Annotated in this window: 59 protein-coding genes (1 of these 59 running past the window's edge); 32 read left to right on the top strand and 27 right to left on the bottom strand. The window is 45.3% G+C overall.

What is annotated here, in order from left to right; all coding sequences use genetic code 11:
• Window positions 1-121 precede the first annotated feature (121 nt).
• From rpsI to djlA, 13 genes are all read right to left on the bottom strand, one after another.
• The gene (gene rpsI / locus CSH93_RS14070; protein WP_100643886.1) at window positions 122-514 is read right to left on the bottom strand and encodes a 30S ribosomal protein S9; all 393 of its coding nucleotides are present in this window, start codon (window positions 512-514) and stop codon (window positions 122-124) included.
• Window positions 515-526: 12 nt separating this feature from the next.
• Entirely contained in the window at window positions 527-955 is a 429-nt protein-coding gene (gene rplM / locus CSH93_RS14065; protein WP_100643885.1) for a 50S ribosomal protein L13, read from the bottom strand.
• A 242-nt stretch (window positions 956-1,197) separates the two neighbouring features.
• On the bottom strand, window positions 1,198-2,016 hold the full coding sequence (gene mazG, locus CSH93_RS14060) for a nucleoside triphosphate pyrophosphohydrolase (RefSeq protein WP_100643884.1): 819 nt from the start codon (window positions 2,014-2,016) through the stop codon (window positions 1,198-1,200).
• Complete coding sequence (gene relA, locus CSH93_RS14055) at window positions 2,013-4,181, bottom strand: GTP diphosphokinase (RefSeq protein ID WP_100643883.1); 2,169 nt, start codon at window positions 4,179-4,181, stop codon at window positions 2,013-2,015. Before relA ends, mazG begins: the two co-directional genes overlap by 4 nt.
• Before the next feature lie 16 nt (window positions 4,182-4,197).
• A complete protein-coding gene (rlmD, locus tag CSH93_RS14050; protein ID WP_100643882.1) occupies window positions 4,198-5,532 on the bottom strand; it encodes a 23S rRNA (uracil(1939)-C(5))-methyltransferase RlmD in 1,335 nt (444 codons plus the stop codon).
• A 4-nt stretch (window positions 5,533-5,536) separates the two neighbouring features.
• Window positions 5,537-5,917: a holo-ACP synthase gene (gene acpS, locus CSH93_RS14045; RefSeq protein WP_100643881.1), complete on the bottom strand. Its 381-nt coding sequence runs from the start codon at window positions 5,915-5,917 to the stop codon at window positions 5,537-5,539.
• A 3-nt stretch (window positions 5,918-5,920) separates the two neighbouring features.
• Window positions 5,921-6,682 carry a pyridoxine 5'-phosphate synthase gene (pdxJ, locus tag CSH93_RS14040; RefSeq protein WP_100643880.1) on the bottom strand — a complete coding sequence of 254 codons (762 nt, stop codon included), beginning with the start codon at window positions 6,680-6,682 and terminating at the stop codon, window positions 5,921-5,923.
• 84 nt (window positions 6,683-6,766) lie between these two features.
• Complete coding sequence (gene recO, locus CSH93_RS14035) at window positions 6,767-7,495, bottom strand: DNA repair protein RecO (protein ID WP_100643879.1); 729 nt, start codon at window positions 7,493-7,495, stop codon at window positions 6,767-6,769.
• Window positions 7,496-7,497: 2 nt separating this feature from the next.
• Window positions 7,498-7,788, bottom strand: a complete 291-nt coding sequence (locus tag CSH93_RS14030) for a hypothetical protein (protein ID WP_100643878.1) — start codon at window positions 7,786-7,788, stop codon at window positions 7,498-7,500.
• Window positions 7,788-9,521 carry a single-stranded-DNA-specific exonuclease RecJ gene (recJ, locus tag CSH93_RS14025; RefSeq protein WP_100643877.1) on the bottom strand — a complete coding sequence of 578 codons (1,734 nt, stop codon included), beginning with the start codon at window positions 9,519-9,521 and terminating at the stop codon, window positions 7,788-7,790. Before recJ ends, CSH93_RS14030 begins: the two co-directional genes overlap by 1 nt.
• A 61-nt stretch (window positions 9,522-9,582) precedes the next feature.
• A complete protein-coding gene (dsbC, locus tag CSH93_RS14020; RefSeq protein ID WP_240615605.1) occupies window positions 9,583-10,296 on the bottom strand; it encodes a bifunctional protein-disulfide isomerase/oxidoreductase DsbC in 714 nt (237 codons plus the stop codon).
• A 185-nt stretch (window positions 10,297-10,481) separates the two neighbouring features.
• Complete coding sequence (gene xerD / locus CSH93_RS14015) at window positions 10,482-11,387, bottom strand: site-specific tyrosine recombinase XerD (RefSeq protein ID WP_100643875.1); 906 nt, start codon at window positions 11,385-11,387, stop codon at window positions 10,482-10,484.
• A gap of 1 nt (window position 11,388) precedes the next feature.
• Complete coding sequence (djlA, locus tag CSH93_RS14010) at window positions 11,389-12,216, bottom strand: co-chaperone DjlA (RefSeq protein WP_100643874.1); 828 nt, start codon at window positions 12,214-12,216, stop codon at window positions 11,389-11,391.
• Window positions 12,217-12,439: 223 nt separating this feature from the next.
• On the opposite strand from djlA, the gene CSH93_RS14005 reads away from it, so the two are divergent.
• From CSH93_RS14005 to CSH93_RS13930, 16 genes are all read left to right on the top strand, one after another.
• Window positions 12,440-14,644: an LPS-assembly protein LptD gene (locus CSH93_RS14005; RefSeq protein WP_240615616.1), complete on the top strand. Its 2,205-nt coding sequence runs from the start codon at window positions 12,440-12,442 to the stop codon at window positions 14,642-14,644.
• Window positions 14,645-14,669: 25 nt separating this feature from the next.
• On the top strand, window positions 14,670-15,962 hold the full coding sequence (gene surA, locus CSH93_RS14000) for a peptidylprolyl isomerase SurA (RefSeq protein ID WP_100643872.1): 1,293 nt from the start codon (window positions 14,670-14,672) through the stop codon (window positions 15,960-15,962).
• 2 nt (window positions 15,963-15,964) lie between these two features.
• Entirely contained in the window at window positions 15,965-16,945 is a 981-nt protein-coding gene (pdxA, locus tag CSH93_RS13995) for a 4-hydroxythreonine-4-phosphate dehydrogenase PdxA (RefSeq protein ID WP_100643871.1), read from the top strand.
• Window positions 16,942-17,748 (top strand): 16S rRNA (adenine(1518)-N(6)/adenine(1519)-N(6))-dimethyltransferase RsmA, encoded by an 807-nt coding sequence (gene rsmA, locus CSH93_RS13990; protein WP_100643870.1) that lies wholly within the window; start codon window positions 16,942-16,944, stop codon window positions 17,746-17,748. Before pdxA ends, rsmA begins: the two co-directional genes overlap by 4 nt.
• A gap of 8 nt (window positions 17,749-17,756) precedes the next feature.
• Entirely contained in the window at window positions 17,757-18,134 is a 378-nt protein-coding gene (gene apaG, locus CSH93_RS13985; protein ID WP_100643869.1) for a Co2+/Mg2+ efflux protein ApaG, read from the top strand.
• A gap of 2 nt (window positions 18,135-18,136) precedes the next feature.
• Window positions 18,137-18,949, top strand: a complete 813-nt coding sequence (locus CSH93_RS13980; protein WP_100643868.1) for a symmetrical bis(5'-nucleosyl)-tetraphosphatase — start codon at window positions 18,137-18,139, stop codon at window positions 18,947-18,949.
• A gap of 199 nt (window positions 18,950-19,148) precedes the next feature.
• Window positions 19,149-21,173: a methyl-accepting chemotaxis protein gene (locus CSH93_RS13975; protein WP_100643867.1), complete on the top strand. Its 2,025-nt coding sequence runs from the start codon at window positions 19,149-19,151 to the stop codon at window positions 21,171-21,173.
• A gap of 133 nt (window positions 21,174-21,306) precedes the next feature.
• Window positions 21,307-21,660: a hypothetical protein gene (locus CSH93_RS13970; RefSeq protein ID WP_100643866.1), complete on the top strand. Its 354-nt coding sequence runs from the start codon at window positions 21,307-21,309 to the stop codon at window positions 21,658-21,660.
• 121 nt (window positions 21,661-21,781) lie between these two features.
• Window positions 21,782-22,387 (top strand): DUF2726 domain-containing protein, encoded by a 606-nt coding sequence (locus CSH93_RS13965; protein WP_100643865.1) that lies wholly within the window; start codon window positions 21,782-21,784, stop codon window positions 22,385-22,387.
• A 73-nt stretch (window positions 22,388-22,460) separates the two neighbouring features.
• Complete coding sequence (locus CSH93_RS13960) at window positions 22,461-23,168, top strand: 5'-methylthioadenosine/adenosylhomocysteine nucleosidase (RefSeq protein WP_100643864.1); 708 nt, start codon at window positions 22,461-22,463, stop codon at window positions 23,166-23,168.
• Between the two features lie 4 nt (window positions 23,169-23,172).
• A complete protein-coding gene (locus CSH93_RS13955; protein ID WP_100643863.1) occupies window positions 23,173-24,135 on the top strand; it encodes a cobalamin biosynthesis protein CobD/CbiB in 963 nt (320 codons plus the stop codon).
• On the top strand, window positions 24,128-24,949 hold the full coding sequence (locus tag CSH93_RS13950) for a cobalamin-binding protein (protein WP_100643862.1): 822 nt from the start codon (window positions 24,128-24,130) through the stop codon (window positions 24,947-24,949). Before CSH93_RS13955 ends, CSH93_RS13950 begins: the two co-directional genes overlap by 8 nt.
• Window positions 24,950-25,057: 108 nt before the next feature.
• On the top strand, window positions 25,058-26,449 hold the full coding sequence (gene ahcY / locus CSH93_RS13945; RefSeq protein ID WP_100643861.1) for an adenosylhomocysteinase: 1,392 nt from the start codon (window positions 25,058-25,060) through the stop codon (window positions 26,447-26,449).
• 9 nt (window positions 26,450-26,458) lie between these two features.
• The gene (locus tag CSH93_RS13940; RefSeq protein WP_100643860.1) at window positions 26,459-26,830 is read left to right on the top strand and encodes a rhodanese-like domain-containing protein; all 372 of its coding nucleotides are present in this window, start codon (window positions 26,459-26,461) and stop codon (window positions 26,828-26,830) included.
• The gene (locus tag CSH93_RS13935) at window positions 26,830-27,255 is read left to right on the top strand and encodes a hypothetical protein (RefSeq protein WP_100643859.1); all 426 of its coding nucleotides are present in this window, start codon (window positions 26,830-26,832) and stop codon (window positions 27,253-27,255) included. The genes CSH93_RS13940 and CSH93_RS13935 overlap by 1 nt, the downstream gene beginning before the upstream one ends.
• 3 nt (window positions 27,256-27,258) lie before the next feature.
• Complete coding sequence (locus CSH93_RS13930; RefSeq protein WP_100643858.1) at window positions 27,259-27,639, top strand: DUF2721 domain-containing protein; 381 nt, start codon at window positions 27,259-27,261, stop codon at window positions 27,637-27,639.
• Window positions 27,640-27,659: 20 nt separating this feature from the next.
• Here CSH93_RS13930 and tyrS read toward each other — a convergent pair whose 3' ends face one another.
• The gene (tyrS, locus tag CSH93_RS13925; protein WP_100643857.1) at window positions 27,660-28,862 is read right to left on the bottom strand and encodes a tyrosine--tRNA ligase; all 1,203 of its coding nucleotides are present in this window, start codon (window positions 28,860-28,862) and stop codon (window positions 27,660-27,662) included.
• Window positions 28,863-29,060: 198 nt separating this feature from the next.
• Between tyrS and CSH93_RS13920 the strand changes: the two genes are divergently transcribed.
• The 5 genes from CSH93_RS13920 (at window position 29,061) to CSH93_RS13900 (ending at window position 34,345) form a co-directional block, all read left to right on the top strand.
• Window positions 29,061-30,389 (top strand): OapA family protein, encoded by a 1,329-nt coding sequence (locus CSH93_RS13920; RefSeq protein ID WP_100643856.1) that lies wholly within the window; start codon window positions 29,061-29,063, stop codon window positions 30,387-30,389.
• A gap of 9 nt (window positions 30,390-30,398) precedes the next feature.
• Window positions 30,399-31,532 (top strand): anhydro-N-acetylmuramic acid kinase, encoded by a 1,134-nt coding sequence (locus tag CSH93_RS13915; RefSeq protein ID WP_100643855.1) that lies wholly within the window; start codon window positions 30,399-30,401, stop codon window positions 31,530-31,532.
• 9 nt (window positions 31,533-31,541) lie between these two features.
• On the top strand, window positions 31,542-32,015 hold the full coding sequence (locus CSH93_RS13910) for an Lrp/AsnC family transcriptional regulator (RefSeq protein WP_100643854.1): 474 nt from the start codon (window positions 31,542-31,544) through the stop codon (window positions 32,013-32,015).
• A 75-nt stretch (window positions 32,016-32,090) separates the two neighbouring features.
• On the top strand, window positions 32,091-32,642 hold the full coding sequence (locus CSH93_RS13905; protein WP_164078379.1) for a DUF4136 domain-containing protein: 552 nt from the start codon (window positions 32,091-32,093) through the stop codon (window positions 32,640-32,642).
• A gap of 158 nt (window positions 32,643-32,800) precedes the next feature.
• On the top strand, window positions 32,801-34,345 hold the full coding sequence (locus CSH93_RS13900) for a leucyl aminopeptidase (protein ID WP_100643852.1): 1,545 nt from the start codon (window positions 32,801-32,803) through the stop codon (window positions 34,343-34,345).
• 1 nt (window position 34,346) lies between these two features.
• Here CSH93_RS13900 and CSH93_RS13895 read toward each other — a convergent pair whose 3' ends face one another.
• Window positions 34,347-34,784: an SRPBCC family protein gene (locus CSH93_RS13895; RefSeq protein WP_100643851.1), complete on the bottom strand. Its 438-nt coding sequence runs from the start codon at window positions 34,782-34,784 to the stop codon at window positions 34,347-34,349.
• Between the two features lie 120 nt (window positions 34,785-34,904).
• On the bottom strand, window positions 34,905-36,707 hold the full coding sequence (locus tag CSH93_RS13890) for a trans-sulfuration enzyme family protein (RefSeq protein ID WP_100643850.1): 1,803 nt from the start codon (window positions 36,705-36,707) through the stop codon (window positions 34,905-34,907).
• 173 nt (window positions 36,708-36,880) lie between these two features.
• On the opposite strand from CSH93_RS13890, the gene CSH93_RS13885 reads away from it, so the two are divergent.
• Window positions 36,881-37,831 carry a D-2-hydroxyacid dehydrogenase gene (locus CSH93_RS13885; RefSeq protein ID WP_100643849.1) on the top strand — a complete coding sequence of 317 codons (951 nt, stop codon included), beginning with the start codon at window positions 36,881-36,883 and terminating at the stop codon, window positions 37,829-37,831.
• 2 nt (window positions 37,832-37,833) lie between these two features.
• Entirely contained in the window at window positions 37,834-38,433 is a 600-nt protein-coding gene (locus CSH93_RS13880; RefSeq protein WP_420807260.1) for a hypothetical protein, read from the top strand.
• Here the strand turns inward: CSH93_RS13880 and CSH93_RS13875 are convergent, their stop codons facing one another.
• Together CSH93_RS13875 and erpA are read right to left on the bottom strand one after the other, a co-directional pair.
• Entirely contained in the window at window positions 38,434-39,009 is a 576-nt protein-coding gene (locus tag CSH93_RS13875; RefSeq protein WP_100643848.1) for a glutathione S-transferase family protein, read from the bottom strand.
• 75 nt (window positions 39,010-39,084) lie between these two features.
• Window positions 39,085-39,429: an iron-sulfur cluster insertion protein ErpA gene (gene erpA / locus CSH93_RS13870; protein WP_100643847.1), complete on the bottom strand. Its 345-nt coding sequence runs from the start codon at window positions 39,427-39,429 to the stop codon at window positions 39,085-39,087.
• Between the two features lie 202 nt (window positions 39,430-39,631).
• Between erpA and CSH93_RS13865 the strand changes: the two genes are divergently transcribed.
• Window positions 39,632-40,327 (top strand): substrate-binding periplasmic protein, encoded by a 696-nt coding sequence (locus CSH93_RS13865; RefSeq protein WP_100643846.1) that lies wholly within the window; start codon window positions 39,632-39,634, stop codon window positions 40,325-40,327.
• A gap of 22 nt (window positions 40,328-40,349) precedes the next feature.
• Window positions 40,350-41,339, top strand: a complete 990-nt coding sequence (locus CSH93_RS13860) for a hypothetical protein (RefSeq protein ID WP_100643845.1) — start codon at window positions 40,350-40,352, stop codon at window positions 41,337-41,339.
• Here CSH93_RS13860 and CSH93_RS13855 read toward each other — a convergent pair.
• Window positions 41,323-42,066: a DUF6776 family protein gene (locus CSH93_RS13855; RefSeq protein WP_100643844.1), complete on the bottom strand. Its 744-nt coding sequence runs from the start codon at window positions 42,064-42,066 to the stop codon at window positions 41,323-41,325. The genes CSH93_RS13860 and CSH93_RS13855 overlap by 17 nt on opposite strands.
• Window positions 42,067-42,157: 91 nt before the next feature.
• Here CSH93_RS13855 and CSH93_RS13850 point away from each other — a divergent pair, with 91 nt between their 5' ends.
• Genes CSH93_RS13850 through CSH93_RS13840 form a run of 3 tightly spaced genes read left to right on the top strand, consistent with a single transcriptional unit; the run spans window position 42,158 to window position 44,507 of the window.
• A complete protein-coding gene (locus tag CSH93_RS13850; RefSeq protein ID WP_100643843.1) occupies window positions 42,158-43,834 on the top strand; it encodes a chloride channel protein in 1,677 nt (558 codons plus the stop codon).
• A 7-nt stretch (window positions 43,835-43,841) separates the two neighbouring features.
• Entirely contained in the window at window positions 43,842-44,270 is a 429-nt protein-coding gene (locus CSH93_RS13845; protein WP_100643842.1) for a CopD family protein, read from the top strand.
• A 57-nt stretch (window positions 44,271-44,327) separates the two neighbouring features.
• Window positions 44,328-44,507, top strand: coding sequence for a hypothetical protein (locus CSH93_RS13840; protein WP_100643841.1), 180 nt, complete (start codon window positions 44,328-44,330; stop codon window positions 44,505-44,507).
• On the opposite strand, the gene CSH93_RS13835 is transcribed toward CSH93_RS13840, so the two are convergent.
• The gene (locus tag CSH93_RS13835; RefSeq protein WP_100643840.1) at window positions 44,504-45,139 is read right to left on the bottom strand and encodes a UPF0149 family protein; all 636 of its coding nucleotides are present in this window, start codon (window positions 45,137-45,139) and stop codon (window positions 44,504-44,506) included. The genes CSH93_RS13840 and CSH93_RS13835 overlap by 4 nt on opposite strands.
• A gap of 92 nt (window positions 45,140-45,231) precedes the next feature.
• Here CSH93_RS13835 and CSH93_RS13830 point away from each other — a divergent pair, with 92 nt between their 5' ends.
• The gene (locus CSH93_RS13830) at window positions 45,232-46,446 is read left to right on the top strand and encodes an Nramp family divalent metal transporter (protein WP_100643839.1); all 1,215 of its coding nucleotides are present in this window, start codon (window positions 45,232-45,234) and stop codon (window positions 46,444-46,446) included.
• On the opposite strand, the gene CSH93_RS13825 is transcribed toward CSH93_RS13830, so the two are convergent.
• From CSH93_RS13825 to CSH93_RS13800, 6 genes are all read right to left on the bottom strand, one after another.
• Window positions 46,443-47,576, bottom strand: coding sequence for a MalY/PatB family protein (locus tag CSH93_RS13825; protein ID WP_100643838.1), 1,134 nt, complete (start codon window positions 47,574-47,576; stop codon window positions 46,443-46,445). The genes CSH93_RS13830 and CSH93_RS13825 overlap by 4 nt on opposite strands.
• Before the next feature lie 49 nt (window positions 47,577-47,625).
• Complete coding sequence (locus CSH93_RS13820) at window positions 47,626-48,006, bottom strand: response regulator (protein WP_100643837.1); 381 nt, start codon at window positions 48,004-48,006, stop codon at window positions 47,626-47,628.
• Window positions 48,003-49,352: a lysine-sensitive aspartokinase 3 gene (gene lysC, locus CSH93_RS13815; protein WP_205663347.1), complete on the bottom strand. Its 1,350-nt coding sequence runs from the start codon at window positions 49,350-49,352 to the stop codon at window positions 48,003-48,005. The genes CSH93_RS13820 and lysC overlap by 4 nt, the downstream gene beginning before the upstream one ends.
• Before the next feature lie 29 nt (window positions 49,353-49,381).
• Complete coding sequence (locus tag CSH93_RS13810; RefSeq protein ID WP_240615604.1) at window positions 49,382-49,846, bottom strand: DUF192 domain-containing protein; 465 nt, start codon at window positions 49,844-49,846, stop codon at window positions 49,382-49,384.
• 64 nt (window positions 49,847-49,910) lie between these two features.
• Window positions 49,911-52,523, bottom strand: coding sequence for a bifunctional aconitate hydratase 2/2-methylisocitrate dehydratase (gene acnB, locus CSH93_RS13805; protein ID WP_100643835.1), 2,613 nt, complete (start codon window positions 52,521-52,523; stop codon window positions 49,911-49,913).
• A gap of 157 nt (window positions 52,524-52,680) precedes the next feature.
• Window positions 52,681-53,832: a PQQ-dependent sugar dehydrogenase gene (locus CSH93_RS13800; protein WP_100643834.1), complete on the bottom strand. Its 1,152-nt coding sequence runs from the start codon at window positions 53,830-53,832 to the stop codon at window positions 52,681-52,683.
• A 104-nt stretch (window positions 53,833-53,936) separates the two neighbouring features.
• Here CSH93_RS13800 and CSH93_RS13795 point away from each other — a divergent pair, with 104 nt between their 5' ends.
• From CSH93_RS13795 to CSH93_RS13785, 3 genes are all read left to right on the top strand, one after another.
• The gene (locus CSH93_RS13795; protein ID WP_100643833.1) at window positions 53,937-54,371 is read left to right on the top strand and encodes a hypothetical protein; all 435 of its coding nucleotides are present in this window, start codon (window positions 53,937-53,939) and stop codon (window positions 54,369-54,371) included.
• Window positions 54,372-54,504: 133 nt separating this feature from the next.
• Entirely contained in the window at window positions 54,505-56,076 is a 1,572-nt protein-coding gene (locus tag CSH93_RS13790; RefSeq protein ID WP_100643832.1) for an AMP-binding protein, read from the top strand.
• A gap of 197 nt (window positions 56,077-56,273) precedes the next feature.
• On the top strand, window positions 56,274-56,828 hold the full coding sequence (locus CSH93_RS13785; RefSeq protein WP_100643831.1) for a hypothetical protein: 555 nt from the start codon (window positions 56,274-56,276) through the stop codon (window positions 56,826-56,828).
• Here CSH93_RS13785 and CSH93_RS13780 read toward each other — a convergent pair.
• Window positions 56,825-57,671: the 3' portion of a DUF885 domain-containing protein gene (locus CSH93_RS13780; RefSeq protein ID WP_100643830.1), read on the bottom strand. The gene runs 1,046 nt beyond the window's last position; only the last 847 of its 1,893 coding nucleotides appear in the window; the start codon falls outside the window, past its right edge — the gene reads right to left on this strand; it ends in the stop codon at window positions 56,825-56,827. The genes CSH93_RS13785 and CSH93_RS13780 overlap by 4 nt on opposite strands.

Raw genomic sequence — 57,671 nt, 5'->3', positions numbered from 1 at the left:
CCGTTAAAACCAACATACGGACGTTAAATACGCTTATCAATGGCGAACATTTGTACTGTGAGTTATTACAGTGCAAAAAAAAGCCCGGTAAAAACCGGGCTTTTTGAAACATATCCAAAACTTAACGTTTTGAGAACTGTGGTTTCTTACGTGCTTTATGTAGACCCACTTTCTTACGTTCAACGCGACGCGCGTCACGAGTAACGAAGCCAGCTTTACGTAGTGCTGGACGAAGAGTCTCATCAAATTCCATCAATGCACGAGTAATACCGTGACGGATAGCACCAGCTTGACCACTGATACCACCACCGCGAACAGTGATGTAAAGGTCAAACTTTTCAGTCATTTCAACCAACTCAAGCGGTTGACGAACGACCATACGTGCAGTTTCACGACCAAAGAACTCATCAAGAGGACGTTGGTTTACAGTGATAGTACCTGTGCCTGGACGCAAGAAAACGCGAGCAGTTGAGCTTTTGCGACGACCAGTGCCGTAATATTGAGTATCTGCCATGTGTGTCGCTCCTTAAATATCCAAAACCTGTGGTTGCTGGGCAGCATGATTATGCTCAGGACCAGCGTACACTTTCATTTTGCGGAACATTGCACGGCCTAGAGGGCCTTTAGGCAACATACCCTTAACAGCTTTCTCAAGAACCATTTCTGGCTTCTTAGCGATAAGCTTTTCAAAAGTGATGTCTTTCAAGCCACCTGGATAACCAGAGTGTGCATAGTACACTTTGTCTTTAGCTTTGTTACCTGTTACGGCAATTTTCTCAGCATTAACAACAACAATGTAGTCACCAGTGTCAACGTGCGGTGTGTACTCTGGCTTGTGCTTACCGCGTAAACGGTGTGCAATTTCAGACGCTAAACGTCCAAGTGTTTTATCAGTGGCATCAACCACGAACCAGTCTCTTTTTACTGTTTCTGGCTTTGCAACAAAAGTTTTCATTATTCGTCACCCGAAAATATAACTGTTACTGATTACCGAAGTAATCTCCCGAAAATCAACGCTTAGACCCCTTCGAGCCTGTTGATTCTTCCACTTTCCCAAAGTGGGCGTAACTGGGCAGGGCGCGAATTATACAGGTTTTAAGGCAAAAGCGAAGGGCAATTTGAAAATTAATCAAAAAATAACCAATTCAGGGCACAAATTTGCTTACCCCTTTACTTAACCGCTACAGATTGACCCAACTAGTCTCGTGTTTTTAGGGTCTGTTTTGCTTCTTTCCACAGTTCTTCAAGTTGAGCCAGCGACATCTCTTCGAACTGACTTCCTCTAGCGAGCAAGGTGTTCTCAATGTGGTTAAACCGAGTTTCAAATTTCAAATTGGCTTTCGTGAGTGCTTGTTCCGGATCAACGGATAAATGGCGTGCAAGATTCACACAGGCAAACAACAAATCACCTAACTCTTCCTCAATTGCGGCTTTGCAATGTGTGGGTTGTTGTAATTCATGCCTAACCTCTTCCACTTCTTCGGCTATTTTATCTAAAACACCGAGAGGCTCTGGCCAGTCAAAGCCGACCTTTGCACAAGCCTGTTGCATTTCATAGGCTCGTGTAAAAGCAGGCACGCCACGTTTCAAACTATCGAATACACTCTTAAAACTCGGCTTTTTCTGTCTCTTTTCTTCAAGCTTTATCGCTTCCCACTGTTGTTGTAGCGCGTCGTCTGACAAGTCGTTTGCTGACTCAGTAAACACATGCGGGTGTCGGCGAACCAACTTATCCGTGATCGCTTTGGCCACATCATCAAAACCAAATAAACCATCTTCCTGCGCAATTTGCGCATAAAACATAACTTGAAACAGCAGATCGCCTAGCTCATCTCGTATTTCAATTGCGTCGCCTCGGTGTATCGCATCGGCAACTTCATGTGCTTCTTCAAGGGTGTATTTAACCAAACTTGCCATAGTTTGCTTAACATCCCACGGACACCCCTTATCGGGATCCCTAAGTTGCTGCATTACCGTTAACAATTGTTGTAAATGTGGTGTACTCGGTTCGCTCATGCGTCTTTTCTAACCACATCGACCACATCATGGATCTGCTTCAAACTCAACATCACTTTGCGTAATGACTTAACGTCTTGCACTTCTATCGTCAATACAATATCCGCAGAGCCCGCCGCCTTATTACTAATACTGTTTACGCCCAAGAGCGCCACACGTTGGTTGGCAAGTACCGTAGTAATGTCTCGTAAAATGCCAGTACGGTCAGTACACATGACTAATAACTGCGCTTCAAAACCGACAGAAACATCACCCGACCAATTCACTTCCACTTCTCGTTCAGGGTGCTGATCAAGTAAATGAGATAATTGTTCGCAGTTTTGTCGATGTACACTGACACCTCTACCCTGCGTGATGTAGCCGACAATAGGTTCGCCCGGAACGGGTTGACAGCAATTGGCCAAATGGCTCATGAGATAACCAACGCCCTCAACCACAATGCTGTCATCGCGCTTTTTCGAGTGCGAAGGTTTAACGGGCGCTCTAACAATGGCCTCTGGCTCTGGTTTTGGCGGCTCTAATTGCTGTTGTAACTGACGAACCACCGACATCACTCGCACATCACCTGCACCTATGGCTGTGTACAGATCTTCCACCGAAGGTTGGTTAAATCGCTCACATATATCAGCCAGTGCTTTGATAGGCAGGTGTGCTTTATTAAGCTCCCGCTCAACAATTTCTTTACCAGCTTCCAAGTTTTTAACCCTGTCCTGCTTTTTAAAGAAACTGTGGATTGTCGCGCGAGCTCTAGACGAATGAACATACCCCAACCCCGGATGCATCCAATCTCGGCTAGGGTTTGGTTCCTTTCCGGTTAGCACCTCAACTTGGTCACCGCTTTTTAAATGGTAGGTAAATGGCACAATGCGCTTGTTCACCTTTGCGCCGATGCACCGATGACCAATGTTTGTATGCACATAATAAGCAAAGTCTAACGGCGTAGACCCTTGGGGTAGGTCAAGCACATCACCTCGCGGGGTGAATACATATACTCGATCGTCGAAAACCTGACTGCGCAGCTCTTCAACAATATCGCCGGATTCCGCCACTTCTTCTTGCCACTGCAGGATCTTCCGCAGCCAATTTAACCGTTCTTCATGTCCCGACGCTTTGCTATGCGCACCTTCTTTATACTTCCAATGTGCAGCGATACCCAGCTCAGCATCCTGATGCATCTGTTGAGTACGAATTTGGATCTCAATCGATTTACCTTGAGGCCCTATTATCACAGTATGGATAGACTGATAGCCATTGGGTTTTGGCGTTGCAATGTAGTCATCGAATTCGTTAGGGATATGCTTAAAGTGAGCATGCACTATCCCCAACGCAGCGTAACAATCCTGCAGGCGATCGGCGATGATCCGCATGGCGCGGATATCAAATAGCTGTTCGAAAGACAGACGCTTCTTCTGCATTTTCTTCCAAATGCTAAAGATGTGTTTGGGGCGACCGTAAACCGTAGCCTGTATCCCTTGCTCATTGAGTAAGCTCTGCAATCGGTCAACCATGGTTTCAATATATTCGGTCCGATCAGCGCGCTTTTCATCCAGCATGCTAGCAATTTGCTTATAGGTATTAGGGTGCAAATAGCGAAATGCGAGATCTTCCAATTCCCACTTTAATTGACCAATACCCAATCTATTCGCCAATGGCGCATAAATCGATGAGCATTCAGTTGCGACCATTACACGCGTTTCTTCGTCCGCATCTTTTACCGACTGCAACGCGCAAATACGTTCGGCCATTTTAATAACCACCGCTCGCACATCTTCAACCATCGCCAAAAGCATTCGGCGTATGCTGTCTATTTGCTGTTCTTGAAAGGCTGCCTTTTTAGTACCTCTACCGTGCAACGCCCGAATGGCTTCCATTTTGCGCACACCTTCAATCAGATGGGCAATTTCCTCGCCAAATGTTTCCAGCACATCGTCTGCACTCAGCGCATGTTGCTGACAATATGGAAACACTAATGCGGCCTGAAGGGTGGTGTCATCCATGTTTAGCTGAACAAGAATTTCAACCATCTCTTGCCCAACCAGCAAAATCTCGGGCTTTTCCGATATATTGCGCAGAGCCTGTTGCGTTTCTTCTGGCAAATGTAACTGCGCCATCCATTGTTCGAATGGCGGTCGCTGTTCACTGTGTACTTTTCGTGTAGAAACCATGATCTATTCTTTCAAACTACGCTGAGAAACAAGCCATTAATTCGGTATGTTTGGTATACGCAAACATTTCTATCAATCGTATTTTTTCCAATGTGTACCCGCTATTGATCAAGTACTGAGTATCACGAGCAAAACTAGCAGGGTTGCAAGAAACATACACAACAACCGGGTGAGTTGCAGGATTTAACCGTTGACAGACTTCTGGCGCGCCTTCTCGAGATGGATCAAGTAAAACTGCGTCGTAGGACGGCTGCAATATAGTCTCAACGACATTCGCATCGAGCAAGTCAGCACAAGCAAACTTGCACTCCTTTAGTGCAAGTTGTTGTGCGTTTTGTTGCGCACGCTCGACCATGTCTGCGACACCTTCAATACCTTGAACGTGAAAACCTTGATGACCCAAAGCCAGACTAAAGTTGCCGGTACCACTAAACAAATCCAGCACCGAATGTGCACCTGCCGACTTCAACCAATCAATTGTTTGGGCAACCATTTGACGATTAACTTGATCGTTAACTTGCACAAAATCATTGGCATTTACACGAATAGACACGCCTTCGATGGGACTGTAGGTTATGTGTACGGGGTCTCCCCAAATGGTTTCAATGTCATTGTCGCCAACAGCAACTGTAATCACACCTTCAATCGATTTGCCCAACGCTTCAAGCGACTGAACAGTCTGCGGTGATAGCGCCTTAGTTGCTCGTATGTGCACTAACACTGAGTGATCACCATCATAGAGGTTGATATGCCCAATTGCTTGGGGTTGTTTGACCCCTTCAAACCACTTTCTTAGGTTGGGCAAAATGCTCGCCAGTTTTGGTGTTAACACCTTACAACTCTCAACTGAAAAGACCGCGTTGCTATTGTGTTTACGATAGCCCAAGCGTTTGTTTTTAGCGTCTCTGGCGTCCACCGCCAATCGAGCTTTTCGCCTGTATCCTAAGGGTGGAGCAAACAGATCGCCTTGCCAATTCACCTCTTCGATACCTGCGATCTTTTGTAATAGTTGAGCAATCGCTTGTTTTCGCTCGGTGCGCAGATATTCAGGCTCAACAAAATCCATCTGACACCCACCGCATATTTCAGAATGCGGACAAAAAGGTGCTTGTCGAGCACTGTTTTTTGTCAAGATACGTGTCGTTTTTGCGTGCCAATAATGTTTCTTGCGCACGCTTACCTGAGCGTCAACAACTTCACCGGGTAATGCGTCTTGAACAAAGATTAATGGCGCATGCTGCTTCACAATTCCCACACCAGTATGATCCAGCTGCTCAATTTTGATACCTTTAACAAGGCTTTTAGAAGGCTGGCGCTTATTGGCTTTACCCGCTTTGAATATTTGAACCATCGCCCTAGCCTGCTGACTCGAGGATCACTGTTGCAACAGCGTAATGTTTTTCATCTGAAATAGAGATTGCACTAGAACAAACGCCTCGTTCTTCGCACAAGCGCGCAAACTCGCCAGAAAAATGAAGCTGTGGTTGGCCCAAATCATTATTCTTAATTTCCACGTGATGCCAACTGATACCATTGCCAATACCAGTACCTAATGCTTTAACTGCTGCCTCTTTGGCAGCAAAGCGCTTAGCTAAATAACGTGCAGGATGCAGATGATTGGTATACACAAGCATTTCGGCATCGGTCAATACACGCTCAGCTAAACGCGAAGACTTTTTACAATGTGCTTCAATGCGATCAATCTCAACAATATCGGTGCCCAGTCCTACAATCATCGTCTATTTCTCGCTGTATACTGTATGCGATGCTTGCAACCGCGCCTCTTGCATCAACGCACGCATATCAACAACCGCCTTATGTAAACCATCAAAAGCTGCTCTGGCGATAATGGCATGGCCAATGTTTAATTCAACAACCTGTGGGATTGCTGCGATGGGCTTCACATTGTGATAATGCAATCCATGCCCGGCATTCACTTCGAGTCCAATGCTATCAGCATACACTATGCCCTTTTTAAGTTGCGCTAACTGCTTCGTTTGCTCACTCAAAGTTTTTGCATCTGCGTATTGCCCAGTGTGAATTTCAATGAAGGGTGCGCCGCAATCTTTCGCCGCATCAATTTGTTTCTCATCAGCATCAATAAAAAGCGAGACTAAAATATTGGCTTCTGCTAATTGCTGGCAGGCGTCTTTAATCGCAGCAAAATTGCCCAATACATCTAAACCGCCTTCAGTCGTCAGCTCTTCTCTTTTTTCAGGCACTAAGCAGCAAAACGTTGGCTTTATACGCTGTGCGATAGCGAGCATCTCAGGCGTTACTGCCATTTCTAAATTCATGCGTGTTTGTATTGTTTCACTTAGAAGCTCAACGTCACGATCACGAATGTGGCGACGGTCCTCTCTCAGGTGTACGGTGATGCCATCAGCGCCTGCTGCTTCAGCAACTTGCGCTGCATGCACAGGATCGGGGTATTGAGTGCCGCGAGCATTTCGTAACGTGGCGATATGATCGATGTTTACACCTAAATAGATATCTTTCAAAGCTAAGCCTCATAGTCGAATAAGGTTTTGTGCGGGGATTGGACGCAATGTTACCACGGAGTATCCGTTGAGTTTAGGACAAGCTTACTTAACTTGTGCAAATAGTGCTCGACTGCGCAGTGGTTTATCACCAATCACGACAGGCAAGGCTAATCGCATTAAATGTTTGGCCGCACGCAGGCTATCTGCATGCCAATCGTGGTTGGCAATAGACAGAATATCACAGCCTTTGAATACAATTTTATTGCCTGTCGACACAGACGTATTTGCTACTGCCACAAATCCTGTATCCGGAATAAATTCATAGTGATCATTATCGTACAGCGGCAGACCTGTTGCGCCACAATGATTAAAGTCAGGCAGGTAACCTAATCTCAATAGAAGATGCAGTTCAAATTCTCGCAACAAGACCTCAATATGTGCGGAATAAGACTCTACGCTCAGTGCACAAAGTTGCCGCAATACGTCTTGATAGGCGTCGAATATTTCTTCACTGGGTAAATCTATCGGCAAAGCGCGTGACACCAGCTCATTTAAGTAAAGCCCACAGAATAATGACTGGTGCTGGAGCTCAATGCGTGAAGCCATAGCCTCGACGTGACCAAGATTCTTTAATTCATTTCGACCCGTCACTCGACATTCCAGAAGCTGGAATGGCTGAAGTAGGCTTTTGCGGTCCGACTTGCTGCCGCGTACACCTTTTGCCACCACTCTAACCTTACCCTGCTCACGCGTTATCAAGTCCACCAATAAACTGGTTTCGCGATAAGGTAAGCGGTGTAATACATAGCCTTGGCAACTGTCTTTGATCATGGCTAGCTACGCTTTAATCGCACCACTTTCATGGTTTCAAACTCAATCCCAGCAATTATTTGGCTGTGAGGATAGTAAGTGAGATTCACGCGCGCCCCTTTCAACGATTGGTAAGGTTGCTTACGTTTATAGATAAACGGGATTTCATAGCCTTCAAGCATCAGCGTATTGATGTACCAATCATCTTCCATCCGCTGCACATGTGAAACGACTTTACACTGCTCGGAATGCGTTAGCTGAGGATGCTTGTTGAGCATACTGTCAACCTGTTTGTTGCGCGCTTTGCGATTCATTAGAGCAACGCCTCGACAAGTAACTGTAAACTGCGCTTGCCTCGAAATTCGTTGACGTCGAGTTTATAAGCTAAGTGTGCAGACTGCTTGCTGTTATTGGGCCATTCACTGGTATCCACATTAAATGCAATGGCATCTACCAATTCCCCCTCTGGTGTTGCGACGAGCAGCTTCAAATGCTTTTCACCCACAATACGTTGTTGAACAAGGGTAAAATGACCGTCAAATAACGGTTCAGGGAACCCTTGCCCCCATGGGCAGGCATATTTTAGTTGCTGGGCAAACTGTAAAGAAAAGCAGTCTGAAGGTAACTCACCATCAGAGTACACCGCTTTAACCTGTTGAATTTGTTCCTGCCACTGCGCTAACGCTTGATTGAACGCTTGGCTAAATGTATCTAGATCCGCTTTTTTAATACTGAGTCCAGCGGCCATCGCATGGCCACCGAATTTGCTGATTAACCCTGGATGTTGGCTATCGACTAACGCTAACGCGTCTCGTATGTGCACTCCCGAAATTGAGCGCGCCGATCCTTTTAGCTCGGTCTCATTTTCTTGCGCAAATATAATCGTCGGACGCCCAACTTTATCCTTTATACGCCCCGCCACAATACCAATCACACCGGCATGAAAGCCTTCCTGAAAAAGCACGACGCCATTGGTCAGCGACTCCGATGAAGTGTCAATATCAGGTAATGAGGCTAATACATCTTGTTGCATCGAATGCTCAATCTGCTTGCGCTCTTGATTTAACCGATCAAGCTCCATGGCAATTGAACGCGCGTGCTGTTTGTCCCCCGTTAGTAAACAGGCAATACCTAATGACATATCATCTAATCTACCCGCTGCATTTAATCGCGGACCAATAACAAAACCCAAGTCCGTTGATGTCAGTAAATCGGGGGTACGCTGCGCTACCTCTAACAACGCTAATATTCCCGGCCGACATTGACCTGCGCGAATGCGTTGCAAACCTTGATAAACCAAAACACGGTTATTATGGTCCAGTGTCACCACATCAGCAACGGTGCCGACCGCGACTAAATCTAAATACTGAGCCATTTTAGGCGGGGCTATACCAAGGTCATTGAACCAGCCAATGTCATTTAATCGAGCGCGTAGCGCTGCCATTAAATAAAATGCAACGCCAACGCCGGCCAAAGATTTGGACGGAAATCCGCATCCTGGCTGATTCGGATTCACTATGGCATCAGCTGGAGGCAATGTTTCGGCAGGTAAATGATGATCGGTGACAATAACATCAATACCCAATGATTTGGCGTGCTGAACGCCAGCGTGACACGAAATGCCGTTGTCAACGGTAATGATAAGCTGAGCTCCTAGTTGGTGTGTAACATCAACAATCTGGGGCGTCAGGCCATAGCCATATTCGAAACGATTGGGGACAACATGATCGAGGTTTTTAGCCCCCATATCAGTCAAAGCCAATAAGCACAGGGCAGTACTAGTGGCACCGTCCGCGTCAAAATCTCCCACAATAACAATGCGTTGCTGTTTTTTTAGTGCAGTAACGAGGCGTTCAATGGCTGTATCAACCCCGAGCAATTGATGATAACTGGCTAAGGCTTGTGCATGAGTAACAAGTTGCTCTGGCGCGCTGATACCACGATCAAGAAATATACGTTTTAGGACAGGATGAACATCAACTTCATTCATCCAGTCTGGAAGGGCATCGAGACTCGACGCATGTTTTCGCAGAATATTCAGTGACATTAAGTTTTAATTGAAAACGCTAATAGCGTGGCCAGAGCCACGCCAACAAGTGGATGATGGATTATGAATTATCCTTTAACACCTGCTCAAGTACTTTTGCAGGCTGATAGCCCGGAATAATTGTTCCATTAGACATGACCATATTCGGCGTACCAGTCACACCAATTTTTTGCCCAAACATATACTGCTCAGCAACACTATTCTCGCACGTTTTCGGTTCAACACTATCATCCAGTTTAGCCTCAGTCATGGCTTCTTGTGGATTGTCTGAACACCAAACCGATACCATGTTTTGATACCCTTGACTGTTTAGGCCTGAACGAGGAAATGCCAAGTATCGAACTGTGATACCAAGGTCGTTCAACTCGTCAATTTCACGGTGCAATTTACGGCAATATCCGCATGTAATATCAGTGAAAACATTGAGCACATACTTTTCATTTTCCGCTTTAAAGTCAATGGTTTGACCTTCAAATTGCTTTAGCCCTTCGACCCGGATACCCAGCATTGCCATTTCAGTTTCATTGCGCATCCCTTCATCAAGGTTATAAATGTTAGCGCGCAATAAATAGGTACCGTCCATACTCGAATAAAATAAGCCCTTCTCGGTATTCAACTGCAATAAACCAGGTACTGGAGATTCAGCAATCGCATTGATAGGAATCGAAATTTTAGTTTCGATTTTATTTTTCACTGCGTCGAATGTTTCTGCACTCAACGACGTACTGGTAAGGACAACAACACCTAAACACAACGCTTTAACTATAGATTTCACTAATAACCTTCTCATTAACTTCTTTCATGCTATAGACCGGTATTTAAACGCTTAAGTTTCATTTAAAAACATCAGCGCTCAATAATTGCCTCGCATACTAGCAGAATAATCCCTCGTCAGAAATGTCTTGCCGCGATAGTTAGGTAGTTAATCGAATACCTAAGTCGCATACGTCACTCTACCATTTAGCCTCTTGGATGATGTTGACTGACGATTGTTTGTAATCTTTCTTTGGCCACATGCGTGTAAATTTGAGTAGTCGATAGATCACTATGGCCTAACAACATTTGCACAACGCGTAAGTCAGCACCATGGTTCAATAAATGAGTGGCAAAGGCGTGGCGCAAGGTATGTGGTGACAGGTCAACATTAATATTCGCCCTCACCGCATAATGCTTAATGCGATGCCAAAACGTTTGACGAGTCATTTGACGTCCGCGCCGACTGGGAAATAACACGTCGCTTTTGTTGACCATTAATTCTGGTCGAGCCATGCGCAAGTATGACTGTAGACAATCAACCGCAGTCTCACCAAGTGGAACGAGACGCTCTTTGCCCCCCTTTCCCGTCACTCGTACTACGCCTTGCACCAAAGACACTGCCGACATATCCAGACCAATCAATTCAGACACACGCAAGCCCGTCGCATACAGAACTTCCAACATTGCTTTATCACGCATTTCAATAGGGTCATCTTCTTTTGGCTCTGCTAGCAAGGCTTCGACTTGAGATTCAGTGAGCGTTTTCGGCAAAGCAGCCTGCACTTTGGGGTTTGTCAACTGACGCAATGGGTTAGACTTACGCCGATGCATATTGACTTGAAAACTGAAGAATGCCCGCAGTGCACTCATCGCCCGACTATTACTGCGATGACTCATTCCTTGGTCATTGCGACAATGTATAAAGCCTTGAATATCGTCTTGCTCAATGGTGTTGAGTGATTTTGGTTGGCCGACATCATCCAGGTATTGTAAAAACTTCTGTATGTCTGAGCGGTACGCACTAATCGTATTTTCGCTTAGCCCTTTCTCTAACCACAATACTTGAAGGAACTCTTCCAGCAATTGTAAGTTTTCAGCCGCAACATTCACCCTATAGGCCTCTGATTGATTTAATATGCTCGTAGGCCAATTGAATATCTTGGGCTTTTTGTTTAGCGACTTGCATAGCCTGCTCTGGCAAGCCTTTTGACATTAACTTATCAGGGTGATGTTCAGACATTAACTTGCGATAGGCCTTTTTAATCGCAGCGTTATCTGCCTTGGAGGATACTCCCAGAATTTGATAGGCATCAGCCGTCTTTTGCGCTTCGCCATAGCTTTTTTGCTGACTGCGCTGCTGGCTACCACTTCGAAAGCGAATTTCCGCTTCATACATGCTAACTAAGTAATCCAGCTCTTGGCGTCTGAATCCCGCTGAACGAGCGACTTTTTCAAGCACCTTATACTCTGATGGTGACAAACGCCCATCCGAAAAGCTGGCTTGGATCAAGATCTCAAGTAGGATCTGAATGATGTCTCGTCGGCCATGGCATGAATCCACAAATGCTTTGATCGTGCTTTGAATTGGGTAATCTGCGGCCTTGCCTTCTCGAAATGCGTTTTGAGCCGCCTCTCGCGTCTCCCCTTCCAATCCCATTTCATCCATCAACCGTGTAGCAACCGCAATTTCTTCTCTAGTCACGGCGCCATCAGCCTTGGCAAGATGCCCTAGCGCTGCGAACAACGTATGAAAGAATATAGCTTGTTGTTTGAAATTCGATTTATCAGTGAAGAAGCGACCAAAACCACCCATTTGGCTGAAATCTTGGCTGTAGCCTTTGTCAAACATATGGCCCACAATGAGACCAAGAATCGCCCCCGGGATCCTGCCAGCCATGTAGCCCAAGACAAAACCTACTAATTTTCCCCAATATGCCATGAAAAACGATACCCTTTTTATTCTTGTAAAAATCCTAACTGATCAACCATTACAACAAAAGAAATTCGCAGAAAAACCGACTATTTACTGATGTTGGCTTGGTAAATGTGAGATAACAGCATAAAATCAGCGCCAGCGTAACATATGACACCGGTGAGTCTGGGTAAGTTTCCCCAAAGTCGCTCATGAATAGAGCCAAAAAGTATTGAAGTTTTCGTCTAAAATTATATTGACCAGCGCGATTTGCGCATTCACGCACAAAGCTGTAGCACAAGAGCCTCTGGCGCTTTGTGCGGTTCCCCCTGTGACATTTAATAGCCAGCAGCTAACCACTGACGGTGAAGTTATTGTGCGCGCCAACCAAGCAGAAATCATAGAGGACCAGACGGCGCTTTTCGAGGGAAATGTAGACATCTTCAGCGAAAGAGCCGTTATCAGTGCTGAAAAAGCCATTATTGAAGATGATGGGAAAAGTGTATTTGCCGAAGGTGATGTCACCTATCAAAGTGAACAGTTGCGGGTAGAAAGTGAATCCGTCAATGTCGACTCAAACTCTCAGAAACTTAATCTTATCTCGACTCGTTACCAATTAACCGGCTTCGTCGGTCATGGTGCAGCCGATCAAATTTCGGTTGATGCTAACAGTGGAATTTCACTGCGGGATGTTTCATTTACTACCTGCCCTATCGGCAGCGAAGACTGGCAAATTAAGGCCAGTGAAATCAGCATTGAAAAAGGGTCGGTCTTAGGCGAGGCAAAGAACACGCGGTTTTATGTACGCGGGGTTCCTGTATTTTATTTGCCCTATTTTGCGTTCCCTGTGAGTACTCAACGTCAAACCGGACTGTTGTTTCCCAATATCACAAGTTCCAGCGCAACCGGTATCGATTATGAGCAACCTTTCTATTGGAACATAGCGCCCAATTACGATTTAACAATCTCCCCCCGCATTATGACGGACCGTGGGCTACAAATAAAAAATGAGTTTCGTTATCTGCTTAAAAGCGGTTACGGCGACATAAATATTGAATATTTGCCCAACGATGATGAGCTAACAGGGGATGATACCGATCGCTATTTTTATCGTATATTCCACCAAGGGCAACTGGCAAAAAATTGGCAGCTGAATATTGATTTCAATGGATTGAGCGATGATAACTATTTCGTTGACTTAGGTTCTGACTTTTATAACCGCGCCGATACTCACTTGTATCGTACGATTGGGGTTTCCTACTATACGCAACAACTAGACTTCACAGCTCAACTGCGTGACTTCGAAGTCATTGGTGATCACCCCAGTACGTATAGAGCCCTGCCTGAAACTAAATTAGAATATCGTCAGTCTTTACATGATTTACTCAATATCAGGATTAACTCAGAACTCGCTTATTTCGATAATGCGCTAGATGAGCAACCCAAAGCATTGCGTTTTCATATTGCGCCAACGTTATCGGTGCCTTATCAGCGTCAATGGGGTGAGCTTTTAGCCGAAGCCAGCTTGTTAAATACCTATTACAAGCAGGACGACATAGAAGGCACTGCTCTTGAAGAGGAAGTCTCCAGGACCTTGGGGCAAGTCAGGCTATACGGAAATGTTATCTTCGAACGCCAACAAGAATGGAATGACCAACTTTCTACGCTGACATTAGAGCCTCAGTTTCAATACCTTTATACCAGTTACGAAGACCAATCTAACATTGGTTTATACGATACCACCTTACTCCTCAATGATGTTGATGGTTTATTCCGCGGACAGGAGTTCACTGGGCTAGATAGGATCAGTGACAATAATCAAATCACCCTAGGTGTAACCAGCCGCCTACTAGATAAAAACAATCGCGAGCAACTTGTGGTTAGCTTAGGGCAGATTTTTTACCTAGATAACAACAAAGTTGTAGCGGCGGCAAAAGATCAAGATCGTTCAGCTATAGCCGCTGAAGTCGATTGGCGTATGAGTGAGCGCTGGTTGTTGCATACTGACGTGCAAGTAACCAGTGAATCAGAGAAGATCGATCGCAGCAGTTTGGCGCTAGAATATCGACAAAGCGAAGACAGCCTTATCCAATTGAGCCATCGTTATGTAAGAAACCTGTCCGGTGAACAGATAGACCAAATAGGCCTATCTGCCAGTTGGCCAATCAGTGATACTTGGCATTGGGTAGGACGCTATTATCGCGATCTGAACTTAAATCGAAGTATCGAATCATACTTCGGGTTACAATATGAATCTTGTTGTTGGGCTGTAAGATTCGTCGCCCAGCGCCATTTGAGCAACCGATTTGATGGCGGAGGTGTTCAAAGCACCAATGAGTTCGACTCTGGCATAGCCTTACAGTTTATTTTTAAGGGCATTGGTTCTACGCGTAGTAACCGCGAAATGTTAGAAGAAGGCATGTTTGGGTACCGTCAGCCCTACGTATTAAATTAATAAAAATTAGAGACTTGCTACACCTATGATTAAAAAAGTATTAACCGCATTGGTATTTGTACTGTCAACGAGCCAACTAAGTGCGCAAGAAGTAAAACTCGACAGTGTTGCAGTGATTGTCGATCAGGGCGTCATCCTTGAGAGTGAAATTCAGGAATTGATTACGAATGTAAAGCGTAGCGCAATCACCAATAATCAATCTCTGCCTTCGGATCGCGCATTGAGAACGCAAGCAATTGAGCGATTAATCCTGACTAACCTACAAATGCAAATGGCTGAGAGAATGGGCATTCGTATTAGCGACCCACAACTAGATCAAACCATTCGCAACATTGCGCAAAATGAAGGTATGACCATAGAACAACTTCGCGCACAGATTGCGCAAGAAGGGCTTACATACGAAAAATACAGAGAGACAGTACGCCAAGAGTTAATCACCGGTGAAGTGACTCGAGCAAATGTTCGCCGTCGGATATACATCACTCCGCAGGAAATCACCTCGTTAGTCGACCTTATTGACCAACAAGGGGCTGAGCAAGCTGAATATCAGTTGGGTCATATATTAATTGGCTTTCCAGCGCAAGCGACGGATGATGATATTGACGCAGCTAAAGATCGTGCTGAGCGTGTTTTAGAACTACTCAATAGTGGCTCTGATTTTGCCAAAATCGCCATCGCATCCTCTTCAGGTGCCGAAGCGCTAGAAGGCGGCAACATGGGATGGATGAATATTAACTCAATGCCGACCTTATTTGCCGAAGCCGTTCAATCCAAGCGCAAAGATGCGATTGTTGGCCCCATTCGTAGTGGCGCAGGTTTTCACATTCTAAAAGTATTAGACACGCGCGGCATCGAGACGGTAGAAATTGAAGAAGTTAACGCCCGTCATATTCTCATTACACCGTCGATCATTCTCAGTGAAGAGAAAGCTGAACAAATGTTGAAGAATTTCAAGCAACAGATTATCGACGGTGAAGCCACTTTTGAAGAGTTGGCAAAAGAGCACTCTGAAGATCCAGGTTCAGCCCTTCGAGGAGGTGAGCTCGGCTTTACTGATCCGAATATTTATGTTCCCGTGTTCCGCGATACGCTTGCCACTCTGCAGCCTGGTGAGTTTAGTGAGCCTGTACGCTCTACCCACGGATGGCACTTAATTCAGTTGATTGATCGCCGTCTAGATGACGCAACTGAAAGACGCAAAGAAGACAAGGCCTATCAGTTAATTTTCAACCGTAAATTCGCCGAAGAGACTGATAGTTGGTTACGCGAAATGCGTGATGCTGCTTACATCGAAGTGCTCAATGATGGAGAAGCCTAACGATGACGCTTCGCATTGCCATCACGCCAGGTGAACCGGCAGGGATAGGCCCCGATCTAGTTGTCAAAATTGCACAACAGCAATGGGATGCTCAGTTGGTTGTGTTTGCTGATCAGGCTTTACTTGAGCAAAGGGCTAAAGAGCTAGACTTACCTTTGACGATCCGTACTTTCACTCCTGGCGACGAAGCAATACAACGTGCTGGCGAAATATTTGTTCAGCACATACAGTGTGATAAGCCCGTTATTACCGGTCAGCTAGACAGTGAGAATGGCCACTATGTTGTCGAAACACTTCGTGCAGCCTGTGAAGCCAACATGCAAGGTGAGTTTGATGCTGTCGTCACGGGTCCTGTTCATAAAGGTATTATTAATCAGGCTGGTATTTCATTTAGTGGCCACACCGAATATTTCGCCGCACAATCCAACACCATGGATGTTGTTATGATGCTGGCGACTGAAGGGCTGCGCGTCGCGTTAGCAACAACACATATTCCATTAGCCTACGTATCTCGCGCCATAACACCAGAACGGTTGCACAAAGTTATCCATATTATTAATACCGATATGCGGCTTAAATTTGGTATTGAGTCCCCTCGTATCTATGTATGTGGTTTGAATCCGCATGCGGGTGAAAACGGTCATTTAGGCAAAGAGGAAATCACCACCATATCACCCGCGCTAGAACAATTAAGGCAAGAAGGTTTGAATGTAATAGGGCCTTTGCCGGCGGATACGATTTTCCAACCCAAATATTTAGAAGATGCCGATGTTGTCCTTGCGATGTACCACGACCAAGGGTTACCAGTGCTAAAATATAAAGGGTTCGGAGCCTCTGTAAATATTACGTTAGGCTTACCGTTCATCCGCACATCAGTGGATCACGGTACAGCCTGTGATCTCGCGGGTACCAGTAATGTCGATGCAGGTAGTATGCATCTGGCATTGGCAACTGCGATTGATATGGCAAACAAAAAATTATGAGCAGTAAAAAACACCTAGGCCACACGGCGCGAAAACGATTCGGTCAGAACTTTCTTCACGATGAATATATTATCGATAAGATCGTGTCTGCGATTGCGCCACAGAATAACCAAATCATGGTTGAAATAGGTCCGGGACTGGGTGCCCTAACAGAGCCAGTGTGTGAGATTATTGACCACCTAACGGTAGTTGAGCTAGATAGAGACCTAGCAAAACGCTTACGCCAGCATCCGTTTATGCAGTCCAAACTGACGGTTATTGAACAAGATGCACTTAATTTTGATTTCGCTTCTTTGTGTGAGAACAATCAGAAGATTAGAGTGTTCGGAAACTTGCCGTACAACATCTCAACGCCGCTAATGTTTCATCTTTTCAGCTTTACCGGCTGCATTCAGGATATGCACTTTATGTTGCAGCAGGAGGTCGTGAATCGGCTTGCTGCAGGACCCAATCATAAGAATTACGGACGTTTGTCGGTTATGGCGCAATATTATTGCCAGGTAATGCCTGTTTTGCCGGTTCCACCAACCGCCTTCAAGCCGCCTCCCAAAGTAGATTCAGCAATCGTAAGGCTTATTCCATATGAAAAGCCTCCCGTCGATGTCACCAGCATTGAGCGCCTCAATCAAGTCTGTGCAATGGCCTTTAACCAACGCCGTAAAACTATTCGCAACAGCCTTAAGGAAGTGATTAGCGGTGAGCAATGGGAACAGGTGTCGGTATCACCTGATTTACGCGCTGAAAATCTTTCATTGACCGACTATGCAGAGTTAGCTAATTTTGTCGAAAATAGCTCGACTTAAGAGGCATCATGTCAACAGCCAATGATATTCATGTAAGCGTTAAAACACGATATCTGGACAATCATGCTAAAGTTGATGAGGGTAAGTTTGCATTTGCTTATCAAGTAGACATTCGTAATTTAGGTAGCCAGCCTTCGCAACTGCTCACGCGCTATTGGCTGATAACAGATGGCAATGGCAAAACGGCTGAAGTTCGCGGAGATGGTGTCGTTGGTAAGCAGCCGACCATTCAGCCCGGTGAATCTTTTATTTACACCAGCGGCGCCGTCATAGATACCCCTGTAGGCAGTATGCAAGGGTTTTATGAAATGCAAAATGAGGATGGTCAGCGCTTTAAAGCCGCTATCGATATTTTCAGTTTACGTGTTCCAAATGCTGTGAATTGATCATGGCGCAGTACGTCGTAGGTGACATTCAAGGCTGTTACAAAGGCCTAGTGGGACTGTTAAAGAAAATTCAATTTGATGCCAAGAAGGATACTCTCTGGGCTGTGGGCGATCTGGTTGCCCGTGGTGAAGACTCCCTATCCACGCTGCAATTACTGTACGAACTGGGCGATTCATTCCATACCGTTTTAGGTAATCACGATTTACACCTTCTAGCGGTTTGCAGTGGTATACGCCAAGCTAAACGGCAAGATAATTTAGGGGCTTTGCTCGCATCCTCACAATTACCTGATTTTATTGATTGGCTCCGACACAAGCCTCTCGCAACAAAAATAGATAAAAACACCCTGATAGTACATGCTGGATTGTTTCCACAATGGTCTTTAAAGCAGAGCCTGGCGCTCAGTGATTGCGTAAGCGAACGTTTGCAAAGTGATGATTTTGAACGTTTCTTAGTGAGTATGTACGGTAATACCCCTGAGGCATGGAGCGAAGAGTTAAGCGACGACAAGAAACTGCGCTTTATCGTGAACGCCATGACTCGCATGCGTTTTTTAGATAAACGCCAGCGTTTAAATTTCTCTTTAAAAGATTCACCTAGCCAGTGCCCCGACGGTTTTAAGCCCTGGTTCCAATTTAAAAACCCTAATCTGAAGAAGAAACAACGGGTTATTTTCGGTCACTGGGCGGCGTTAAATGGGTTGAAGAACAACTCTCAGTTTATTGGCTTAGACACCGGTTACGTTTGGGGAGGAAAGCTAACAGCATTTCGATTAGATGATGCTGAGTATTTTTCCTATAAAAAACAAACTTAAAGTGAACGACACTGGTGTCGATATATGATTTATCGAAGTTTTTCAGCAGAAATTAGTGCGAAAAGCTGAAAGAGGCTAAAGATTGAGCTAAATTTTTAGTCTCGGGGGGTGTAATTTTCTATGGATTTTGTCACACTCATGACATTCGGAAGTCGTGCAACACCCAAGTTGTAATAAAAGCACACGCTCAGGAGCTCACATGAGAATCACAGTCGCAAGACGGATCTACGGTGGATTTGCCATCATTATCCTCTTACTTTTAGTGATCAGTTATTCGTCGCTTAGTAACTTAAACGAAATTCAAGATCAGACCGAACGAGTGAACAAAGTTGCTATTCCAGCGGTTGCTGGCAGCAATGGCCTCAAGGCAGCATTCCTGAACATGGGACGGCTTACATTCGAAGCTTATTACGAAGAAACCCTAGACGGGTTAGCCAGTAAGAAGGAAAGCTTTGACACTAGCCGCAGTAATTTTAATGCTGAGTTGAAAGGGCTTGAAGGCGTTGTCGCAGGCGATGACGAGCTACGAGTGGCACTTGCTAATGTAGTCGAGACGTTTAAAGAGTACGATGGTAATGTCGAAATGACATATGCCAATCGACAACGTGAATTAGAGCTCAGAAATGAAGTTCAGGACCGCATTGGTGATTTAGAAGACAATGCAGACGATGCATCTTCGGCCATTCTCGACTTCAGTGACCTTGACGCCGTACAGCGTAATTCCAACTTATCCCGAGCAGCTGAAATCGGCGCCGAAATTGAAGGCGACTTGCTGTCGCTCGTTACCGTCACGATAGAATATGCAAAAACACAAACGCTGCAACGCGCTCAAACAATCGGCAATGAAGTTGAATTGATCGTCACCAAAGTTGCTCAACGTTTATCTGACATGCAACAAGCCGAAGGTGGCCGTGACAGTTCAGGTTCAATGGCTGACATTGCAGAATTGATCAGTGGGGCTACAGGAGCCATCTCTGCTAATGACGGTGTGCTTGCTTTGCATGTCGATCGACTAGAAAAAGACATCGCTGCTGAAGAAGCACTGCGCGCATCTGAAGGTAATATTGAGCAGGCCATTACTGAACTAAATAGCTTATTAGGCCTTGCTGATGAAAAAGTAAAAGATACTGAAGCTCGTGTTAATGGCGCTGTAGGCGGTGCGACTACCAGTATCATTATTATTGTTATTATTTCACTGGCAATTGCCGGTGGTATTGCGTACTTAACCGTGAATGCAATCACCAAACCGTTGGATAAAGTCAACCGTATCCTTAACGTACTAGCCTCTGGTGACTTAACACAAACCATTCAGGAACGCAGTCAAGATGAGTTCGGTGAGTTAGCTAGAAACTGCAATAATTTAATCAGTAGTTTAACCGCGCTTATTTCAGGCATTCGTTCTCGTGCAGAGCAATTGGCGGCAGCGTCCGAGGAAACATCGGCAGTTACGGCACAGACCACCACATCTATCCAAGATCAAAAATCACAAATTGCACAAGTGGCAACAGCCACAACGGAAATGCACAGCACATCACAATTGGTTACACAAAACGCCGAAGATACGCTGTCACAAATTAAACATGCCGACAGTGAAGCACAAAAAGTGCGTGCTATTTCAATGGAGAACAAACGTACTATTGAAGTACTGGCTACCGATGTACAAGAAGCGGCTGAAGTTATCAATAAACTTCATCAAGACAGCGCAAGTATTGGCGGTATCTTGGATGTTATCCGTGGCGTAGCCGACCAAACTAACCTTCTTGCATTAAATGCCGCTATCGAGGCAGCTCGTGCAGGTGAGCAAGGTCGAGGCTTTGCGGTTGTTGCTGACGAAGTAAGAACACTTGCAAGCCGCACTCAAGAAAGCACACAAGAAATCAATAATATGATTGAAGTGTTGCAGGCGGGCGCAGAAAAAGCCGTAGCGGTAATGAATCAAGGGAAAGAACAGACTACTGTTTGTGTAGAACAAACCGAGAAAGCAACCGCTGCACTTGATTTGATAACTGACGCTGTGCACAAAGCACATGATGTCAGCTCTCAAATTGAACAGTCTGCGCGTGAGCAGAATGTTGTTTCACAAGAAATCAGTGAGCGACTCGAAAACATAGTCGGTATCGCAGAAGAAACGACTGTTGGCGCTCAGCAAACGTCACAATCCAGTCAAGAAGTGGCTAAGCTGGCTGAAGAACTGCAGCAATCTATCAAGCAGTTTAAAGTCTAAAATATTGACACATAGAAAACGCGGCTTTAGCCGCGTTTTTTTGTTCCTATACTTATGTATGATTTATGCCGTTGCCCCTGCCCGGATCAGCGACTATAGTTACCTTTGACACCAATAGAACTGCGACTTAGTGATGAATAAAGTAAAATTAAGTTTACTCCTACTACTCGGCCTTCCGTTTTCAGTATTTGCGCAACAAGCTGAACATGACCTATGCCCAACCTCGTTAGGCGGTATTGCAGTTCACGAACAGGCTAAGATGTGTCAACAATTCAACGCTGACGAACATAGCAGTCATCAGTCTTTGAGTTACTACCTTCCACTGTCTACACAAGAAGCGATTGCTTTTTATCAACAGCAACATAATGAGCTAACACTGCATTCTTCTTTCAATGGTCGTGTATTACTGACCATGAATGACAATAACATTCGAGTTGCGGTATCCACTGATAATCTTGGCTCTCAAATCGATATCCTGATTTTATAGTAAGACACCTGAAGCCTTTCCTTATTTTGGCACTGGCTTTGCAATAGCTTCATTACGTTTAATTTTAGTTTTGCAATCGTCAAATTTTTGACTTGCCTACCTATCGTAATGAGGTTGTTCTATGGAGCTCGCCATTATTTTGTTGATGCTTTTGGTATTTGTTGGTGTCGGCGCGGTGAAGTTGAGTGCGCAATCCACCGCGACACAGTTAAGTTTTCCCTTTCGTCGGCGCCCACAAATGTATACGCCGATCGAACGCAATTTCTTGGAGTTGCTGGATAAAGCGGTTGGTCACGAGTTTCGTATTATGTGCCGTGTACGCTTAGCTGACCTTATCAGCGTTAAGCAAGGTTCAAGCGAAAAGCAATGCAAATCAGCATTATCTAAAGCCGTAACTAAGCAACTTGATTTTGTCTTGTGCAGCAAAAACAGTATGGATCCAGTCCTTGCTATAGACTTAGTTTATCAGCAAGGAAAAGAAGGTTATAAATTACAAAAGGACTGGTTCGTGAGTGGTGCACTGGAAGCCGCGAAAGTACCTCATATGAGGATTAAGGTTAAATCTGGATATAGCGTCACAGAAGTGCGTGAAAGCATTGAACTGAAGCTGATCCCATACCGTAAGGCATTAGCAAGAGAGCCATTAATAAACGGCAACGGACGACTTCCTGACGGTACCAAGCGCCCCACTCGTCCGCTGCGCTCAAGTCGCCCCGTTACCGCATAATTCGCTCTAAAGGTGTTAGTTTGCGCGCATTTCGATTACACTGCGCGCAATTTAACGAAACACCCAATTTAATATGAAAGTAGCTATCTTAGGCGCAATGGATCAAGAAGTTGCGCTGCTTAAAAGTTCTTTGGAAAACGTACGTGTTGAAGAGTATGCACACTTGCAATTTTACTCTGGCACATTACATGGCGTTGACGTTGTGGTCGCGAAATGTGGTATTGGTAAAGTAGCCGCAGCTGTCGCAACCACAATTCTTATTGATCAATACGCACCTGACTTTGTCGTGAATACCGGTTCGGCTGGCGGCTTCGATCCCACATTGGATATCGGTGATTTGGTTATTGGCAGTGGTGTTCAACACCACGATGTGGATGTAACTCACTTTGGCTATGCTCGTGGGCAGGTGTTTGGCATGCCTGATATCTATCCGTGTGATATTCGTTTAATTGAAGCTGCAGAGCGAGCTGCTGAAGAAGTTGTGCACATCACAAGTAAACGTGGTCTTATTTGCACAGGAGATTCATTCATCGGTTGTGATGAAGCGGCTGAGCGTCTTCGTAGTATATTACCTGATATGTGTGCCGTCGAAATGGAAGGAGCGGCCATCGGTCAAACCTGCTTTATGTTTGACACGCCCTTTGTGGTTATTCGTTCGCTGTCAGATATCGCTGGAAAAAGTTCTACCGAATCTTTTAATTCTTATATCGATAAAGCAGCTAAACATTCGGCGGAATTGGTCATGGGCATGATCAAACGCATGGAAAAATTAGACAGTTAACCCAATGAACTGGCACTTTTTGTGGGAATCTCCGTTACTTCAATCCGCATGGATCATAGTAGCAGCGATTATTGTGGAATCTCTGTGGCTTTGGCCGGAGAAATTCCACCCTCTCACATTTTTTAGGCTTGTTGCTGCTCGTATGCAGGCAAAGGTCAATCGCCATACAGAGCGCTCTCATCAGCAAAACCTTATAGCCGGAACAATGGCCCCAATACTGCTTGTTGGACCCGTATTGATCTGCGTTTGGTTATTTATGGAATTTGTTCACTTCCGTTGGTTTTTCGATTTTCTTATCCTCGTTGTGGCGATCCATTTCAAACCAACGTTGATACGCTTTAAGCGTGTTCATCATTATATTCAGCAAGCACATAAACATGTCAGTCGAGACCTATTGCAGCCTCTGGTGCTAAGAGAAACCCAACAGCTTTCCCCGCTGGGTATTGGCAAAGCGGCTATGGAAAGTGTTGCACTGCGTTTTTATTATCAAGTCACAGTACCACTTTTCTGGTTTTTTGTGGCGGGTCCTGTCGCTGCATTGGGCGTTCGGCTTTTATTTGAATGTCAGCAAACATGGCCGCGTAAACATTCACGCTTTCGCTATTTTGGCCGATCAGCGGCTTTTGCGTTCAAATGGCTAGCGAGTATTCCTATTTTATTGTCGAGTTTCATTCTGGGCGCTTTCTATCGCCCTTTCAGTACGCTACCTCAATGGTTTAAGGGGCTATTCAACCCATCACGCCATGCCATTTTGCGAATCACATCCAGTGCGATAAAAGCTGAACTCGGCGGCCCTGCAATTTATGAAGGCAAGAAAGTCCGCTTTCCCCGTTGGAATAGCAATTGCCCGACTAAGGTAGGCCATATGGCAATCATGTTGCAGTATATTCAAGGCGCGAAAGCGATTTCCGCCGTCACTTATGTGATGATTGCCTCTATCCTATTTGGGATCTTTCACATTGCGTAATCTAGTACGTACCGCCTTAGTTATATCCCTGTTTGCACTTCAAAATGTCGCAATCGCGAGCAATGAAACAAACATGCGCATAGTGACGCTTTCTCCGCACTTAACTGAGTGGGTGTACCTATTGAAAGCAGAACGTTCACTGGTAGGTGTAAGTGCTTTTAGTAACTACCCCGAGGCGGCAGAAACTCTACCAGTTATTGTCGATGTAAATGGCATAAATTTCACTCAATTGTTAGCACTTAAACCCACTTTGATATTGGCTTGGGAGGGCGGTAACAAACCGCAGGATATTAGCCGCCTGCGCTTAATGAACATTCCAATATTTAACTCTTCCCCCAAAACACTTGAAGATATTGCTGAAGAATTGCTGGCTCTCGGTAAGCTCATCAAGCGTTCAAATCAGGCAGACGTCATCGTCGGTAACTATCGCACGCAACTCCAGAAGCTGCGCCAACAATTCCAACGTCGAGCAAAGGTGAAAGGGTTTTACTATCTTTGGCACAAACCGCTAATGACCATCGGTGCCAATGCTTGGGCAAATCAAATACTCAACGTATGTAATATCGACAATATTTTCGCTGATGCGCCAGTAGATTACCCAGAAGTCAGAATGGCAGAAGTTATCAGCCGCCAGCCAGACATTTTAATCACATCGGTTGTAGGTGCTCAAAGCTCCCATATCCCTTTCTGGCAAACTCATAAGACGTTGCTTGATGCGACATTAATAGAGTTAGACCCAGACATAGCACATCGTTTTTCTCCCAGAATTTTGACAGAAATTCAACGACTTTGCTCACTGTCCCACGGACAATAAACGCGAGCTTCTTGGTATTTCACACAATCTTGTAGTTTGCTTGGTTTTTGAACTTATACGGATATACTACGTAAACAACCAAACTATAAATTGAGCAATGTGAAGCATATGAATCAAGAAAATCATGTAATGGCAACTGGGGATTACAAAGTAGCCGACATTTCTCTTGCCGATTGGGGCAGAAAAGAACTGACAATCGCCGAAAGCGAAATGCCAGCACTAATGAAAATCCGTGATAAATACTTGCATGAACAGCCTCTAAAAGGCGCCAAGATCCTTGGCTGTATTCATATGACTATTCAAACTGGGGTATTAATTGAAACCTTGGTAGCGCTTGGTGCAGAAGTGCGCTGGTCTTCATGCAATATTTTCTCTACGCAAGATCACGCAGCAGCAGCCATTGTTGCAGCGGGTGTTCCGGTGTATGCATGGAAGGGCGAGACCGAAGAAGAGTATGAGTGGTGTTTAGAGCAAACCATTCTCAAAGATGGAAAACCATGGGACGCCAACATGGTATTAGATGATGGTGGTGATCTTACTCTGATGTTACATGATAAATACCCACAAGTACTCGACAATGTGCACGGTATTACTGAAGAAACAACGACCGGTGTTCACCGCCTGTTAGATATGCTCAAGCAAGGCACATTAAAAGTTCCTGCGATTAACGTTAATGACTCCGTAACCAAATCGAAAAATGACAACAAGTACGGATGCCGTCACAGTTTAAGTGATGCTATTAAACGGGCTACGGACCATTTACTTATGGGTAAAAAGGCGCTGGTTATTGGCTATGGCGATGTTGGCAAAGGATCGGCATTATCTTTACGTCAGGAAGGAATGATCGTTAAAGTCAGTGAAATCGATCCGATTTGTGCTATGCAAGCGTGTATGGACGGGTTCGAAGTTGTATCTCCCTATTTAAATGGAGATAACAAAGGTGACGGTAGTAATATAAACCACGTTTTATTGGGAAATACTGATCTTGTTGTAACCACAACAGGAAACGTCAATGTTTGCGATCGTTATATGCTGGCAGCACTCAAGTTAGGCGCGGTTGTCAGTAACATCGGTCATTTTGACAATGAGATTGATACGGCTTACACACGTGAGAATTGGCGCTGGGAAGAAATAAAGCCACAAGTACACAAAATTTACCGCAGCGACGACGTATCTGATCATCTGATCTTATTGTCTGAAGGGCGTTTGGTTAATTTAGGTAACGCAACGGGTCACCCATCTCGTATCATGGATGGAAGCTTTGCCAACCAGGTGCTGGCGCAAATTCACTTGTACAAGCAAGGTTATGCCGCACTATCACCGGAACAAAAACAAGGCCTACTCGCTGTTGAAGTATTACCCAAACAGTTAGATGAAGAAGTTGCACGCTATATGGTTGAAGGTTTCGGGGGAGTGATCACTAAACTGACGCCTCAACAAGCAGACTATATTCAAGTGAATGTAGAAGGCCCCTTTAAAACCGACCACTACCGTTATTGAGGACTCGTTATGATTAAATGGCTCGTTACTTTTATTAGTACACTGAGTTTTTCTATCTCAGCGGCGGAAATACCCGGGATTACGGCAGAAACGCTGCTAAGTTCCGATACTACCGAATGGTTGATTTTAGATGTTAGAAGCGCTGAAGAATACGCCGAAGGGCACGTTCCTGGCGCGATCAATATCGCTCACAGTGATCTCGCTGATGAATTAGCCAAAATCGGTGAGTTCAAAGATAAAACTGTCGTATTGTACTGCCGTTCAGGCAAGCGTGCAGGAAAAGCCGCTGAGGTATTGCTAGAGGCAAACTTCAGCGATTTACGTCATCTAGAAGGCGATATGTTGGGCTGGCGCGAAGCCGGGCATGGACTAGCCTACTGATGTTAGAACGACGATGGCAAGATAAGTATGGCAGCTATCATATTGTCGCCCATGACGACTATATTGATGTCACCATCATCGGTGCGATTGGTGACAACATTACCAGTCGCTACAAAAAAGATGTGCTCGAACTAGCGCGCGGTTTTGCTGGCCAACCATTTGGTATCTATGCCGACCTATCCCGTTATGAGGGGTACACTGACGCCTCAGAACAACACTTTGTTGAGGCGTACAAATCCTGCCTTGCACTGGGCTGCGTCATTGATGCAGCAACCATATGTACACCATTAGTAAAGTCTCAAATGCAGCGTATTAATGACTTGGCAGATATCGATATGCCACTTTCAGTAAGGCTGTTTAAGCAACGAGAAGAAGGCGTTGCCTTTGTCCAAAAAATGGTGCAAAAGGCCAAAGATAGGAAATAAGCATTGGACATCACACTCGCTACTCCTGCCATGTTATTTCCTGCAATTTCACTGTTGTTGCTTGCCTATACCAATCGTTTTCTCACGTTAGCCACCGTCATTCGCAACTTCACTGAGGAGGATGACAGCAGTGTCAGTAAACAAATCATCAATTTGCGCAAACGAATTCAATTGATAAAATCGATGCAAGAGGCTGGCGCAGTAAGCTTTTTTGTGTGTGTTTTGTCTATGCTAGCTATCTATCTAGATTACCAACTAATTGGCAGTTGGTTGTTTGCAGTAAGCTTAGTGTGCTTGCTTTACTCATTGTTGTTATCAGTGCGTGAAATAAGAATATCGGTTGAGGCGCTGGATTTGCACCTCAACAGTATTGGCAAGCAGTAAAAATTGTCTTGTAGGTACGTTTAACGGGCCAATGTAATACGGGCAAATTTGCGTTTACCCACTTGGTATACGGCCTCACCGGCTTCGGTCAGCACCAATTTAGTGTCTTCAACACGTTCACCGTCAATCTTTACAGCGCCCTGCTTAATCATTCGCATTGCTTCTGAAGTTGAGGCTACCAAAGAAGCCTCTTTTAGCAAGTTGCCAATCGCGATACCATCACTGTCCATCGACAACGTAAGTTCAGGCATTTCATCTGGGATCGCGTTCTTACTGAATCGTTGAATAAAGTCCTGATGTGCGGCTTCCGCAGCCTCTTCAGAATGGAATCGAGCAATAATCTCTTTCGCGAGGTTGATTTTCGCATCACGAGGATTCGCGCCATTGCTCACGCTTTCTCTTAATGCGTCTATTTCACTCACCGGCCTAAAGCTCAACAGGTCAAAATAACGCCACATTAAGTCGTCCGAAATTGACATCACTTTACCAAACATATCGTTCGGTGCATCGGTGATTCCGATGTAGTTATTCAATGACTTAGACATTTTTTGAACGCCATCAAGCCCTTCAAGCAACGGCATCATCAACACGGTTTGTTGTGATTGCCCCTGCTCTTTTTGTAACTCTCGCCCCATCAACAAGTTAAAGCGTTGATCGGTCCCCCCCAATTCAACATCACTTTCAAGCGCAACTGAATCCCAGCCTTGCACTAGCGGGTATAAAAACTCATGTATAGCGATAGGTTGGCCATTGGCGTAACGTTTTTTAAAATCATCACGTTCAAGCATACGGGCTACGGTTTGGCTAGCCGCCAGTTTGATCATGCCGGCTGCGCCAAGTTGGTCCATCCACTCTGAGTTAAAGCGAATTTGGGTTTTGGCCGGATCAAGGATTTTGAACACTTGCTCTTTATAGGTTTCAGCGTTAGCTAACACCTGTTCTTTTGATAGCGGCTTACGTGTGACGTTCTTACCAGTTGGGTCGCCAATCAGGCCGGTAAAATCACCGATGAGGAAGATAACCTCATGTCCTAATTGCTGAAACGTACGCAATTTATTGATCAGTACGGTGTGTCCGAGGTGCAAATCCGGTGCAGTGGGGTCGAATCCAGCTTTAATTTTCAGGGGCTTGCCTGTTTTAAGCTTCTCAACTAACTCTGACTCAACCAAAATATCATCTGCGCCGCGTTTAATTTCTTCCAGCGCAGCCTGCCAATCTGCCATGTTCACCAACCGTATACTGCTATTATTCAAACCGCATAGTTTACTTTTAGCTAGCAGGCATTGAAAGCAAACATTGGTAAAAAAATGCCTTTTAAGCTCAATTAGTCAATACGCATTCGATGGATTGCATATCGAACAACTGGCGATCAAAGCCTATTCGTTATATTCTGCACCTGTAGTAATTTAGTTGTGGTTCGTATGTCATTAAAAACAACCTTAGTAAGGTCCTTTCAATCTTTGCCAAAAGCACATAAGTCTGCCGTCGCAGGCATCGCTGGTATTTGTGTACTCGCACTGTTGATCCCTTCTGAACCGGTTGAAGCTTCTAGACACGCCGAAGCTCACACGTTAGAGGCAGGCAAACGTTATCCGTTATCTCTGCCCGAATTAAATTCATCGCTTCCCCCCCTTACGGAAATAGAGTCCAGCGAATGGGTAAAATACCGGGTGCGTTCTGGCGACACACTAGCCAAAATATTTAAACGAGCAGGATTAACGCCTCGCGACACCTACGACGTTACGCAAGCGGGTGAGCTTGCGAAGAAATTAGTATCGCTGAAACCTGGCGAGGAAATCAGCATAAAGCGTGATGGTTTCGGACGTTTGATCGGCGTTGAGTATGTATTTTCCCCGACTGAAACATTGCAACTGTTAGCCTCGTATGATGAAGCACAAGACAACAAGCGCACGCTTAGTATTTCTGTTGATGAGAAATCTGTCGATATTAGACACAATTTTGCCCAAGGTGAAATTCACAGTAACTTCTGGAACGCCGGCGTTGATGCCGGCTTGACTGATAACCAAATCATGCAGCTTGCAGGCATATTTGGTTGGGATATCGACTTCGCGTCTGAGATCCGCCAAGGCGATACATTCAATATCGTATTTGAAGAGAAGTTTATCGATGGCGAGTTTGTTGGCCATGGCGATATTGTCGCAGCCGAATTTGTTAACCAAGACGAAGAATTCAATGCTATTCGCTATACCGATGGCAACTATTACACGGCCGAAGGCCGCAGCATGCGCAAAAGCTTCTTGCGCGCTCCCGTCCATTTCACACGTGTAAGCTCAAACTTCAATCCGCGTCGTTTCCATCCCGTGCAAAAACGTTGGAAAGCCCATAGAGGTACTGATTACGTTGCCCCGGTCGGCACGCCGGTGATGTCGGCAGGCGATGGTAAAGTCGTTCGCTCGGGTTATGATAAATACAACGGTCACCACGTGTTTGTACAACACGGTGAAAAATACACAACCAAGTATCTTCATTTCAAGAAGCGTGCTGTGAAAGTCGGTGAAACGGTTAAACAAGGCCAAGTCATCGGCTATTTAGGCAGTTCAGGAATGGTTACCGGTGCACACTTACACTACGAGTTTCTGGTTGACGGTGTTCATCGCAATCCACGAACGGTCGAGCTTCCTAAGGCCAACCCAATCAATCCAAAAGAACGAGATGCTTTCGAGCAATTGGCATCGTTGCGATTAGAACAACTCAGCCATAATAAACGCATTATGTTAGCCATGAACTAAGGCGCTAGCATGCCTGAAACGCCGCAATACTTTATCGGCCTAATGTCAGGCACCAGCATGGATGGTGTTGATGCTGTCATTGCTAATATCGAAAATCACAACTTATCTCTGCTGGCACATTGCCATGTGCCCTATAGCAATGAAACACTAAGCCTACTGCGCGAATTATCGGTGCCTGGTACGAATGAGATTGATAAGTTAGGGGCTGCTGACAATCAAGTCGCGGACCATTTTTCGAAAGCCGTAAACGCATGCTTGGAAAAAAGCGGTTTGCGAGCAGCCGATATCGTCGCCATTGGCTCCCATGGGCAAACTATTCGACATCGCCCAGAAGGCGTGCTCGGATTACCCTCCAGTGAGTTTACTTTGCAAGTTGGCGATGCCAATCGAATTGCTGTTAAGACCCAGATACCCGTGGTGGCAGATTTTCGACGCAAAGATATTGCGTTAGGCGGCCAAGGCGCACCGCTGGCACCCGCTTTTCATAATGAGTTTTTTAATCAATCGAATAAACAACAGATCGTGCTGAATCTGGGCGGTATCGCCAACATTACATTGTTACCCTCATCAACCTCCTCAGCAATACCCGGCGGATACGACACAGGTCCTGCAAATGTATTAATGGATGGCTGGATCCAACAACATCTAAACAAACCCTATGATGATCAAGGCACATGGGCCTGCAGCGGCAAGGTTGTAGTGCAACTCTTACAACGAATGCTAGATGATGAGTACTTTTCTCGCAATGCACCGAAAAGTACAGGCATAGAGTATTTCAATCTTGCTTGGTTAAGTTCATACCTTGGCACTATGGACATTCCGCCTGAAGACGTTCAAGCTACGTTATGCGCATTAACGGTAGAAACGGTGGCTCGAGAAGTCGAGAGCATAGGCGACATTGAAGAAATATTTGTTTGCGGCGGCGGTGCTTTCAATACTCACTTTTTGACCTCACTAAAACGTCGTTTAGCGGGTATCCAAATAGATTCAACGCTTGCTCATGGTATACACCCTATGCATGTTGAAGCGTTGGCCTTTGCCTGGTTGGCTAAACAATATTGGTACAAATTGCCCGGAAACATTCCTGCCGTAACAGGTGCGAAACGAGCGGCCGTATTAGGGGCCCTTTATCTCCCCGATTAAAGGAAAATTATGACGAATAAGAACGCACTGGATGGCATAGATATTAAAATATTAGCTGCGCTATATGCCGAACCGGCCATCAACAATAAAACCTTGGCTGAGGCTGTTGGCTTGGCCCCCTCTTCTTGTCACGAACGAGTGAAACGCTTACACGCGCACAATATTATTAAAGGCAATCAATTGGTGGTCGACGTTGAAGCGTTGGGTGGGCACATACAAGCAATGGTTGCCGTTCGATTGTCTTCGCACGATAGAGATACCATAGCAGGGTTTCAAGACAGTTTAATCAAAACAACAGAAGTGGTAAGTCTCTATCATACCGGTGGCGAAAACGACTTCCTTTTACATGTATGTGTACCTAACGCGTTGCACTTACGTGATTTTGTATTTGACAAAGTCACTGCGCGTGCCGAAGTTAATCATGTGGAAACGGCTCTTGTCTATAATGTACAGTTAAGTCAAAAGCTGCCCCACTACGAGTAATTTAACAAGAGTCTGAACTTAGCGCTTCCTTAAACAGTCTCAATGTTAAGCAAAATTAGAACGAGGTTTTTTAATATGCAATTAGTGCGTTTTTCTCTGATGTTTGTTGCCATACTTGCGCTCTCGGCCTGCAGCCTATCTCCCCGCGTAAACACCGACTTTGATACAACCGCAAGTTTCACTCATCTTAAAAGCTTTGCCTTTGCACCTGAGCATGAATCTACGGAGGAAGTTACGACGCTGCTAAACAAGCGAATCAAAGATTCACTGGCCTCATCACTTAAAGCTAAAGGACATACGCAAGTAGCCGCGGAATCTGCCGACTTTCTCGTCGCTTTCCACACCAGCTATGAGAAGCGCATCGATATCGATACCTACTACACAGCATGGGGTATTAGACCTTTTTGGTGGTACGGCCCTTACAACAGAGCCCATGTGCCAACCACTCATGTTAGGGAATACACCGTGGGCACATTGATAGTCGATATTATTGATAACAAGGCAAAAGCCGTTGTATGGAGCAGCTCCGCGGCCAACACGGTGTCTAAATACTCTTCGCCACAAGAGCGTGAAGAACGAGTCAATAGTGTTGTCGCGGCGATGTTGAATAACTTCCCTCCGCAATAAGTATATTCGTTAACAAGGAAAACCTGATTAATGATCACTATTAATCAGGTTTCACTTTATCTAAAAATCCATAGAATTTGTCGCATTATCAATCCTTACTTGAACTAAATAGGGTACAAATAAGGGTTTTATTTCCCCATACTTCATTGGAGTTTGTAATGAAAAAATGGTTACGTTTTAGCGTATCTTTATTGTGTATTAGTAGTTTCGCTTCACACGCCTCTATTGCGTTGGATTTTTCATCGTCACTTAAAGATGATGACACGAGTATCGCATTAGTCATGCCTACATCTGAACCACAAGGCGAGCTCGCCAAAGCGATAAATACTCAATCTCAAGGTGAATTAGCTAGACAGCTAAGCAACATTGAATTTACCGAGGGTAAAGCTGTCAGTGCGACGCTATATGGTATAGGGAAGTACAACAAAGTTTATGTTCATGTTAAAAATGCGACAGAAGCGCTGACGCAAACCGATTGGCAAAATTGGGGCGGTAAAACCGTCGGATGGTTAAGCCAAGCTTCTGACCGTGCCGCTTTACCTGTAGTGCTAGACATGCCAAGTGCAACAGCAGAGCAGCTGGCACAGTTCGCCTTCGGCGCGACGTTACGCGGCTACCATTTTGACCGCTACAAGCGAACAGAGAACAAACCGACTTCTCTGGCTTTAACCCTAGTGCACGAAAAATCGCAGGAAACTAAAGCGAAATTTGACGGTGATTTAGCCTATTTAGCCAAAGGCGTTTACCTTGCTAGAGACATGGCCAGTGAGCCAGGGAAGTCCATTTATCCCGCCAGCTTCGTTGACCACGTTAAAGGCTTGTTTAAAGGTGTCGACAATGTCGATATTGACGTACTAGACGTTAAAGACATGAAAAAGCTCGGTATGGGCGCACTCATGGGAGTCGGTAAAGGCTCGATTAATGATCCTAAACTGCTCGTCATTGAATACAAAGGTGCAAATAAAGATGAGGCACCTATTGCCCTCGTAGGTAAAGGGATCACCTTTGATACCGGTGGCATTAGTTTAAAATCAAATTCGGGTATGTGGGCAATGAAGTCTGACTTATCCGGTGCTGCCGCTGTTGCTGGAACATTGTTGGCAATCGCAAGTCGTGAAGCTAACGTAAACGTGGTTGGACTCATGCCATTAGCTGAAAACATGCCATCGCAGGATGCTATCCGTCCAGGTGACGTATTAGAAACCATGCACGGTACCAGCATTGAGATCATCTCTACCGATGCGGAAGGACGTTTGGTATTAGCTGATGCAGTGACATACGCGCAGAAGGAGTTTTCTCCTCGTATGCTCGTTAATATTGCAACATTAACGGGCTCTGCCGCACGTGCACTGAGTGATGAATACGCTGCCGTTATTACACGTGACTTTGAATTATCCAAGCAAATGATGGCCATTGGAGAACAATCAGGTGAAGCGGTATGGCCTTTGCCGTTGCACCCGAATCACTTTGACCAAATCAAATCAGACATTGCTGACATTAAAAACTCTGGTGCGGGAGACCCCGGTGCAAGCGTCGGCGCTGCGGTTGTAGGCACCTTCGTGGATGAGTCTTTACCTTGGGTGCACCTTGACATCGCAGGCGTTGACTACTTGTCAGCAGACACCGACCTCACGCCTAAAGGTGCCGCTGGCTGGGGCGTTCGATTCATGGATCAGCTCATCCGCAATCAAGCGAGTGAATAAGTTAATCACTTGATAGCATTAAGCGCGACAGCTTCTCGAGGCAATCTATCCAGCCATGTTGATGCTGGTCGCGCTCCGCGTCATTAACAAATCCACTGTGGGTTAATGTAAGCGAGGTGGTATTTGGATCGGCTTCAACAAATACCACGTCTACTTCGGTGATCAGCGTATCTTCCAATGTATCAGCCCACGCCCATGAATAACGCAAGTGAGCGTTTTCTTCTATTTGCATATATTGCCCAATGAGCTGGAACTGCTGACCCGATGACTCTTGCATCGTTAAGGTATATTTGCCGCCTTCAGTGAAACTAGACATTACTTGAACTACCACAGCATCACCTGGCGCAAACCATTGCACAAGTTGTTCCGGCTGTGAAAAGGCGGCAAACACTTTTTCGACAGGTGCATGCAAAGTGATAGTTAAAGACAACTGACTCATAGCGGGTCCTACATAGAAATAATCAAACTATTACTATATCGGCTGTCTGCTTGTGTACAAGATCGGTTAGACAAAAAAAAGAGCACTAAAAGTGCTCTTCTTATTTTAAGTAGTGCGTTATTACTGCATTAATGTTTCGATACGTGGCATCGAATCAAAATACTGCTGACTCACTTCCATAGCCGTTTTGCTAAATAGGGCCTCAATTTCATCAGCAGACATAAATTGAGAAGAGAAGCCTTCTACACTTGGATCGATATGCAATTTAGCGGCATTGATAAAGTGAGCGATCAGCGCCTTCACGTTGTCAGTCCCCATTGCAATACGCATTGTTGTCATGAAAATTTGCGCTTTGTGCTGCTCTGCTTCACTTAGCTCACTATGAGACGTTAATGCTGGGCATAGAATGATAGTATTGGTTTGGCCAATGCTTACCTGATGACCAAATGCTGGCTCTAAGGCATCGAAGAAGCGCACAAACGTATCACGATCCATTGCCGCTGACTCCATATCAACCGTAAACAAACTGCATGGCCAGCCATGGTTCATGGTGTCTTTTCTTAGTCCAGCATTCTTATGACCGTCCAATGCATTTGAATTGACGTTAAACGCTGGGTGCGCATTCAAAAATTGAGTAAACACTTTCGTATTGATGACTTTAGTCATAATACGTTGCGGCAATGTTTTCATGCCTGTTAGCACATCAAATGCTTTCTCAGAATCTAAGAATGCACCTTTGATATAATAAACATCCCAGAACATGGTGCGTGACCAGTCCCAACCGTTTACGCAGTCTCCTTTAGACTGGAACATACGATAGGCTTCGCCAATAACCACACCCGCCGTTGTCGCACCTGTACCACAGATATCTTTTGTATAACTGTGAACCACATAGTCTGGTCGAGCGTCTTTGTCTTCATGCTGTAACGGCTGTGATAACACCGGCGTCGCCAATGTGCTGTCCAACATCACCAAGGCATCGTGTTGATGCGAGATTCGGGTAATACCAGGGATATCCAGTACGTATCCATGTGGGTTACAAGGAGATTCCAAATAAACATGCAATGATTTACCGTCTTTTAATCGGTCTGCATGCGTTTTTTGCGCTTGTTTGAAACACGCTTCAAACTCTTCTGCTGTGTAGCCATCAAACCACACCAACTGAATATCCATACGATTTTCTCGCGCAAAATAATCATGTAGTAGTTGATATACACCACCATATACATTGCGCGAAACCACCAGCACATCACCGTGGGTTAATACGTTTGACAACAACGCATCTATTGCAGCCATACCCGAGTTGAAGTTCCACGCCAGATATTCAGCGGCATGTGGACCTGCTTCCATGTCAACAATCGCGTTGGCTAATGAAATGTTAGTCGGGTTTAACAAGCGTGAATAAATCTGGTGGGTAGACTCTTTACCTTGGAATGCATCATCAACCCATTCTGTACAGGCATAGACATACGTTGCCGTTCTAACCACAACCGGTGTTGCGGAGAACAACGCGGTCACATTATCGAATAGAGGGTAATGCGACTTACCAGCGGTAGTATCACTAGAGGACAAAGCTTGATACGTTGCTCTAAACGGGTTCTGTAGTGAATCTAAGATCTTAGTAATTTGAAACGATAAGAACTTCTTTGCATTGAAGTAAGCAACCTTTTCTTGCTGGCCAATTTGACTGAGTGTTTGCTGAGTAATGTCCCACAACTGCATAACACTCGCTTGGCTCTGATACAAATGTTCGGCAGCATCCGCTAGCGCTTTACCATAATCACTGTCTCGAGAAATACCAAAATGTGTCAATTGCTCATCCACCAACGATTTGATCGATGTAGCCTGTGTCGTATTTCGTTTTGGCGACAGGGTCTTAGCCTGCATGAGCGTTTTATCTAGTTCCTGCGGATTGTTTGTCATAATTATTCTCTCAGATTCACATTCGTTGAATATATTTCGTTTTTAATCTTTTGTGAACGAATTTTATTCTGCCGGCACGAAATAATCAGCGACTACTAGGCAACTAATCTTTACTCAGGCACACTACGTTTCACTATTTTAGCGACGCAAGCAGACCCACAAGGTAATTACCAATGACTACGCTTACGATATTGAGCCGTGATGCCGCTCATTATGAACAGTTATTAAAGTCTACCCGTGGGCCATTACCTGAGCTTGTCCAGATCGAGAAAAAACCAGAAGATATTGATTGTTCACGTGTGGAGATCTTACTCAGTGAACCCGACTTGGCACTGCAAATTGTTCCTCATTGCGACAACTTGGTTTGGTTACAGTCTACTTGGGCGGGCAATGCGCCACTGGTTAAGTTAGCTAAACAGGATTATCTGCTGACCGCTGCTAGGGGCATCTTTGGCACGGCTATCCGCGAATATGTAATGGCCTATTTGCTCTATTTCATCCGTTCAATCGATATATTTCACCCTCGACTAGGCGGACTTCAAAGCGAAAAACCGCGTAACTGGTCGCAGCCAAAAGTGGATACGTTAATGCACAAGCGTATTGGAATTTTGGGGGCGGGTAGCATGGCATCCTCCCTATTGCCTGCACTCAAGATGTTTGGTGCGACCGTGGTGGGATTAAACCGTTCAGGTACCAGCTCGGACGCTTATGATGAGCTCTACCCTATTTCTGATTTATTAAACTTTGCCAACGGGCTCGACTTTGTCATTTCGCTGTTGCCCGATACACCGCAAACACAAGGCTTAATTGATAAAGCTTTCTTGGCACAATTACCGCCGCATTGTGTTCTGATCAATGCGGGACGAGGTAACACCGTCGTTGAACAGGCGCTCCTGTCAGCATTAAACGCACGGCAGCTGAAAGCTGCCGTACTGGATGTATTTGAGCAAGAACCACTGCCCGAAGCCCATCCATATTGGGAAAACCCATATGTCTGGATAACGCAGCATACCGCTGCGATTTCTAACCCCAAAGATGTCTTTCGTGTGTTTATCGAGAATTATCAACGATGGCGCGCGAATACGACATTGCAATACAGTATTGATTTCAAAAAAGGATATTAACTTTGAAGCGTTTGACTTACTTTCATTCAATTTCGGCTATCTATTTAGGTATCAGTGCGCTTGTGATAGCGCTACCATCGCAGGCTAAATCTCCTGCACACGATTTTTTTAATCAGTTAAAAACACATTGCGGCAAGGCATACGCAGGCAAAATAAGTGTCGATACTCCACAAGGAGATGCGTTTCAAGGACAGGAGCTTGTGATGCACGTGCGTGAGTGTAATGAAGAAGAAATTCGCATTCCTTTTCACGTAGGGGAGGATCGATCACGGACTTGGGTAATCCGTTACGACCAATATGGTTTGTCACTGAAACATGACCATCGTCACAAAGATGGTTCTGAAGACACGCTAACTCAATACGGCGGTACAACGACATCAATCGGTTACGACAGCGTTCAATCTTTTCCGGCTGACGAATATACGAAACAGCTATTTGCCGATCAGAAGATCCCGCAATCCATGGATAACGTCTGGCAAATATTTCTATACCCAGAACAATTCACTTATCGCATGTACCGTCCTGCAAGAGAGTTCAAAGTTGACTTTGATCTGACTCAACCGATTGAAGCTCCGCCTGCTCCATGGGGAGCCGACCAATAATTAGTCTCTACGAGGATCGGTTGCTGTAACTTCAATGCGATCCTCATTTTGTTGATGAAACGCGCGTAAATTCGCAACATTGGACAAGTCGTGCAAGGTTCGAAACTCTATCCAGTCAATCAAGCAGAATAAGCAGATGGCTGGATAATTCCAATCACTGAACACGCCCTTTGCAACCAAATCATCAAGATGTTGCAGGCTGGTATCAATGCGTTCTCGCTGGATCCTAAAATACATGTGATCAGCGTCAGTATCAAAATCTGAACGTTTTAGTAGCAAAATTTGTACGAGAGAATCGTTTACTGCATCAATAACGGTGAGCTGGTTTTCTTGCTCCCAACTGGGCGCTGGGTAATCAAATTTATCAGTGAGATAACGAAAGATAACTCTAGAATCAAAAATAATATTGCCATTATCTTCCAGCATAGGAATTTTCATGGCTGGATTGCGCTGTGCTAATAGCTGCCGGTCAGGGCCGTCAAAGATCTGCATGTTGATAAATTCATGCTCTGTGTTGGCTAGCCACATGCGTAATCTGCGGACGAAAGGAGATGTCGTTGAACCGTATAGCTTCATATCAAAAATGTAGGTATAAACACATGCCTACAAGCTTAGCAGTTGCTATTCAGTTACGGCAACCGAATACAATGTTTATACGCTGAAACTTGCCCCGCAACCGCAGGTTGTTGTTGCATTCGGGTTATTCACAATAAACCGAGAGCCATCTAACCCTTCAGTATAGTCAACCACACCCCCAACAAGGTACTGCAGACTCATCGGATCGACGACTAAGGTTACAGTGTCTTTTTCAATCGTCATATCGTCGTCATTCACATTTTCATCAAACGTAAAGCCGTATTGAAAACCTGAGCAACCACCGCCAGTAATATAAACGCGAAGCTTTAGACTCGGGTTCTCTTCTTCCTCTATTAGGCTCTTTACTTTTGCCGCTGCGGCGTCTGAAAACTCGATTGGCATTGCACTTTCAACTGACACTTTTTACCTCTTAAATACGCTTGTCGAAGACATTGACGTTATGCGCTGAATTATCTAATAACCTACTAATCTAATCAAGTATTCTACACGTTCCGCGTATTTTAATTCTTCATTAAGCGCAATTCGTTGTATACTTATCGACCAATTAATACGAGCTAAAAGGGCTATTATAGCCACTGTAAAGGAACAGTCTGCACGACATATGGATGCACCTACACTACACAACATGATTTTAAAGCCACTATCGACGATTATGTCTGCGTTCATCATAGTTTCGACTGCGCATGCTAACGTCCCTTGCAATGAAAAAGTGTCGATAGCCTCTGCTCCGGTTCCCCCTTTAGTTTTGGACAAAGAAAATACACTCACTGGCGTATTGCAAAGTAGCACTGAAACGTTTTTAGCGGATCATGGACTGGCACCATCATGGCTCATTATCAACTGGGCAAGAGCACTGCATATGGCTGAAACAGGTGTAGTAGACGCATTATTTCCTTCACTCTACTCCAAAGAGAGAGAAGCCTATTTAGATTATTCGTTAGAGCCCGTGAGCAACGTTAAAGTCAGTTTGTATCAGCATGCGCTCACACAACAAGCGCCCGAGCTGGCTCGATCTTCGGTCGCTACATTACGTTCGTTTGAGTACTCCACTACCGAATTGGATGACGCCAAAGTCTATGAGGTTGCCGATTTTAAGCAAGCGATTGGCATGCTGGAGAAGAGACGTGTGGATTTTATTTTCGGCGTGAAAGAAGTCTTAGACTACGAAATTGAACAATTAGGTGCTGAACACGTCGTTGAATACAAAGGTGTTAGTATTCGGCCGGTATATCTTGCATTAGCTCGCAATAGTCCTAACTATTTGCGCCTAAAAGATTGTTTGGGATTACACCAGTGAGATTATTTTAGGTAAGTGAAACATGAATATAAAAAAAACCATCGCTACCTTTTTAACGTGCACATTTAGCAAACGCGCTGGCAGCTTATGGTCAGTCTTCAAAGTGTTGCCAATAGCGTTTGTTATAGCCTCTGGCGCTTCAGCAGAAACTGACACGGCAATAGATAAATTAAGACTTCACTCTGACAACCAATTTCTGACCTCACGCGTCAATCTTGATTCGTCGCCATTCTCTATTGGCGTAGATACCGTTCAAATGTTGTTGGATAACCTAGAGTATGACGCTCCTGTTGATTTTGTGCCCTTGCCTCGTTCGTTACTTGCTATGGAAAAAAATGATTCGATATGTATAGTAAATCGAATAAAAACGCCGCAGAGAAACGCACAGTATTTGTTTTCATTACCCCTCAACTTTTTCCAAACCCAGCGTGTTTATCAACTAGCAGAGTTACCTCCAATAGAGTCCACACTGTTAACACCTCAAGGCGAAATTAAAAATTTAAAACAAGTACTGGATGCTTACGCAGATTCGGCCATGGTTATCGCCCAACATTATTCATACGGTAATCTGGTTGATCAGCAAATAGCGGAATTGGCTGATAACCAGCGCGTCGTGTTATCGAATGACGCCTACTACGAAAGAGCCATTTCAATTTTTGCCAATAAACGCATTCAGTTCGCGCTGATTTTTCCAGCATCTGCATTTCTGCAATTTGATGGCGATCTTCCGGTTGATTACCGCTCATATGCAATCGCCAATGCCCCCAAATATGTTACTGGACACTTTTTATGTTCAGATTCTAACGCAGGAAGAAAAGCAATAGCGACACTGAATCAAGCGATACAAACACTGTATCAATCTGAGTCATTTATCCAGACTCACATGCGTTATCTACCGCAAGATGCCCAGCAAGAAATTAAACACGTCATTCAAAAAACGCTACGCAACCAAGAGCAAAACTACTCTGCTTCATCCTCTACCTTAACGCGTAACACTAGTTCACTTGAGTAAAGCCTAAGGGCTCTATTTGCCACTCGTTTTCATCGGCTAGAAAGATATCAAACTCTTGTTTGTAGGTTCCCTTAAAGCGTTTGTACTGACGAATGCCGGTCTCAACAAACATCTTCTCAGGAATAAAACCGTTGGGCACTGAAAATGTAGTATCCACGATTTGAAAGTACTTAAATCGGTATAACAGAGGACTGTTGGCTTTTTCGTACTGGTTATTCAAGTGCAACGTATAGGGCTCTCCTGCAAGACTACCGTGAATACTCACAATGAGCTCTCCATTGATCACCGCTTTTAGACGAATTTGTTGTACCAGGATCATCGACAACTGCAACACATCGTCACTGGCGGTAGGGGCAATTTGAATGCTGTCTATGGTAAAGCCATCTTTAGAAATCTCAGGTGAAATGACCTTCTGGTAGAACGCCATTTGCTCCTTCAAGCGAGATTCCCTCTCAAGCCCTTCTTGTAGTTTACGCTCTAGGTTTTCTTTTGTTATTTCCGCTATTTCGAGCTGCGCTGCGAGTTCATTTTTTTGTTTGACCACCCGCTCATTCTCATTCGACAAGTTTTGTAATGTCGTCTGCGATTGCTCCAGTGAACGTTCAAGTAAATACTCATTGACCATCGCCAACTGATAACCAAAATAAATCATCAGCAACATGACTGCCGCTATCAGCAATGTGTAGCGCGTTTGACTCAGCTGTGTGCGCAATTGATGTAGGTTCATACTACTCCATTAGACTAAAAAGATATGCATACGCTTTGAAATACAAGCACTTGTGGTATCCTGTGGTAACGCTTTCAAGCATTGCACAACCATGACGTTACAAGGACTTCGCTACGAGCTTGCTCATCCACGCACCAGCTTTCAGCTCTGCGTATTGGGAATTATTGCCGGCGTTATGGCAGCTTCACTGATTATTATATTTAGATTGTGCTACGAATGGATACAATTGCAAGCCTTGTCGACCTTGGGTGACTATGATGGCACCAGCATAACCACTCGCCTTATCATGCCGTTCATGGCCGTTATCGGAATATTAATCGTTGCCTACTTAACAGGCTTTAAGCATTACCGTTTAGGTATTCCGTTTGTTATCCACCGGGTTAAGTATCATTTTGGTCATATTCCGTTTCGCACCACGATTAATCAGTTTTTTGGTGGCATGATGGCCCTCTCCAGTGGTTTCTCTGTTGGACGCGAAGGCCCCTCGGTTCATTTGGGCGCTGCAGGCAGCAGTTTTATTGGCCAATGGTTAAAATTACCCTACAACAGCATCCGCATTCTGGCGGGATGTGGCATCGCCGCAGGGATTTCCGCTTCATTCAATACACCATTTGCCGCGGTTATTTTTGTCATGGAAGTGGTACTGCGAGAATACAAGATCCATATTTTTGTGCCCGTCATGTTAGCCGCAGCTTGTGGCTCATTACTGACGCGAGCAGTATTCGGTGAATTCAACGAACTTGCTTTTCTGGCCTTTGGTGACTTCAATGCTTGGCTCTACGCTTACCTTGTATTGTTCGGTATTCTACTCGGTGGCTTAGCGTCCTTATTTAACCGCAATTTGATGATGGTCATGCGTTTCTTTAGGCCTGTTGCCATGCATTGGCGTCTTGTCCTAGCGGCGTCAATCACCGCCATTGCAGGTGCAGCAGTTCCTGATGCCATGGGGGCGCATTTTGAGACCGTCGACCGCCTTTTCACGCAACAACCGGGGCTGTTGCTATTAGCCGTGGTGCTAGCGGTGAAGTTTTTATTGACTATCACGGCTATTGGTCTTGGTATACCGGGCGGAATAATGGGGCCTGTCATGGTAATGGGAATGATTGCTGGCGCCTTATTGCTGGTCCCCATGAATTACTTTTTTGATACCAGCGAATTGACTAGCAGTTTCGCACTACTTGGCGTCGCCGGTATGTTAACCGCTGTACTGCATGCTCCATTGGCGGCATTGTCAGCTGTCATGGAATTGTCTTACAGCCCGCAAATTATTTTACCGGCGATGTTAGTGATAGTACCTGCCTATGTAACCTCGACACAGTTCCTAAAAAATCGCTCCATTTTTATACAGCAATTAGATTACCAGAAATTGCCCTATGCAACTTCTTCAGTACGAGAAGCCTTGCAGAAAACTGGGGTATTAGCGGTGATGGATACTGAATATAAAATGTTCTATGACGCACCTGACAAAGCAATCTTAGCGTTTTTGGACAAAGCGCCGACTCACCCAGTTGTGCAGCGTTCTAACTTCGAAATAGACGTTCAGTATAAGTTGGTCGAGTATAACGTTTCTTTGGAGCATGACGGTTCAGCTTTGCACTATGTCAGCATGGAGGGGTTGAGCTTTCAGGCAACGCTTTCAGAAGTATACGAGGCACTGCAGTCAGCGCGCAGTGGTGCAGTTTATATTTACCAAGACTCCCATGAGCAATTAATTGGGGTTATTACCTGGAATATGCTGCGAAGCTATTTAATGAGAGAGCAATACTAGAGGACTTATGTCGATTTTATGGCTTAAAGGTTTACATATCTTTTTTATGTTGGCGTGGATGGCGGGTTTGTTTTATTTGCCACGCTTGTTTGTTTATCACGCTGAAACAGCAAGTGCCGAAGTGAAAGCGCAGTTTTGTATCATGGAGCGTCGTTTGTGGTGGTTTGTCACCCCATTTGCTGTGCTAACCGCTGTGTTTGGTATTGCTCTGATTTATACCTATGGTCGAGATTGGTTTATTGCTTCTTGGTGGCTTCACATAAAATTAACAATATTACTTGCGATTTATGCGTATCACTTCTATTTATTAAAGGTGCTGCGGGATTTTGCAGCCGAAAAACCGATGCGCAAACCCGTATTTTATCGCATGCTGAATGAATTGCCGGTGCTAGCAATTCTGGCTATTGTTCTGTTAGCTGTAGTCAAGCCGATGTGATGTGCATAACGGAATGTAATATTTAACGCTCAACGTTAATTCAATCTAGGAGTTGAAATGGATGTCAATAACTCGTACTTAAAACAGCTTATCGATCAAACCGATGAAGCCTTCAAGCAACTCATCAAAGACCCAGCGTCTGACGAACTGAACTGCGCCTACGAAGATGCCAAACATCAACTCGAACGTTATCTAGTATCGATTAGAGAACGCAGCGATATCGAACAACAGCGCTAGTTTGATTGTTGCTGAGTGAAAGACTCAAACTGATTGGGTAAATGGCTGGCCAGTGTATTGGCCAAAGTGCTGTATTGTAGGATAGCGCGCGGCAATGTTCTTGCGATACTCGGTAACTGTTCAATCAAATCAGAATCCGTATCTTTTGCCATGATTGCCTCTGGGTCAGCCAATACCGAAAAAACCTTAAGGCAATGACGTAGCGTTTTCGCAGCATCCTCTGCCTCATTCGGTTTGCATGTCTGCATATTATCCCACGCATTTTGCCAAACGGGCTGTAGCTGCTGATGGGCAAATAAAAAACCGGTCAACCATTGCGCTTGTTCTGAATCTATTCCTGCTGACCCATCAAACTGATAAGCCCCGGGTAAAAGCGATCCATCACTGCGTAATATAGCCAAAGTGTCTCTTAACTGGTTAATCAGTGCGTCCGTAATTTGTTCAAAGGTACTTAAGTCGTCATTACCATCCGTTGGTGGTTGAGATGGATTAAAAGCCCAAGGCATCCACTGCGGTGGCATTGGGATCTCCGGCGCACAGGAGACAGCCCCGATAACGCCTTCTACAAAGGCTTTGCTGCGCAACTTAGTCTTACAATTAGGATGGTTATACAGTTCCTCGAGTGCAGACACTGGCTTGACTCCCTATGCTACTTCACATTTGCAGCTTAACAGGAATCACCGTAGAGTGAAGGTTTTATGTTTCCAACATCGTAAAGGCCACTGTGCATAACTCTACTTCATCTTCGCCTCCATCTAATCGCTATGCAGCGTGGTTGGTAGCAGCCGCATTTATCGGCCCTGGAACCGTTACTACCGCCAGTATTGCCGGGGCTGAATTTGGTTTTCATGTACTTTGGGCATTGCTCTTTTCTGTATTCGCAACGCTTGTTCTACAAGATATGACGGTCAGGTTAGGCGTGGTTACAAGACTCGGACTCGCCGATGCTATTCATGCTATTTTTACCCAAAAGGCATTTCGATACGTAACCTGTGGTTTGATTATCGCTGCCATCGGTATTGGTAACGCAGCCTATGAAGGAGGAAACTTAACTGGCGCGGCATTGGGTCTTAGTCAGCTAAGTAACGTAGAGTTGCAAACGTGGGTCATGATATTGGGTGTAATATCTGCCGCGATTTTGTGGTTTGGTCACGCCGGCCTCATCGAGAAAGTGCTGGTTGCCTTGGTTGGCCTAATGAGTGTGATATTCATCATTACTGTTGTCGCCGCTAAACCGGATTGGTCTGCACTATTGGCTGCGGCAGCAGCACCTCGCTTTGACGCTTCCACCTTTACTATTGTATTAGCCTTAATCGGTACAACCATTGTACCCTACAATTTATTCCTGCATGCCAGTTTAGTCAGACAATACGATCGCCCAACCGATATTGAACTTCACGCTCAACGCCGAACTACATTGTTTGCAGTGTTGACCGGTGGCGTTATCACATTGGCCATTATGACCACTGCGACTGCCGCTTTTTATCAAACGGGAAAATCTCTTGATGCTGGCAATATAGCATCGCAATTAACACCTTTGCTCGGTGAGGCTGCTGGCAGCGTATTTGCTGTAGGCCTGTTTGCTGCCGGATTAACCAGTGCAATAACCGCCCCACTTGCTGCAGGCTACGCAGTATGTGGAGCCCTGAAGTTGTCTACCGAAAGAAACTCTGCCGCCTTTAGGGGAGTCTGGTTGAGTGTGTTGTGTTTAGGCGCGATCACAGCAACATTTGGGATAAAACCATTGGTCGTCATGTTATTTGCTCAAGCAACCAATGGCTTGCTGCTACCCTTTATCGCGGTCTTTTTACTGATCGTCATGAACAACAAGTCACATTTGGGTGACTATCGAAATTCAATCGGCATGAATATACTGGGAGCGGGTATCGTTTGTATGACCCTATTCTTAGGTTTGCGGAAACTGATGGGCGTATTTTAAACGCCCGTACTCAATCTTTTTATTGCAAGCTTCAGATCATCCCTCGCGCAGCCGAAATTTAATCTAAAGAAATCACGGTTGCCAAAGTCTGCGCCCGGTGACGGACCAACCCCTCTGGACTCACACCACTTCTGTGTATCGTCTACGCCGAGTCCACTCGCGTCTACCCACAGTAAAAAGGTGGCATCAGGGGTTTGTGCGGTCAGCCCATCAATACGACTGACTGCATCCACTAAATACTCTCGATTCCCGCGTAAATAGTGTAGTAGCGATTGGTGCCATTCATCGCACAAGGTGAACGCAGCTTCAGTTGCTACCAACCCTAAAATATTGACCCAAGGCACCATACCTTGTGCCGCTTGAGTAAATCGACGACGTAATGTGGCATTTGGAATGATCGCAAAGGCTGCACCGAGCCCTGCTACATTAAAGGTCTTACTTGCAGCCATTAGCGTAATGCTATTGTCTGTCAGAGCAGGCATTTTCCCCGCCGGTATATGTGCAATGCCAGGCGTTAGAATAAGGTCGCAATGGATCTCATCAGAGCACAGCGTAACTTGATGTCGCGTACAAATGTCTGCAACTCGACTGAGCTCTTCCTGTGTCATAGCGCTGCCCACAGGGTTCATTGGGTTGCACATAATAAACAAATGACAATCAGGATCTGAGGCATGCTGCTCGAGGATATTGAAATCCAGCGTCCATCTACCGTTCACCAGTACGGTAGGAACATCAAGACGCTCTGCATTATGTAATTGCGGTGCTGCTAGCAGTGGCGGGTAATTCGGTGTCTGCACAATAACTTTATGCGTACTGGTGGCCAGTGCTTTACAAGCAACATTAAAAGCGGGCACGACACCCGGCATCCAGACAATCCATTCAGGCTCTATTGCCCAGCCGTGCTTATCCTTAAGCCAACGCATCACCGCATTGTTCGCCCCTGTATGCTGCGAGGGCAATGTGTAACCTAAAATCCCAGAGTTTACTTCTTGCTGAACCGCTTCCAATATTGGATCTGCACAACGAAATTCAGTATCGGCGACCCACATGGGCAAAATATCTTTGCCTGCATATTTTTTCCATTTAAATGCATCAGTGCCGACTCTGGGTGATGGCTGATCAAAATTCATGTAAGTTCCTTGTAGACTAATGACATAACGCGAAGGTGTATGCCAACATTTATTCAGTAAAAATACTATCGAGTTTGTCGAGTAAATCGTGGGCAGTGAAAGGTTTTGCAATAAACGCTGTTGCGCCTAAATTTCTCGCTTCTAGCACGCTTTCGCGTGTCGCATTTGCGGTCAACATAATAAATGGCGTTTGAACATCTCGCAGACGAAATGCACCGAGAAGTTCCAGACCCGTCACGTCAGGCATCATCAAATCGCTGATCACTAGATCAAACTTAGTTTCGCCCTCAGTCAAATCAAGTAAGGCCTCTCGGCTATTTTCAAACGCCACAATCTGCCCCGATGTATATTCATCCAACATCAGAGTTAATAGTTCAAGGGTGACACGGTCGTCATCCACAGCGAGAATATTTAGATTGCGTTTACTCATTCAAATAATGCGTTGTGTAAAACCGACACAATTTCTGCACTGTCTTCAGCTTTCACTAAAAACGACATATTGTGTGGGTTAGCACCAAAACAAATCATACGTAGATTATAGTCTGCAATTGCAGCAAAGATGCGACTCGGCACACCTTTTTGTGATTGCATATGATTTCCAACAACGGTGACAAGGTCAAAGCCCTGCTCTACCGTTACTTCGCTCATCGTCTCAAGCTCTTCAATCGTACGTTGGTTAAGTCTCTCCGCAACAGAATTCGGTGGATTATCCAAGGTAAACGAAATCGCTATCTCTGATGTTGTCACCAAATCTACCGAGAGTTTATGCTTGGCAATGATGCTAAACACCTTCTCCAAATAACCTTGCGCATACAACATTTTCGGTGTTTTCACCGTGACCATAACCTGTTCACGACGACGGGTAATTGCCCTGTAAGGTGGTTCATGCTCACAGTCGCGCACAATCCACGTACCACCTTTTTCGGGCTCGCGACTTGACCCTACAAAAACCGGTATATCTCTGCGCAGAGCTGGTTCCATCGTTGCCGGGTGTAACACTTTAGCACCGAATGTTGCCATTTCTGCAGCTTCTTCAAAGCTCAATTCTGGTAATGGGCGCGCTGCCGGGGTGAGTCTTGGATCCGTGGTGTATACACCTATAACATCGGTCCAAATTTCGCAGCTCTTGGCATTCAGTGCCTCCGCTAATAATGCGGCAGTGAAGTCTGAACCACCGCGTCCTAGCGTTGTGGTATTGCCGCTTTCATCAGCCCCGACGAAACCTTGCGTGACGATCACATGACGCTTGATATCGGGCGCCAACACTTCATCTGAACGCACCTTTATAAGTTCTACATTCGGCACGGCTTCGCCGTAAGTGTCATCGGTAATAAGCACCTTACGTACATCAAAGTTGAGCGCCTCAATGCCGTTTTGTTTAAACACTTCACTGCATAACAGAGACGACATCCGTTCACCCATCGACATCAAAGCGTCTTTTAAGTCATGTCGATGTAAAATTTCTTCGTGATGCGCGAGTTGCTCAATCTCCGTCAACAAATCATCTAGCTTGGGCTGCACAGATGCTTTGTTATCGAGTTGCTCAAGAATGGCGTACTCAATGGATTTTATCTGCTCGCACACTTCAGCGATCTGAGCCTGAGAAAGCGGAGAGAACGCCAGTTGGACCAAGAAATTCGTTACGCCAGCTGCGGCACTCACCACCACGACGCGCGTTTCGGGATTGCGCTTAACAACGTTAGCACAATGGCTAATAGCGCCGAAATTAGCAACGCTGGTGCCCCCAAACTTAGCTACATTGATAGCATTACTCACGGCTAACATCTCCTCTTAAAATAACTCACTTACTGGCTAACAAAGGTGACCTTGTCACCGACTTCAATATTATTTTTTGCAAACCACCCCTGGTTCATCTCAAGGGCATACAGTACTTTGCGCGACGAAGGCACGGGCTCTTCGTTGAGCGGAAACATTGGCTTAATATCAGCAATGACCCCTTGCTTATCTATATACGCAATATCCAAAGGCACGTAGGTGTTTCTCATCCAGAATCCGGCAAACCTTGGATACTCCAACTTGAACAGCATGCCACATGAGTCACACAACTCCTTACGGAACATCAGACCTCGCGATCGTTGTTCAAACGTAGTGGCGTATTCAACCGTCAATCGTTGCTGATTAATTTCGACAACCGCCTGTCCAAAGGACACGGGATCGTATTCATCTGCGAACACAATAAGTGTAGCGATACTAAGCGACACCAAAACGATTAGCCATCGAAAGTGATATAACATGTAGGACTTACTCATATTCATTCAAAAAAAAACCGGGCGACGTATCACGTTGCCCGGTTTTTTGTTTTACGTAGACCGATTATGCAACGTTTAGCGTTGGGATAATCTTGGCTTTCGCCGCTTCTTCAGCTTTCTTAAAGACATCCATTTGATCGAAGTTCAAATATTTGAACACTTCAGAACTCATAGAGTCAATCTTGCTTGCGTACTGCATATACTCTTCAGTCGTTGGAACGCGACCCACGATTGCACCAACAGCAGCAAGTTCTGCTGAACACAAGTAAACGTTAGCACCGTCACCTAAACGGTTCGGGAAGTTACGTGTAGACGTTGACAGTACCGTGGTACCGGCAAGAACACGTGCCTGGTTACCCATACACAATGAACATCCTGGCATTTCTGTACGAACGCCGGCACGGCCATAAATGTTGTAATAACCTTCTTCCATCAACTGCGCTTGGTCCATTTTCGTTGGTGGTGAGATCCACAAGCGAGTAGGCAAAGTACCGTTGTACTGTTCAAGTAACTTACCAGCCGCACGGAAGTGACCGATGTTCGTCATACACGAGCCGATGAATACTTCATCAACACTGTCACCCGCAACATCTGACAACGTTTTCGCATCATCAGGATCATTCGGACAACATAAGATAGGCTCTTTAATGTCATCAAGGTTAATTTCGATAACTTCTGCGTATTCTGCGTCTTTGTCAGCTTCCATCAGTTCTGGGTTAGCCAACCATTCTTCCATCTTGCGAGCACGGCGCTCAAGCGTACGTGGATCGCCGTAACCTTCGTTAATCATCCAACGCAACATGGTGATGTTAGAACGCAAGTACTCAGCAACTGAATCTTCAGATAGCTTGATGGTACAACCTGCAGCAGAACGCTCAGCTGACGCATCTGACAATTCAAATGCCTGTTCTACCGTTAGGTTTTCAAGGCCTTCAATTTCTAAGATACGACCAGAGAAGGCGTTAATTTTGCCTTTCTTAGCAACGGTTAATAGGCCTTGCTTAATACCATAAAGTGGGATTGCGTGAACAAGGTCACGTAATGTGATGCCAGGCTGCATTTTACCACTGAAACGGACTAGTACTGATTCAGGCATATCAAGTGGCATAACGCCTGTCGCGGCTGCGAACGCTACCAAGCCAGAACCTGCAGGGAAAGAAATACCCATTGGGAAACGAGTGTGAGAATCACCACCAGTACCCACAGTGTCAGGCAATAGCATACGGTTCAACCAAGAGTGGATGATACCGTCGCCAGGACGCAATGAAACACCACCGCGGTTCATGATGAAATCAGGCAATGTGTGTTGCGTATCAATATCAACAGGCTTCGGATAGGCTGCCGTGTGACAGAATGACTGCATTGTTAAATCGGCTGTAAAACCTAAACATGCTAGGTCTTTCAATTCATCACGCGTCATAGGACCCGTAGTGTCTTGGCTACCAACTGTTGTCATTTTAGGTTCGCAATAAGTACCTGGGCGAATACCGTCTACGCCACATGCTTTACCCACCATTTTCTGTGCCAGTGTAAAGCCTTTACCCGTATCAACTGGTTGCTCTGGACGACGGAACAAGTCTGTTTCACCCATGCCCAATGACTCACGCGCTTTCTCAGTCAAGCCACGACCGATGATCAAATTGATACGACCACCGGCACGTACTTCGTCTAGCAATACCTTTGACTTGTAGCTGTATTCAGCAAGTACTTCGCCACTGTCGGCATTCAAGATTTTGCCGTCTAGTGGATAGATGTCGATCACATCACCCATGTTCATGTTGTCAACATCAGCTTCAAACACTAATGCGCCAGCATCTTCCATGGTATTGAAGAAAATAGGTGCAACTTTACCGCCAATACAGATACCGCCACCGCGCTTGTTTGGAACGCCTGGCAAGTCTTCACCGAAGAACCAAAGTACACTGTTGGTCGCTGATTTTCTTGAAGAACCAGTACCGACAACGTCACCTACGAATGCAACTGGGTTACCTTTCGCTTTGATCTCTTCGATTTGCGCAAGCGGGCCTACTTCACCATGCTTTTCAGGCTCAAGACCATCGCGCGTCATTTTGTACATTGCACGTGCGTGCAAAGGAATATCTGGACGTGACCACGCATCAGGCGCCGGTGATAAATCATCTGTATTGGTCTCGCCGGTTACTTTAAATACCGTCGCAGTGATTTTCTCAGGTAAATCGGCACGAGAGGTAAACCACTCACCTTCTGCCCATGACTGCATAACTTCAGTCGCGTACTTGTTACCCGCTTTGTGTTTTTCTTCAACATCGTGGAAGGCATCAAACATCAATAGCGTGTGCTTCAACTCTTCCGCTGCAAGCTCTGCCAAATCCGAATCATCAAGCAATGACACCAACGTTTCGATGTTGTAACCACCGTGCATGTTACCTAACAACTGCACAGCCGCATCTTTATCAATCAGTGGGCACTCAGCTTCACCTTTTACAATCGCGCTTAAAAAGCCCGCTTTTACATACGCGGCTTCATCTACGCCTGGAGGTACGCGTTCTGATAGTAGTTCGAGTAAAAATTCACCTTCACCTGCAGGTGGATTTTTCATCAGTTCAACCAATTCGGCGACTTGCTCAGCACTGAGTGGCTTTGGTGGAATGCCTTCGGCAGCGCGCTCGTCAACGTGTTTGCGATACTGTTCTAACACTATTCGATTCCTCGTGGTTGGTTCAATAAATACGCGAACGACGCGTACTTAAAATAAATGGATAATTTAACAGGCGAAGTATAGCGCTTTGACGGTACAAATTAAATCTTGATGGAGCTTTTGTTTAGTTATAGCCGCCATTCATCGCCAGAATTACTTACTTCGGTAACATTTTCAGAATTGATGCCTCGGGCCCGTCAGTCAGTATATAGACCGCCCCATCCAACCCCATGTGAATATCACGTAACCTTTGTTGTAAATCATCAACAACGGGCATAGCAAATACACTCTTCTGGTTGACAATTCTGACCCAGTACAAGCGCTTCGCCGCCAGTGAGGTAACCAGCAAGTCGCCTTCCAGAGCAGAATATAAATCGCCGTGCACAACGGTCATGGATGAGGGCGCAATGGATGGTGTCCAATTGACGATGGGGGCCCGCATGCCTGGATAATCATCAAACGGCGTGATATTCGCACCACTGTAATCTTTGCCTTGGGTAACCACCGGCCAACCGTAATTTTGGCCTGCTCGTAGTATGTTTATCTCATCTCCACCCGCAGGGCCATGTTCGTTTAAATAAATTAGATTGCTGGTTGAATCGACCTCCAATCCCTGTGCGTTACGATGGCCCAATGTGTACACATAATCTATCGGAGAGCCATTGCCTTTATAGTAGGGGTTATCAGCCAGCGGTGTGCCCGAATCGCTCATACGCAGCACTTTTCCTAAGTGGGATGATTTAACCTGCGCTTGCTCTCGATAGTCAAAGCCATCACCGCTTGTCACTAGCAATGAACTGTCCGCTAAAAATGCCATCCTACCGGCATAGTGCACCGGCGTAGCTCTATCTGGTTCAGCACGGAAAATCACTTCCCAATCACCTAATGTTTTTTGTGTATATGTTGCTCTAGCGACCGCAAGATGATTAGCATCTGCAGTGCCTTCTGCATAGGTGATATACACAAAGGGCTTTTGGTTAAAGTCTGGATGCAGTGCGACATCCATTAAGCCCCCTTGACCGGCCACATATAAATCATCGGGCATATGGGTAAACTCGGCTAACGGCTCACCATCTTTAGACACCAATCGAATTTGCCCTTGCTTCAATGTAATGAGCCATTCTTCAGTCGGTAACTGTTTGATCGCCCAAGGGTTTATCAAAGACGAATGAAACGGCGTTATCGAGACTTCAGGAAACATTTCATTGGCAGTATTAGCATGGGCTTGAATACCAATGGAAATCACAGCATTGATGAGAAAGGCAAAAGACAATAGGCGAATATTCGACATCACAAAGGGCTGGAACATAGAGATCTTATGGCTATAGTGTATGGCTGTAATCTAGCCTAATTAGATTGTAATGCAAATTCACTACCGCTATGGTGATTGCGATTTAGAGGAGATGTTATTCAATGAAAAATGCCGTTAGGTGGATAAAAGCGTGGTTGATTGCCAGTGTTGTGACTTATTTGCTTGCCAGCATCGCACATTCACAATTTGTTCTCCTCGAACTGCTCAAAATTGATATTGATGTCTCTGCAAGTCAGTGGGTATCAATGACAGCCAGCGATCTTGCTGGACTAGGTCTCACCTACGGCCCCGTGATCATGCTCAGTCTATTGATCGCATTTTTATCGCTAACCGCCGTTAGCAAATACATACTGCGCACTCCTAACTGGGTATTCGTCGTAGGCGGCGCTTTGGCTATAGCCATTATGCTGCTAGCGATGCAGCCCATTCTCAACGTCACCTTAATAGCAGGTGCCCGCTCGACGTTGGGATTTTTATCTCAATGCTGTGCAGGCTTGGTCGGTGGCTGGACATTCGCTCGTCTATCATCGCGTTAACGCCCCATTGCGACTTTCGTCATATACATTTTCAGATTCAGCCACGCTATATTTGTGCATAAATGTAATCGAATTGTTAAATCAATCCGTATATGCTGAACTTCTGTCACATTAATAATAAAAGCGAGTCGCTATGTTCCAAGATTTATTGCCAGAAAATGTCCACTCTCTCCCTGATTATGTTGAGCACGTATTTGCCACCTATGGTGATGCGCCAGCGTATACTGCACTAGGACAGACGCTATCATTTGCTGAAATAGAGCAGCGTTCAGCCGCGTTGGCCAATTACCTCCAACATGGCGCTGGACTCCAACCTGGCGATCGAATCGCGATCCAGTTACCCAATTTATTACAAAATCCGATTGCGGTGTATGCGGCTTTAAGAGCCGGTTTGGTTGTGGTCAATACAAACCCTTTGTATACACCAAGAGAAATGCAACATCAGTTTAGTGATTCGGGCGCTAAAGCCCTGATTATTCTTGCGGATCTTCTGCCTAATTTTGAAAAAATCAAAGCTGATACCGGTATTGAAACGGTCATCATTACATCAGCAACGGAATTATTAAATCCTGCTACAGAACCTCAGCACGCAGAGTATGTTTCGCTTACATCAGCAATATCCAAGGGGTCTGAACTGCCTGCGTTTTCGCGCCCAGCAGTGACCATGGACACACTGTGCATGTTGCAATACACAGGTGGTACAACGGGTCTTTCAAAAGGCGCTGCGTTATCCCACGGCAACGTATTAAGTAATAGCGTACAAACTTTGGATAGGCTAGGTGAAAGTTTCCGCAGCGGAGAGGAAATCGTTGTTTGTCCGCTACCGCTATATCATATATACGCATTTACAGTTTGTATGATGACGTTCTTCGCCAAAGGTTGCCTCACCATTCTTATTCCTAACCCGCGTGATCCCGATGCGTTTATCAGTGCGATCAAACCCTATAAATTTACCACGTTTGCTGGTATCAATACTCTGTTCGTCGGTCTTGGCCAACACCCTGATTTCAAAGCGTTGGACTTTTCGGCATTGAAGCTAACACTGTCAGGCGGCACAGCCTTGACCAGTGCTGCGGTTGATATATGGAAAGCCGTAACGGGTTGCAGCATTACCGAAGGTTACGGCTTGTCAGAGACAGCGCCAGTACTTACCTTTAACCAACCGGGCGCGGAAGAAATAGGCACTATTGGCACGCCTCTTTTAGGCACTGAAATACGACTGTTGGATGAAAACGATAAGCCTGTGGAAGATGGTAAAGAAGGACAAATTGCCGCTCGAGGTCCTCAGGTAATGCTTGGTTATTGGCAGCGTGATGATGCAACTGCTGAGGTGATGACGGCCGATGGGTTCTTTAAAACAGGCGACATCGGTGTAAGACTCCCCAGCGGAGCAATTAAAATCGTCGATCGTCTGAAAGACATGATTTTGGTGTCTGGATTTAATGTCTACCCCAATGAAGTAGAAAATATACTCACCTCACACCCCGCTATCGTTGAAGCGGCTGTAGTGGGCGCTCCAGATGACAAAACGGGTGAACGCGTGTGCGCTTATGTCACGGTATCTCAGCCCATTGATGAAGCTGAGGTTATCGCGTTTTGCCGCGAGCAATTGACGGCCTATAAAGTGCCGAAAGAACTTCACGTATTGGATGAATTGCCTAAGTCGACGGTAGGCAAGATACTGCGCAGGGAACTACGCAAATAGTGTAAACGGTGCCCCGCGCCATTCTGTGCGGGGCCGCTATGCACAGCCCTAACACCTCTCTCGCTTCGATAACGATATCCATCGAACATGTAGAATACTTTGTCGAAAACGTCGCCCATGACGTCGTCGATAACAGTGCATTTTAACCACCGCTCATATACACTTCGCGCCAATAGTAAACAGGCAATTTGAACCCCATGACAACGAATAACACTATCAACAAGGTTATCCTAACCCATGAGCAACTCGCGCAATTAGAGTTGATCAGCGGCACATCGGGTCGAGCAGTGAGGTGGCTTGTGGGGGGCTTCACCCTCTCTTTTGGCGCATTATTGTATTGGCTTGTTATCGCTAAACCAGAAGTGCCATTTGTGATAAAGGTGATAAGTTCGAGTCTTTTTGCTATCGCGATTCTAGCGTTAATTATCAGTGGTCGGCTCAAACGAGGCTGGCCAAACATATTACATGACAATGACTATCTGTATGTGGTTTATGATCCTGCTAAATCAGAATTCTTAAGCATCCCATTTGAGCTCATTTCGAATTGCACAAAGAAAATGCTTTATCCCAATACGATGGCGGTATCGATTGAACTTGTGGCCGACAAGTTAAGTGATGATTGCCAACAATTATTGAAATCAGCAATCTTTCCGGCTGAAAACGCCGTGCATATTTACAGTGCGTTAAACAGCCGGAATAACATTATTTTGCGTGTGAAGGCGCTCATTCAAAAAAGCGCCTCCGCAGATTAAGCGGCTTGCTTCGACGCAATCCACTCGTCAATCAAACGCTCTAGGATCGGTAACGGAACAGCACCGCCGCCAAGCACTATGTCGTGGAATTGGCGGATATCAAACTTATCCCCCAATGCCTGCTGTGCTTTTTCACGCAGCTCCAATATCTTGATCATACCGATTTTGTAACCCGTGGCTTGTCCCGGCCAAACAAAGTAACGTCTAACTTCTGACTGTATTTGACCAATGGGTACAGGTGAATTCTGCTGGAAGTACTCAATCGCCTGTTGCTCAGTCCAGCCCTTAGCATGAATACCTGTATCCACAACTAGACGAATAGCACGCCACATTTCGGTTACCATACGACCAAAATCTGAATAGGGGTTTTCATAGGCACCCATCTCTTTCGCCAATAACTCAGAATACAATGCCCAACCTTCTACATAAGCATTGAAGAACTGCTGTGTTCTGAATGTCGGCACGCCCTCTAACTCTTGAGCAATGGATATTTGCATGTGATGGCCAGGGTTTCCTTCGTGATAAGCAATCGCTTCCATCTCATTCTTTGGCATCGATGTCATATCAATCAGGTGGGCATAATACACACCCGGACGTGAACCATCTGGCGTGCCAGGGTAATAATGTTGCGCAGCCCCTGGTTGTTCACGGAAAGCTTCAACCCGTTTAACGATCAAATCAGCTTTCGGCAAAATACCAAAGTATTCTGGTAACTTACTGTGTATATAATCGAGATAAGCGGTGGAATCATCAATATACCCCTGACGACCTTCGTCAGTATTGGGGTAAAAGAAGCGCTCGTCATCTGTTGCGGTTTTAATAAACTCAAAGAAGGCAGGCAGA

The sequence above is a fragment of the Neoalteromonas facilis genome (assembly GCF_002807665.1).
GTDB lineage: Bacteria > Pseudomonadota > Gammaproteobacteria > Enterobacterales > Alteromonadaceae > Alteromonas_E > Alteromonas_E facilis.
This window is presented reverse-complemented; position numbering and strand designations above follow the sequence as displayed.

Coding starts and splice junctions, on each gene's coding strand:
- rpsI (WP_100643886.1), bottom strand. CDS start 514: ATGGCAGATACTCAATATTACGGCACTGGTCGTCGCAAAAGCTCAACT.
- rplM (WP_100643885.1), bottom strand. CDS start 955: ATGAAAACTTTTGTTGCAAAGCCAGAAACAGTAAAAAGAGACTGGTTC.
- mazG (WP_100643884.1), bottom strand. CDS start 2,016: ATGAGCGAACCGAGTACACCACATTTACAACAATTGTTAACGGTAATG.
- relA (WP_100643883.1), bottom strand. CDS start 4,181: ATGGTTTCTACACGAAAAGTACACAGTGAACAGCGACCGCCATTCGAA.
- rlmD (WP_100643882.1), bottom strand. CDS start 5,532: ATGGTTCAAATATTCAAAGCGGGTAAAGCCAATAAGCGCCAGCCTTCT.
- acpS (WP_100643881.1), bottom strand. CDS start 5,917: ATGATTGTAGGACTGGGCACCGATATTGTTGAGATTGATCGCATTGAA.
- recO (WP_100643879.1), bottom strand. CDS start 7,495: ATGATCAAAGACAGTTGCCAAGGCTATGTATTACACCGCTTACCTTAT.
- CSH93_RS14030 (WP_100643878.1), bottom strand. CDS start 7,788: ATGAATCGCAAAGCGCGCAACAAACAGGTTGACAGTATGCTCAACAAG.
- recJ (WP_100643877.1), bottom strand. CDS start 9,521: ATGTCACTGAATATTCTGCGAAAACATGCGTCGAGTCTCGATGCCCTT.
- djlA (WP_100643874.1), bottom strand. CDS start 12,216: ATGGCATATTGGGGAAAATTAGTAGGTTTTGTCTTGGGCTACATGGCT.
- surA (WP_100643872.1), top strand. CDS start 14,670: ATGATTAAAAAAGTATTAACCGCATTGGTATTTGTACTGTCAACGAGC.
- pdxA (WP_100643871.1), top strand. CDS start 15,965: ATGACGCTTCGCATTGCCATCACGCCAGGTGAACCGGCAGGGATAGGC.
- rsmA (WP_100643870.1), top strand. CDS start 16,942: ATGAGCAGTAAAAAACACCTAGGCCACACGGCGCGAAAACGATTCGGT.
- apaG (WP_100643869.1), top strand. CDS start 17,757: ATGTCAACAGCCAATGATATTCATGTAAGCGTTAAAACACGATATCTG.
- CSH93_RS13980 (WP_100643868.1), top strand. CDS start 18,137: ATGGCGCAGTACGTCGTAGGTGACATTCAAGGCTGTTACAAAGGCCTA.
- CSH93_RS13975 (WP_100643867.1), top strand. CDS start 19,149: ATGAGAATCACAGTCGCAAGACGGATCTACGGTGGATTTGCCATCATT.
- CSH93_RS13970 (WP_100643866.1), top strand. CDS start 21,307: ATGAATAAAGTAAAATTAAGTTTACTCCTACTACTCGGCCTTCCGTTT.
- CSH93_RS13965 (WP_100643865.1), top strand. CDS start 21,782: ATGGAGCTCGCCATTATTTTGTTGATGCTTTTGGTATTTGTTGGTGTC.
- CSH93_RS13960 (WP_100643864.1), top strand. CDS start 22,461: ATGAAAGTAGCTATCTTAGGCGCAATGGATCAAGAAGTTGCGCTGCTT.
- CSH93_RS13955 (WP_100643863.1), top strand. CDS start 23,173: ATGAACTGGCACTTTTTGTGGGAATCTCCGTTACTTCAATCCGCATGG.
- ahcY (WP_100643861.1), top strand. CDS start 25,058: ATGAATCAAGAAAATCATGTAATGGCAACTGGGGATTACAAAGTAGCC.
- CSH93_RS13940 (WP_100643860.1), top strand. CDS start 26,459: ATGATTAAATGGCTCGTTACTTTTATTAGTACACTGAGTTTTTCTATC.
- CSH93_RS13935 (WP_100643859.1), top strand. CDS start 26,830: ATGTTAGAACGACGATGGCAAGATAAGTATGGCAGCTATCATATTGTC.
- tyrS (WP_100643857.1), bottom strand. CDS start 28,862: ATGGCAGATTGGCAGGCTGCGCTGGAAGAAATTAAACGCGGCGCAGAT.
- CSH93_RS13920 (WP_100643856.1), top strand. CDS start 29,061: ATGTCATTAAAAACAACCTTAGTAAGGTCCTTTCAATCTTTGCCAAAA.
- CSH93_RS13915 (WP_100643855.1), top strand. CDS start 30,399: ATGCCTGAAACGCCGCAATACTTTATCGGCCTAATGTCAGGCACCAGC.
- CSH93_RS13910 (WP_100643854.1), top strand. CDS start 31,542: ATGACGAATAAGAACGCACTGGATGGCATAGATATTAAAATATTAGCT.
- CSH93_RS13905 (WP_164078379.1), top strand. CDS start 32,091: ATGCAATTAGTGCGTTTTTCTCTGATGTTTGTTGCCATACTTGCGCTC.
- CSH93_RS13900 (WP_100643852.1), top strand. CDS start 32,801: ATGAAAAAATGGTTACGTTTTAGCGTATCTTTATTGTGTATTAGTAGT.
- CSH93_RS13895 (WP_100643851.1), bottom strand. CDS start 34,784: ATGAGTCAGTTGTCTTTAACTATCACTTTGCATGCACCTGTCGAAAAA.
- CSH93_RS13890 (WP_100643850.1), bottom strand. CDS start 36,707: ATGACAAACAATCCGCAGGAACTAGATAAAACGCTCATGCAGGCTAAG.
- CSH93_RS13885 (WP_100643849.1), top strand. CDS start 36,881: ATGACTACGCTTACGATATTGAGCCGTGATGCCGCTCATTATGAACAG.
- CSH93_RS13875 (WP_100643848.1), bottom strand. CDS start 39,009: ATGAAGCTATACGGTTCAACGACATCTCCTTTCGTCCGCAGATTACGC.
- CSH93_RS13865 (WP_100643846.1), top strand. CDS start 39,632: ATGGATGCACCTACACTACACAACATGATTTTAAAGCCACTATCGACG.
- CSH93_RS13860 (WP_100643845.1), top strand. CDS start 40,350: ATGAATATAAAAAAAACCATCGCTACCTTTTTAACGTGCACATTTAGC.
- CSH93_RS13855 (WP_100643844.1), bottom strand. CDS start 42,066: ATGAACCTACATCAATTGCGCACACAGCTGAGTCAAACGCGCTACACA.
- CSH93_RS13850 (WP_100643843.1), top strand. CDS start 42,158: ATGACGTTACAAGGACTTCGCTACGAGCTTGCTCATCCACGCACCAGC.
- CSH93_RS13845 (WP_100643842.1), top strand. CDS start 43,842: ATGTCGATTTTATGGCTTAAAGGTTTACATATCTTTTTTATGTTGGCG.
- CSH93_RS13840 (WP_100643841.1), top strand. CDS start 44,328: ATGGATGTCAATAACTCGTACTTAAAACAGCTTATCGATCAAACCGAT.
- CSH93_RS13825 (WP_100643838.1), bottom strand. CDS start 47,576: ATGAATTTTGATCAGCCATCACCCAGAGTCGGCACTGATGCATTTAAA.
- CSH93_RS13820 (WP_100643837.1), bottom strand. CDS start 48,006: ATGAGTAAACGCAATCTAAATATTCTCGCTGTGGATGACGACCGTGTC.
- CSH93_RS13810 (WP_240615604.1), bottom strand. CDS start 49,846: ATGAGTAAGTCCTACATGTTATATCACTTTCGATGGCTAATCGTTTTG.
- CSH93_RS13800 (WP_100643834.1), bottom strand. CDS start 53,832: ATGTTCCAGCCCTTTGTGATGTCGAATATTCGCCTATTGTCTTTTGCC.
- CSH93_RS13795 (WP_100643833.1), top strand. CDS start 53,937: ATGAAAAATGCCGTTAGGTGGATAAAAGCGTGGTTGATTGCCAGTGTT.
- CSH93_RS13790 (WP_100643832.1), top strand. CDS start 54,505: ATGTTCCAAGATTTATTGCCAGAAAATGTCCACTCTCTCCCTGATTAT.
- CSH93_RS13785 (WP_100643831.1), top strand. CDS start 56,274: ATGACAACGAATAACACTATCAACAAGGTTATCCTAACCCATGAGCAA.